Below are 57,671 nucleotides of genomic sequence, written 5' to 3'. Positions count from 1 at the left end.
TGCCGAGGCGGTGCCCTCGCCGGTCGACGCCGCCACGACGGCCGAGACCGCCGAGCCGGTCGAGACCGCCGAGCCGGTGGAGACCGCCGAGCCCGTCGCCGCCGCACCGGCCGTGGTGCCCGCGCCGCGGGCCTCGGTCGAGAACGACGTGCCGGCGGACGTGGCCGGGGACGCGGCGGACGACTTCCGGCGGATCCAGGGCATCGGGCCGAAGCTGGCCACCGCCCTCCAGGACGCCGGGATCCGCACCTACCGGCAGCTCGCCGAGCTGGACGAGGCCGCGCTGCGGCAGACCGTGAAGGCCGCCGGGCTGCGCGCCGCACCCGGGCTGGCCACCTGGCCGCAGCAGGCCAAGGTGCTGGCGGGTGCTCCCGCCGACGCCGACCGGGTGCTGCCGGCGAGCGCCGAGTAGACAGTCCTCCACATTCCGGGCCGGTGGTGACGATGGTCGCCACCGGCCCGGTGCCTTTCCCCACCCCGTCACCTCCCCGACCTCGCGGCCCGCCCCGCCAGTACGCCGAGGTGGTCGCATCAGCACCCCGCCGACCCCGCCACAACCCCGAACTGGCGGCCGCTCCACCAGCACCAGCACCAGCACCCGACGTGGTGACATCGCCACCCCGTCACCCCCGCCCGGGCCGGTATGCCGGAAAAGTGACCGCGTGCGGGCGGGTATGACTACGGTCGGTGAAGGGCCGGGACGGCCCGCCGCGCGTACCGCCACCCGCAGGAGCATCTCGTGCCCACCGCAGCGCCGGAGCCCGCCGGCCGGCGACCGCCGGTCCGCGATCCGGAGGCGCCGCGCCGGGTCACGCTGCTCGAACTCTTCTTCGACCTGGTCTACGTGGTCGCGCTCGCGTTGATCTCGCGCAACCTGATCAGCTCCGTGTCCTGGGAACGGGCCGCCGAGTCCCTGGTCATGCTGATGGCGATCTGGTGGACCTGGGCGATCACCACGCTGGTCACGGACATCTACGACCCGCAGCGCACCGAGATCAAGCTGCTGATCGTGGCGGTGATGTTCGGCGCGCTGCTGATGACCACCGCCATCCCGGAGGCGTTCGGCACCCGAGGGCTGGTGTTCGCCGGCACGTACGTGGCGATCCATCTCGGACGCGGCCTGTTCCTCATGCCCGCCGTACGGCGGCACCCGCAGAGCAACCGCCGGGCCCTGCGCATCTTCGCCTGGTTCGCCGTGTCGGCGGTGCCCTGGCTGGTCGGCGCGCTGGCCGCGCACGGCACCGCCCGGTTGTGGTTCTGGGCCGGCGCCCTGGCCATCGACTACCTGGGGTTCCGTCTGGCGTACCCGGTGCCGGGTCTGGGCGCGGTGCCGGAGTCCCAGCGCAACGTGACCGCCGAGCACCTGTCCGAGCGGTACCAGCAGTTCTTCATCATCGCGCTCGGCGACGCCGTGCTGGTCGCCGGCACCGTGTTCAGCCTGCACCACTCCGAGGTGGAGAACCTGGCCGCGTTCGCCACCGCGTTCGTCACCACGCTGCTGCTCTGGCGCATCTACGTGCACAAGTCCGGTGAGCTGCTGCCGCACGCCATCGCCCGGGCGGCTCAGCCGAGCCGGTTCCTCAACACCGCGCCGTACACCCATCTGCTGATGGTGGCCGGGGTGGTGACCACCGCGGCGGGCTTCGACCTGGTCCTGCTGGAGCCGACCGGCCACACGCCGCCGGCCTGGCTGGCGGTGATCCTCGGCGGGCCGGCGCTGTTCCTGATCGGCCGGGGCGCCTTCGAGTACGAGGTGTTCAGCCGGGTGTCTGCGTCCCGGCCCGGCGGGATACTGGCACTGCTCACGATCGCCCCGGCCGGGTTGTTCCTCGCGCCGGTCTACGCCTCCGCCGGGGCGATGCTGGTGCTGGCCGGGGTCGCTTGCGCCGACTACCGCCGCAGCCGGGGCCGCCCGCCGGAGGAGCCGATGCCACCGCACTGAGATAATCGGAATCGGCCGTGCCGGTACCTGTGCGCCGTTTGGCGGATCACCCGCACGGGGTACAAGGCCTCCACCTCGAATCCACCACGACCCCAGTGGAGGCAACTGATGCGCGGCACCTCGATAGTCGGCGTCCTGGTCGTCATCTGGCTCATCATCGGCGCCATCGCCGCCGGTCAGCGCGGCTACTACGGCAACGACGAAACCAACTGTGCGGAGGCGGGCACGATCCTGGTCACGATCGTGGCCGGCCCGCTGAACTACATCGGCGCCAACCCGAAGGTGGACTGCAAGCTCCCCGAGCCGTCGAAGTAGGCGGCCACCCCCGTACTCCCCTTCCGGCCCGCGCCCGCCCGGCGAGCGCGGGCCGTTCCGTGCCCGCGGCGCGGACCGTCACCACCCCTACGGCGTCCTAGGAGACTGGGTTTCGCCTGGTTTGCCGCCGGAACCGGTGGGAACGGCAGCGGTTCGCCGACGACGGAACGGAGAACCGGGCATGCGGATCGGCTACAAGCTCGCCTCGGAGGCGTTCGGGCCCCAGGAACTCATCCGGCAGGCGGTCCGGGCCGAGGAGGCCGGTTTCGACTTCGTCGAGATGAGCGACCACTACCACCCCTGGCTGGAGGTGCAGGGGCACTCCTGCTTCACCTGGAGCGCGCTCGGCGCGATCGCCGCCCGCACCACCCGCATCGGCCTCGCCACCGGCGTCACCTGCCCGTCGGTCCGCTACCACCCGGCGATCGTCGCGCAGGCCGCCGCCACCATGGCGCTGATCTCCGACGGGCGGTTCACGCTCGGGGTGGGCGCCGGCGAGCGGCTCAACGAACACGTCGTCGGGCAGGGCTTCCCCAGTGTCCGAGGGCGGCACGAGCGGCTGCGCGAGGCGCTGGAGATCATCCGGCTGCTCTGGCAGGGCGGCTACCGCTCGTACGGCGGCCGGCACCTCCAACTGGAGGACGCCCGGATCTGGGACCTGCCCGAGCAGCCGCCGGTGATCGCCGTGGCCGCGAGCGGCCGGGAGTCGGCCGGTCTCGCGGCCGAGCTGGGCACCGGCCTGTTCGCCACCGAGCCGAAGTCGTCGATCGTCGACCAGTACCGCAACGCCGGCGGCCAGGGCCCGCGCTACGCCGAGGTGCCGATGGCCTGGGCCACCGACGAGGAGTCGGCGGTCCGTGCGGCCCGGGAGACCAGCCGCTGGGCTATCACCGGCTGGAAGGTGATGAGCGAGCTGCCCAACCCGGTGAACTTCGACGCCGCCACCGCCTGGGTCGAGGACCACCACATCCGGCAGCAGTTCTCCGTCGGCCCGGACGCCGCTCCGCACGTGGAGAAGGCGCGCACGTACGTCGAGGCCGGCTTCGACCACATCGTGCTCCAGAACGCCGGGCCGGACCCGGACGGCTTCCTGGACTTCTGCGCCCGCGACCTGCTCGCCCGCGTCCGCGCGCTCGGCTAGCGCTCCGCTGCTCCCCCGCGCTCGGCCCGGGGCACCTCAGCCGCCGACGTGGATGCCGGGGCGGCGGGTCGGGTCCGGCTCGGACTTGCGGATGATCTCCCGTACCACCGGCGGGGTGTCGCCCCGGCCGAGGATGAGGTAGCGCAGCAGGTGCGCGATCGGGTTCCCCTCCGACCACTCGAAGTGGCAGTGCGGGCGCACCCCCGTCGCGTCCCGCAACGCCAGCAGGATCGCGGCTATCGCGTTCGGCGCGGCCGGGCTGCTGGTACGCAGGATCCGGTAGCCGCCGGACTCCACCCCGTGCACCCGCAGCACCTGGCTGAACTGGGACGGGTCGCTCACGTCGATCTCCAGGAACAGCACGTCGGCGGCGCCCGGCACCGGGTTCATCGACCGTTGCGCCCGTTCCTTGACCCGGTACTCCTTCACCGACCCGCTCTGCCGCTTGTTGGCGATCAGGTGCAGCCGCCCGTCCCGGGCCACCGACTCGTCGACGAAGCGGCGGGCCGGCTCGTCGAACTCGATCCGCTCGGCGCGCAGCTCGGTGGTCCGGGTGACCCGGGAGATCAGCGACACCGCGACGATCCCGGCGATGAAGAACCCGGAGATGGTGATGCCGTCGGGCTTGGCCACCACGTTCTCCACCAGCGCGTACAGCAGCACGGCGGTGAGCAGCGCGAACCCGGCCGCGGCGGCACGGCTGCGGGCGCGCAGCGCCGCGATGGTCACCGCTATCGCGCCGGAGACCATCATCGCGAGGATGCCCGTGGCGTACGCGCCGGCCTGGGCGTTCACGTCGGCGGAGAAGGCGATCGTGATGGCGATGCTGATCGCGGTGTAGACCAGCACCACCGGACGCACCGCCCGCCCCCACTCCGGCGCCATGCCGTACGACGGCAGGTAGCGGGGCACGATGTTGATCAGCCCGGCCATCGCCGACGCGCCGGCGAACCAGAGGATGAGCACGCTGCTGATGTCGTAGACGGTGCCGAACGCCTCGCCGAGGTGCTCGTGGGCGAGGAACGCCAGCGCCCGGCCGTTCGCCGGCCCGCCGGGCTCGAACGCCTCGGGCGGGATCAGCACGGTGGTCACGAAGGTGGTGGCGATCAGGTAGACCGACATGATCAGCGCGGCGGCGGTGAGCAGCCGGCGGGTGTTGCGGATCCGGGCGTCCAGCCGCCGCTGCGCGTCCTCGCCCTCGCCGCGCACCAGCGGCATCATGCTCACCCCGGTCTCGAACCCGGACAGGCCGAGCACCAGCAGCGGGAACGCGAGGACGCTCGTGGCCAGGACGTCGCCGGGCCCGCCGGTGTCGGCCAGCCGTCCGGTCCAGTCGCCGAGCAGGCCCGGGTCGGCGACGACCTCGGCCACGCCGACGACCACCACCACCGCGTTCAACGCCAGGAACGCCGCCACCAGCGGGATGGCGACCTGCACGGCCTCGCTGAACCCGAGCAGGAACACGCCGCCGAGCACGAGCAGCAGCGCCACGGTGACCAGCACCGCCGCCGTGCCGCCGTGCCGGAACGACGCGGGCAGGACCGGGTTCTCCAGCAGGTGCACGCTGGCGTCGGCGGCGGAGAGCGTGATCGTGATGATCCACGAGGTGGCGACGAAGCCCAGCAGCACCAGCACGAAGACCTTGCCGCGCCAGAACGGCAGCAGCCGCTCCAGCATGGCCACCGAGCCCTGCCCGTGCGGGCTCTCCCGGGCCACCCGGCGGTACATCGGCAGCATCCCGAGCAGCGTCAGCGCCACGATCAGCAACGTGGCCAGCGGGCTGAGCGCGCCGGCCGCCACGGCGGCGATGCCGGGCAGGTAGGACAGCGTGGAGAAGTAGTCGACGCCGGTCAGGCACATCACCTGCCACCACGGGTGGGACCGGGTCTGGTGCTCGCGGATTTCCGGTCCGACCGGCTCGACCCGGTGCGCGAACAACCACCGGTGCAGCCGGCCCACCGGTTCCGCCGGCCGCGTCGGGGCCGCCACCCGTTCCGGCAGCTCCGGCACGGCACGGCCGGCCCGCTCGGCGTGGTCGCCGTGCCGACCGGCCCGGGCCGCCGCGGCCGCGTGCGCCTCCCGGCGCCGCTCCCGCGTACGCCTGGGCTGTTCCGGCTCCCCCGCCTGCCCCATCTGCTCCCCTTCGTCCCTATGAAGACGGTAGGGGTTGTCCCGGGTGCGGCCCGGCCGAACCGGTCAAAGATCCGGTCCGCGGGCCAGCGCGTCGCGCACGGCCGCCGGGTCGGCCACTGTGACGGTGACCGCCGGGTGCCTCAGCCAAGGGCCGGGGGCCAGCGCCGGCACCGGCTCGGCGAAGCGCAGGCAGAGCCCGCCGGCCACGCTGGCGCCGAAGGTCACCCCGCCGTCGGCCGCCGACAGGTGCGGGCCGATCGCCCGCCACCAGCGGTACGGCCCGCTCAGCTCGGCCCCGGTCACGTTGCCCGGCGTGGTGCGCAGCAGCCACGGCCCGAACCGGACGACGAGCGCGTCCGGGCCCCAGTCGAGCCAGGCCGTGGCGGGCCGTACCCCGAGCAGCGCCAGCGGCAGCCGGAACGCCGGGTCGAAACGGAACGGGAAGCGGCGGACCGGGCCCGGCGGGAGCGCCCCGGGGCCGGCCGGTTCGTCTGGCGGCACGGCGGCGACGTACCCGGTGCGGCGGCCTCGACACCCGCGGGCGGCGTTCCCGCGTCCCGCGCCCGGACGGCGGGACGCGGGAACCCCCCGTCCCGGCTACTGCAGGAACGCCCCGAGGGGCGACAGCAGCAGCCGGCCGAGCAGCGCGGCGTTGTCGTCCAGCCGCATCCGCTCACACTCGCGGGCGTCCGGGTCGTGCCGGCAGCGCCAGATCTTCTGCGCGTTGCGCCAGGCCACGTTCCGGGTGTACTCCACCAGTTCGCCCTGGTACCAGTCGTCGATGTCGCCGTTGACCATGTCGATCATGAGCTGCCAGTTGTCCAGGTAGCCGCGGCGCAGCTCCGGGATCCGCTCGGCGAAGATCTTGTTGATCTCCAGGTAGTCGCGGTGCTGGTCGCTGCCGTCGATCGGCTCGGACTCCAGGCTGTCGAACGTGGTCACCAGCGCGAACGGCAGGTCGTAGTTGATGTGCGCGTTGACGCCGGCGGCGGCCGACGGCAACGGCCGGGCGTCCGGGCCGCGCATCCGCTTGAACAGACACGACCACGCCTTCGGGGTGCTCGGGCTGGAGTCGCTCCAGAACCGCAGCGCCTCGAAGTAGCGGGCCGCGAACTCCACATCGAGCCGAGCCAGGAACGCCGGGTCGCAGAACCGGTCGTCGTACAGGCCGTCGAGCACGGTGCTGGTGATGACCAGGTAGAGCTTGTTGAAGTCGGCGAGCGGGCAGCTCTCCTCCAGCGGCGGCAGCCGGACCAGCAGATCCTGCAACTTGGTCAGATGGTCCACGACCGCCGGCACGTCGGCGGGGTGGTCGGCGAGCAGCCCGACGATGTCCTGGTGCACAGGACCCCAGACCGGTTCGGTCATCTCTCCTCCACAACGGCCGGCGCCCCCACGACGCCACCACCCCTGTTCCGCGGCACAGCCTGCCAGCCGCCGTCCACACCGCGGATCCGTCGAACGACGTATTGCCGACGTACGCCTACTCCGCGCCGTTGCGCAGGAAGATGGCGCTGGCCTGCACCCGCGTGCGTACCTGGAGCTTGTCGAAGATGTGCGAGACGTGGACGCCGATGGTCCGCTCGCTGATGAACAGCCGCTGCCCGATCTCCCGGTTGGTCAGTCCCTCGGCGACGGCGGCGAGCACCTCACGCTCCCGCGCGGTGAGCGTCGCCAGCTCGTCCACCGCCGGCCCGGCGGGCGCCGCCGCCCGCTGCCGGGGCACCGGAGCGGGGTCCGGCGCGGCGTCCAGTGCCACCCGGGCCCGCGAGGCGATGGTACGGATCTCCGCGGTCAGCGGCACCGCGCCGAGCGACTGGGCCATCGCGTACGCCCGGTGCAGCAGCTTGCCGGCGGTGGCCACCCGGCTGCGGCGGGCCAGCAGCGCCTCGGCCTGCCGCAACCGGGAGTACGCGGCCGGGTAGGGGTGGTTGCGCCGGTCCCACTCGAGCGCGGAACGCTCCCACAGCGCCGGGTCGCCGCGGCCGTCGTCGAGCCGGCTCAGCTCGGCGTCGCAGAGCGCCAGGAAGCCCTCGGCGACGTACCGCACCGGTGCGCCCGCCTTCGCGCTCTTGCCGGTCACCCGGTCGACCACCTCGCGCAGCCGGCGTACCGCGTTCGGGTCCACCTCGATCGTGCGGCTGGCCGCCGCCTCGGCCTCTGCGCGCAGCCCGTGCCAGGCCAGTGTGGCCAGCACGATCACGTCGTCGGAGCGGCTCTCGGTCAGGCCCCGCTGCACCGCCTGCCGGGCCAGGTCGTGCCGGCCCTGCCACATGGCCAGGCCGGCCCGCAGGATGAGCATCGGCAGCACGTGCCGGGCGCCGCCGCCGGCCAGCACCGTCGCCACCGCCTCCAGGTCGCGGTCGGACGCCTCGACGTCGCCGTACCCGACGGAGAGCCGGCACCGCGCCAGCAGCAGCTCGACCGCGTCGGCCCCGGACGGGCGGTGCCGCAGCGCGGCCGCGACGACCTTCTCCGCCTCGGCCCACTGCCCCACCCGGAACAGCCCGTTCGTCGCCACCGCCAGCAGCCGGGTCTCCCAGGTGCGGCCGAGCCCCAGCTCGGCGACCCGGTCGGCGCCCCGCCGGGCCACCACCACCCCCTCCTCGAGGATGTTCAGCGGCCCGGTGAGCAGCTCGGCCAGGTGCAGGTACGCGCAGGCCACGTCCTCCGGACGGCCGGACCGCTCGGCGGTCTCCAGCGCCTGGCGCATCACCGCCAGCCCGGCAGCCGGATCCTCCAGGAACGCCTCGCTGAACCCGAGCGCGGCGCTGGCCATCACCACCTCGGAGGTGGTGCCGGGAACGTCGGCGGCGAGCGCGAGGGCCTCCCGGGCCTGGTCGCCGGCTTCGGCGTAGCGGCCCAGGTGCAGCAGCAGCTCGGCCAGCCGGGCGGCGGCCGTGCACCGCTCCTGCGGCGTGCAGTCGGGCGAGTCCAGCACCCGCCGGTACTCCTGCTCGGCGGGTGCCGACCGGCCGGCCGCGGCCAGGTAGCGGGCCCGGCGGATGCGCAGCGCGCAGACCGGCGGGCCGGACGGGTCGTCGGCCAGCTCCTCCAGCAGCGTCAGGGCGCGGGCATGCTCCCCGCTGTGGTGCGCGGCCTCGGCGGCGTGGCTGAGCAGCTCGGCCCGGTCCACCTCGACCGGCTCGGGCCGTGCCCCGTCGGGCGGGACGGAGGCCGGCTCGGTGGCCAGGGTCAGCGCGGCGGACCAGTGGCGGTGCGCCTCGGCGTACCCGTGCAGTCGTTCCGCCTCGCGGGCGGCGGCCATCGCCGCGGGCAGTGCCCGGGCCGGCTCGCCCGCGTGCCGCCAGTGGTGGGCCAGCCGGGCCTGGTGCAGCTCGGCCGGTACGGCGGTGAGCGCCTCGGCGTAGCGGCGGTGCAGCGCGGCCCGCTCGGCTGGAAGCAGTTCGTGGGCCAGGACCTCGGCGACCAGCCGGTGCCGCAGCCGGTAGCCGTCGTCGGCGCCGACCAGCAGGCGGTGTGCGACCGCCTCGCGGACGGCGTCGAGCAGTTCCTCCTCGGGCAGCCGCACCACCTGGGCCAGCAGCCAGTGCTCGACCGGCTCGACGCCGACCGCCACCGCGTGCACCACCGCGTGCGCCGGCTGGGGCAGCGCGTCGACCCGGTCGAGGAACACCTCGCGCAGCGTGTCGGAGAGGCCGTCGCGGCCGTCGCGCCGGTCGCGGGCCAGTTCCTCCACCACGAACGGATTGCCGCCGCTGCGCTGCCAGAGCTGGTCGGCGGCCTCGGGCGGCAGCGGCGCGCCGACCACGGCGGCGGCCAGTTCGTCGGTGGCGGACCGGTCCAGCGGCAGCAGGTCGATCACCCGCACCGAGCGCAGCCGGCGCAGCTCGGTGAGCACCCGGCGCAGCGGGTGCGCGCCGCGCAGCGACTCGGCCCGGATCGCGGCCAGCACGGAGAGCTGGAGGTCGCCGAGGCCGGCCAGCAGGTAGAGCAGGAGCTGCCGGGTGCTGCGGTCGACCCACTGCAGATCGTCGAGGACGAGCACCAGCGGCCGTCCGCCGGCCACCACGTGCAGGCCCTGGGCGACGCGTTCCAGCAGCGCGCCGGCGCCGTCCGGGCCGGGGGTCTCCTCGTCGAAGACCTGCAGCACCCCGCGGATCGCCGACGTGGTGCGCGCCTGCGCCTGCTCGGCGTCGAGCCGGCGCAGCGCCTGCCGTACCGGGTGCAGCGGCGAGGCGTCTCCGATGTCGAGGCAGGTGCCGGTGAGCACCAGGGCGCCGGTCTGCCGCAGTTGCTCTCCGACCTCGGTCAGCAGGCGGGTCTTGCCCACCCCGCTCTCTCCGGTGAGGAACACCGCGCCGGTCTGCCCGGGCCGTAGGTCGTCGTAGAGCGCCGACCGCAGCGTCGCCATGGTCCCGGTACGGCCGACGAGCGGTGCCGTGTCCACGTCGCTGGCCATGGAACGCAGCCTAGTCACAGGTCCCCGCACCGTTCTACGGCCTCGGGGCCGGACTCGTACCTCTCGCGTCGACTACACGACTAATGGTTGCGGGTGCCCGACATACGTCGTCCTACAGATCCCCCGACAACCCGGTGGTGAAAGTCTGCTGAGGTCGTCGGGCACCACGATCGGGAAAGGGTGGGTGCGATGTTGATCACCACGCCCGCAGGGAGTCGGGAAGCCGTCATCGCGGCGTGCCGGCCGGTGCCCGAGGAACGACGTACCGTCACCGTCCTCTTCGTCGACATCGTCGGCTCGACCCGTCTGGTCGAGCGGCTCGACCCGGAGGACGTACGCGCGTTGCAGCGCGCCTACTTCGGCACCGTCGCCTCGGTGCTGCGCCGCTGGCGGGGCGTGGTGGAGAAGTACGTCGGCGACGCGGTGATGGCGCTGTTCGGCACGTCCGGTTCGGACGGTCTCGACGCGTACCGGGCGGTGCGGGCCGGGCTGGACATCCAGGCCGCGCTGGAGCGGCGGCGACCGGCCGGCATCCGGCTGCGCGTGCGGGTCGGCGTGGCGACCGGCGAGGTGCTGCTGGACCTGGCCGGGGTCCACGACGGCGGCCACGGCGCGGCCAGCGGCGCGGTGATCACCACGGCGGCCCGCCTCCAGGAGCACGCGCCGCCCGGCGGGGTCGTGGTCTGCCCGGTCACCCGCACCGCGGTGGCGGGGCTGGTCGAACAGCGTCCACTCGCCACCCTGACGCTGGCCGGCAAGGCCCTGCCGCTGGACGTGTGGCGGGTGACCGGGGCAGCCGGGAGCAGACCGGCCCGGCACCGCGTCCCGCTGGTGGGCCGCCGCCGGGAACTGGCCGGCGCGGCCGACGAGGTGACCCGGGCACTGCGCGAGCGCCGTCCCCGGTGGATCTCGCTGGTCGGGCCGCCGGGCAGCGGCCGCAGCCGGCTGCTGCACGAGGTGACCCGCGCCGTGTCGCACGTGGACGGTGTGCCGGTGCGCCGGCGGGTGACGGCCTGCCCGCCGTACCCGTGCGGGGAACTGGCGCCGCTGGCCGACCTGGTCCGTCCCCGGCCGGACGGCTCGGTCGCGGACGGCTCGGTCGCAGACGGCCCGGGCAGCGGCGTGCTCGCGGCGTTCCTCGCCGCGCCGGACGACGACACGGTGGCGGCCCGCGCCGTGGTCGCCTGCCGCGAGGCGCTGCTCGGCCTGGCCGCCGACGCGCCGGTGGTGGTCGCGGTGGACGACCTGGACCGGGCCGCCCCGGCGCTGCGCCGGTTCCTGCACCAGCTCCACGTGGCCGCGGGTGAGCGGGGACTTCCCCTGGCGGTTGTCACCACGTGCGGCTCCGGCTCGGCCGACCCGCTGCCCACCCCGGCGCGGCGGATCCCGGTGGAGCCGCTGGGCCCGCTGGACACCGGGCGGCTGCTGCGGCACCTGCTCGACCGGGCCGGGCGGCCGGCCGCGCTCGCCGCGCGGCTGGTCGCGCTGGTCGGCGGCAGTCCGGCGGTCGCGACCGCGTACGCGTCCGCGGACCCGGCCGGCGAGCCGGGTGGCGTACCGGCCGCCGCGCGCCGCCTGGTGGACGCCCGGCTGGACCGGCTCGACGGTACGCACCGGGCGGTGCTGCTGGCGGGCGCCGCCCGGAGTGGCCCGGTCGTGGCCGCCTCGGTGGAGGCGATGCTCGGCTGGCCCGCCGGCCGGGCCGGGCCGGTGCTGCGGGCGCTGGCCGCCGCTGGGCTGATCCGCCAGGTCACGGCGGACGGCTGGGCTGTTGACGCGCTGGTGGCGCGGGTGGCCGCGATGCGGCTGTCCCGTGCGGTACGCGCGGACTTCGCCCGCCGCCTGCGCGCCGCGAAGGACACCGCTGCCGGCCGTGTGCCGGCAGCGGGAACCGGCGTCCCGTCCCGGGGCGCCGGCGAGCGGGAGGTCTGCCAGCGCGCCGGACCGGCCCGGCTGCCCGGGCACCGGACACAGCGCGTCGGACCCGTCCCGCCGGACCGGCCGGACGGGTCCGACGCGCTGTGTCCGGTGCCCGGGCAGCCGGGCCGGTCCGGCGCGCTCCGGGCGGTGCCCGCACGGCCGGGGCAGCCGGTGCGCGCCGGACCGGCGACGGGCGGCGCGACGGGGACCGTCGCGGATGCCGCGGAGTGGTCCCGGTGGCGGAACGGCCCGGCGTCCGCGGTCACGGCGTGGCCCGGTCAGCGGACCGATCCGTCACCAGCGGTCCCGGCACGGCAGGAGCGGCGGACCGGTCCGCCCGGGCGGGTGGGCCGGAACCGGCGAAGAACCGGGTCCGGCGGGCAGGCGCTCGGGCTGGCCGCATGACGTCCGGGTCGGAGCGGGCACGGGGCCACTCCGGCCCGGACGTCACCCGGCACGCAGGTGTGCGGGCGCGGGCCGGCGGGCCGGCGATCAGTCGCGGGCGATGGTGCGGCTGCGGCCCCGGAACTCGGCCACCACCTCGTCCCCGCGTCGCACGCTCACGTCGTAGATCCCGCTGCGGCCGTGCCGGACCCGTTCGGTGGCGTACGCCTCCAGCAGGTCGCCCTCGCGTACCGGGCGCAGGAAGCTGATCTCGCCGCCGGCCGCCACCGTGGCCGGGCCGTGGCTGTTGCACGCCAGCGCGAACGCGGTGTCGGCGAGCAGGAACACGAAGCCGCCGTGCCCGATCGCGTGCCCGTTGAGCATCGACGGGGTGACCCGCATCCGAGCGACCGCCGCGCCGTCGCCGGCCGAGACGAGTTCGATGCCGAGCCCCTTGGACGCCACGTCGGCGTCGAACATGTCGTGCGCCGCCGTGCGGCCGCCGTCACCGGTCATCTCAGGACTCCCGCCGCTGGTCGACGATGCGGCGCATCTTGCCCATCGAGCGTTCCACCCCGTCCGGCTCGATCACCCGTACCGCCACTGACACCCCGATGGTGTTCTTGACCTGCTCGACCAGCGTCGCGCCGGCCCGCTCGGCCTCGTCGGCGGCGGCGCCCGCGCGCCGCTCCACGTGCACGGTGAGCGTGTCGAGCCGGCCCCGCCGGTCGAGCACGCACTGGAAGTGCGGCGACAGGGCCGGGGTACGCAGGATCAGCTCCTCGATCTGGGTCGGGAAGACGTTCACCCCCCGGACGATCATCATGTCGTCGGTACGCCCGGTGATCTTCTCGATCCGCCGCATCGGACGGGCGGTGCCGGGCAGCAGCCGGGTCAGGTCGCGGGTGCGGTAGCGGACCACCGGCATGGCCTCCTTGGTCAGCGAGGTCAGCACCAGCTCACCCCGCTCCCCGTCGGGCAGCACCTCCCCGGTGACCGGGTCGATGATCTCCGGATAGAAGTGGTCCTCCCACAGGTGCAGGCCGTCCTTGGTCTCCACGCACTCGACCGCCACACCCGGGCCCATCACCTCGGACAGGCCGTAGATGTCCAGCGCGTGCATGTCCAGGCGCTGCTCCAGCTCGCGGCGCATGTCCTCGGTCCACGGCTCGGCGCCGAAGACGCCGACCCGCAGCGAGGTGGCGCGCGGATCGACGCCCTGGCGTTCCATCTCGTCCACGATGGCGAGCATGTAGCTGGGGGTCACCATGATGACCTCCGGCTCCAGGTCGCGGATCAGCATGACCTGGCGCTCGGTCATGCCGCCGGACACCGGGACGACCGTGCAGCCCAGTTCCTCGGCGCCGTAGTGCGCGCCGAGACCGCCGGTGAACAGCCCGTAGCCGTACGCGACGTGCACCCGGTCGCCGCGGCGACCCCCGGCAGCCCGGATCGAGCGGGCCATGAGCTTCGCCCAGGTGTCCAGGTCGGCGCGGGTGTAGCCGACCACTGTGGGACGGCCGGTGGTGCCGGAGGAGGCGTGCAGCCGGGCGACACGCTCGCGGGGCACCGCGAACATGCCGAACGGGTAGTTCTCGCGCAGCTCCGCCTTCGCGGTGAACGGGAAGCGGGCCAGGTCGGCCAGCTCACGCAGGTCGCCGGGGTGGGCGCCGAGGGCGTCGAACGCGCGCCGGTAGTGGGGCACGTTGTCGTACGCGTGCCGCAGCGAGTGCCGCAGCCGGTCCAGTTGCAGCGCGCGCAGCTCGTCGACGCCGATCCGCTCGACGGGATCCAGCTCGTCCGGACGGGGCGTGCGCTCCTCCACGGTGACCTCCTGGCACGACGGGCCCCGGACGCCGCGCGCCGGGCGCTGCCGCCCACCGTACGCCCGCCTCCCCCTCCCCCGCTCTCTCCCCCGCGATCTTGCACTTGCCGCCCCTCGGATGCCGCGAATGTCCGGTCCGTCGGGGCGGAACCTGCAAGATCGCGGAGGAGCGGAGGGCCGGGCGCGGGGGCAGGGTTATGCTCGCGGGTGCTGGTGGGAGGTGTTGTGTCCGATCCCCGCGTCGACCCGGACGTCGATCTGCGCGTACCGGCGGACCGGACGGAACTGTCCGCGCACCCGGCAGTCGTGCTCGGCGTGATCGCCGCCGGTGGCGTGTCCGGCGCGCTCGCACGGGCGGGCGCCCAGGCGGCGGTGCCGCACCAGCCCGGCGAGTTCCCGTGGGCCACGTTCTCCGTCAACGTGGTCGGGTGCCTGCTCATCGGCGCGCTGACGGCGGTGCTCGCCGCCCGCCCGGCCCACCCGCTGACCCGCCCGTTCCTCGGCGTCGGCGTACTCGGCGGGTTCACCACGTTCTCCGCGTACGCGGTCGACGCGCAGCGGCTGCTGACCGACGGCGCGGCCGGCACGGCGGGCGTCTACCTGGCCGCGACTGTGCTCGGCGCGCTGGCGGCGGTCGCCGCCGGGGACACGGTGACCGCCCGGCTGCTGGCCGCCCGCGACGGGAGCCGACGGTGACCGCCCGGGACGGGAGGCCACAGTGACGGTCCTGCTGATCGCGCTCGGCGCCGCTATCGGCGCGCCGCTGCGCTACCTGACCGACCGGGCGGTGCAGTCCCGGCACGGCTCACCGTTCCCGTGGGGCACGCTGACCGTCAACGTGGCCGGGTCGCTGCTGCTCGGCGGCCTGCTCGCGGCGCCCGTCGGCCCGGGCGTGACAGCGCTGGCCGGCACCGGCTTCTGCGGCGCGCTGACCACCTGGTCCACGCTCAGCTACGAGACGCTGCGCCTGGCCCGCACCGGGAAGCGCCACCTCGCGTACGCGAATGTGGCGCTCAGTGTGGTCGCGGGCCTGGGCGCGGCGTTCCTGGGCTACGCGGTCGTCACCGCGCTGAGCGGCTGACCGCGCCGGTCAGCGGGCCCGGCGCTCCGGGTGGGCCCGGTTCCACGCCCGCATCCGCTCCGGGTAGCCGGTGCGGGCCGCCTCGTACAGCGGCACCGCGTGCTTCTGGGCGATCCGGCCGGCGACGCGGGGCGAGCCGGTACGGCGGCGGATCCACTCGCCGTCGTCCGCGATGGCGACGACTGTGGTGTCGGTGGCCGTGGTCTCCGGTTCCAGGTAGAACTCGACCCCGCGCCGGCTGGTGACGAACGCCTCCAGCTGCGCCAGGTCCTCCTTGTTCGCCTCGCGGTCGAGCTTCGTGGGCGTCGTCGGGTCGGCGGCCCGGCGGCTGAACCAGCCCATGCCCGCCTCCTCTCCTCGCGTTCGCTCCAGTGCAGCACGCCCGCCTGGCAGGCGGCTGGGAGCGCGGTGGGAGTCGGCTGGACCGGCTCAGCCGGCCTTCGCCGCCGGGGCACCGGCCTGCGCGTCCGGCGCGGTCGGGCGCTCCCGCAGCACCGGCACCAGCGCGAGCGTCGGCAGCAGGAGCAGCGGCACCACGCCGAGCGCGGACAGCACCCCGAAGTGGTCGCCGAGGAAGCCGAGCAGCGGCGGGCCGGCCAGGAAGGCGGTGTAACCGATCACCGCCACCACGCTCACCCGGGCCGGGGCCTTGTCCTCGTCGTCGGCGGCGGCGCTCATCCCGACCGGGAAGCCGAGCGAGGCGCCGAGTCCCCACAGCGCGACGCCGACCACGGCGAGCGGGCCGGACCCGGCCAGCACGGCGAGCGCGGCACCGGCGGACGCCGTCGCGATGGTCGCGTACAGCACCGGCACCCGCCCCCACCTGTCGATGGCGACGGTGCCGACGGTGCGGCCGAGCGTCATGCCCACCACGAACACGCCGAACACGGCGGCGCCGACGGCCTCGTCGACCCCGTACCCGTCCACGAACGCCACCGCGAGCCAGTCGTTGGCGCTGCCCTCGGTGAACGCCATGACCAGCACCAACAGCCCGACCAGCAGCGTGCGGGGCTCGCGCCAGGCGGCCAGCAGCGCCCGCCGCCGGGCCGCCGGCTGCCCGTCTCCGGCCGCCTCGGCAGGTGCGGCGAGGAACGCCCGGGCGCCGAGCAGCGTGCCGACCAGGACCAGCACGGACAGGACCGGCAGGTGCACCCCGACGGGTACGTCCAGCCGGGCAGCGCCGGCGCCCAGCCCGGCCCCGGCCACCGAGCCGAGGCTCCAGGCGGCGTGGAAGCGGGGAAGGATCGTGCGGCCGAGGCGCTTCTCCACCGCGGCGCCCTCGACGTTCATCGCCACGTCGCACAGGCCGGAGCCGAAGCCGAACGCGGCGAGCCCGAACCCGACCCCGACGACCGATCCGGCCAGGCTGGCGGCGAGACCGGCCCCGGTCAGGCCGAGCGTGACGAGCACCACCGACACGGCCACCGTGCGCGCGGGCCCGAGCCGCTGGGCGACCAGGCCGGCGGTCGGCATGGCCAGCAGCGAACCCGCCGACACGCAGAGCAGCAGCAGCCCGAGCCGGCTCGGGCTGAGGTCGAGCGCCTCGCGGGCCGCCGGAACCCGGGAGAACCAGCTCGCCACCGCGAGCCCGTTGAGGGCGAAGACGACGGCGACGCCGTTGCGGGCGGTCAGCACCGCCCGGGGCGCCGGTGGCCGCTTCCCGGCCGGCGCGTCGATGGTGCTGCTCACGGTGCGGTAGTCCCTTCCCCCGGCTGGTCCCGACGACAATCGCACACCTGAGAGCGCTACCACCACAAGCGCCGTTATGGCTTAGCTCATCCACGCCCGAGCAGGCATGATGCGGACATGGGAACGCCGACCACACGCCCCGCCACGCTCGACGACGTGGCCCGCGACGCCGGGGTGTCCCGGGCCACCGCCTCCCGGGTGCTCGGCGGCTACGGGTTCACCTCGACGAACGCCCGCGCCCGGGTGCGGGCCGCCGCCGAGCGCCTCGACTACGTGCCGGACCTCGCGGCCCGGGCGCTGGTGCGCGGAGCAGGCGTACGCCTGGTGGTGGCGGTGGTGGGCCGCGACGACACGGTGCTGGACGACCCGTACGTGCACCGGGTGGTGAGCGCGGCGTCGCGGGTGTGCGCGCGCCGCACGGCGTCGGCGTGGCCCTGGAGTGGCTGCCGCTGGCCGACCCGTCGGGGCTGACCCGGCTCGGCACGGACCGGGGCGTCTGCGGGGTGATCCTGGTCAACACGACCCAGGCGGCGCTGGACGCGGTGCCGCCGAGGCTGCGCGGCCGCGTCGCCTCGATCGGCCAGGGCTCGGCGACGGTGCCGTCGTTCGACGTCGACAACGCCGGTGGCGCGGGCGAGGTGCTGCGTCATCTGTACGCCACCGGCCGGCGCCGCATCGTCATGGTCACCGGGCCGCGCTGGCTGAGCTGCGCCGAGCGTTCGGTCACCACGTACCGGGAGCTGATGCGGGAGTCGGGGTCGCCGGAGCGGCTGGTCACCGGCGACTTCACCACGGCACGGGGCGGCCGGGCGGCGCTGGAGGCGCTGCGCCGGTGGCCGGACGCCGACGCGGTCTACGCGGCCAGCGACGCCACCGCGTTCGGCGTGATCGCCGCGCTGCGCGGGCGCGGTGTGCGGGTGCCGCACGACGTGGCGGTGGCCGGGTTCGACGACCTGCCGTACGCGGCGATCAGCAGCCCGCCGCTGACCACCGCGACCCACCCGGTCGACCGGATCGCTGCCGCTGCGGCCACGGCCGTGCTGACGCGCGCGCCGGCCGCCCCGAGCACCGCGTTCCCGTCGACGCTGGTCACCCGGGAGAGCGCCTGAGCGCCGGTCACGGAGGAAGGAGGGGTCCGGTGGGCGGAGTCATGACGTGGATGTACCGGGGCGGCCGGCCAAACCGGCTGGCCCGGATGATGAACGCGCTGTCCGCCTGGCAGTACGGCGCCGGCCTCGCCCCGCGGCACTGGGTGACCATGGAGGTGCCGGGCCGCCGCACCGGCCGGACCGTCTCGGTGCCGATCGTCGTCGCCGACCACGACGGCGAGCGTTACGTCGTGTCGATGCTGGGCGAGCGGGCCAACTGGGTGGCGAACGTGCGCGCCGCGGGTGGGCGGGTGGTGCTGCGTCGCCGCCGCCGCGAGCCGGTGCGGCTGGTCGAGGTGCCGGTGGCGCAGCGGCCACCGATCCTGCGCCGTCACCTGGCGCTCGCCCCGGGCGCACGGGCGCACGTTCCGGTGGACCGGCACGCCCCGCTCGCCGAGTTCGCAGGGGCCGCCGCGGGCATCCCGGTGTTCCGGGTCGTGGCGGCGGAGCCCTCGGCGCGGTGACCCGCCGCCGGGGTCGTCACCGGGGAACACGGCGGAACGGCGTCGCGACAATCCTTCAGAATATCGATCGCTCGCGTTTTCGAGGTCGTCCGAACGGGAGAGGGAGCCGGTAAGATCGGCGACAGAACGGCGACCGATCACGGACTGCCCGGCGACCGGGACCGGCTCACACTGAGCGCATGAATACGAGACTCCGCCGCAGCCGGGCATTCGGCCTCGCGGTGTGTCTCGCCCTCGTGGCGATATTGAGCGGCTGCATGCAGCTCAACCTCGGGCTGACCGTGAACGATGACGACACCGTCTCCGGTCAGCTCCTGCTCACCGCGCCGAAGTCCGTGCTCAAGCAGCGGAATCCGGACCCGGCGGTGGCGTTCGCCGAACTGCGGCCGAACATTCCCTCACTTCCACCCGGAGCGGAGACCCGGTACGAGGACGCCACCTCGTACGGCATTCAGATCACGTACCGGAAAACGCCGCTGGCGCAATTCACGAGCGAAAGCGTGAATCTTGTCCGGGACGATGATCTCATTCGCTTCTCGCTTCCGCTGGACCCCAAGAAATACGGCGGCAAGTTCGGGCAGCAGGATCCGCGCCAGCAACAGGCGTTCATGACCTTGATGGAGTTCGAGATCTCGGTGACGTTCCCCGGCCGGGTGCTCGACACCAACGGCACGATCACCGGACGCTCGGTCAGCTGGAAGGTGGTCGCCAACCAGCCCAAGCCGGCCGAGTTGCGCGCCATCGCCCAGGCACCCCCGCCGCCCGCCACCAGCCCGGCAGCAGTGGTGACCGGTGACGGCTCCTTCCCCTGGCTGCCGGTCGTCGCCGGCGCGGTCGTCCTGCTGCTGGTCGTCGCCGTGGTGGTCGTGCTCCTGCTGCGGCGCCGGGGCTCCCGCGACGGCCCGGCCACGACGGCCACCACCGGTCCGGGCGCCCCCACCGGCCCGGGAGCGCCCGCCGGACCGGCACCCGCGGCCACCACGGGACCGGCCGCGCCCGGCAACCCCGCCGCACCGGCGCCACCCGCCGGTCCGCCGGCCTGAGACCCACCGACCACCGACGGCGCCCGCGCCGGCGGCCCACCAGCACACCGGGCGGAACCCGGGTTCAGCGAACCCGGAAACCGCCGCACCACTCCACCCCGACCGCACCACCGCACCATCGGAAAAGGGGGATCGCCGTGAACGATCTCTTCACCTGGGCCGCCCTGGGCAGCCTCACCGGCGCCAGCGCCGCCACCCTGCTCGCCACGAACGTCATCGGCGGGCTGATCGGACCGAGCGGCGACAAGGCGCGCAAGTGGATCGCGCTGGGCATCGCGCTCCTGCTGTCCTACCTGACCGCCGCGTTCGCCGACGACGCCGGCCCGGAGAAGTGGATCATCGCGTTCTTCAACGGCCTGGTGATCTTCTCGGCCGCGCTCGGCGTCAACCAGCTCCCCCCTGGCAACCGGCAGGCGACGCAGGCGTCGCCCACCCAGCTCGCCCAGGGGCAGGAGCCCCGCTTCGTCCGCTCCTGGGTCTGAGAGAGGTGACCCCCATGATCTTCGGCATCCTCAGCGCGGCCGTCCAGGTCGTCTTCGGCGCCCTGCTCGGGCAGCTCGCCGCCGGCACCGTCGGCCTGCTCGTCGGCGCGGTCGTCGGCCTGCTCGTCGGCGCGCCGTTCGGCTGGGCGTCCGCCTCGGCCGGCACGTACGGCGCCGACCCGAAGGGGATCTTCCTCTTCGTGATCGACCACACGTGGAGCCTGCTCAACACGTTCGCCGGGGCGCTCTACCTGGCGCTGCACCTGGTCTTCGGTCACCAGCTCGACCGGGTCGTCTCGGCCGGCAGCGGACGGGTCAACGTCGTCGAGGGCGTCTCCCCCCGGTACGCCACCACGATCGGCACCGTCTGCGCCGGGTCCAGCCCGGGCATCCAGCGGCACGAGGACGTGCACGTGTTCCAGGCCCGGCTGCTCGGCCCGTTCTACCTGCCGCTGGTGGCGCTCAACTACGTGCTGTTCACCATCGCACCGGTGTGGCTGCTCTGGCACGACCACACCAACGCGCCGATCAACCGGTTCACCCGCTACTTCGAGATCGGCGTCTACCCGCACGTGTGGAACGAGGCCATCGCGTACCGCATCCAGGGGACGCCACCGCGATGACCGGCGCGATCGAGACGGCCGTCGCGGACGTCGCGAGCTGGCTGGCCGGGGCCGCGGGTGAACCCGTACCGGTCGGTCCGCCGCGCGACGACCCCGACGGCGGTCTCACGGTCTGGCCGCTGGAGCTGCGGCCGGCCCGGCAGACCGCGACCGGCGGCGCGACGCGCGAGCCGTACCGGTTCGTGGTCCGCCTGCTGGTCTCCGGCGGCGGGCCGGCGGCGCTGCCCGCGCTGGACCGGGTGCTCGCCGCCGCCACCACGGCGGGCCGGCCGGAGCTGGTCCTGGCCGCCGGCGACCCGGCGCTGTGGCGGGCGCTGGGCGTGGCGCCCCGGCCCGCGCTGCTGCTGGACGCGCCGGCCCGGGTGGAACGGCCGGTCCCGGTCGCGCCGCCGGTACGGCAGCCGCTGCGGCTGCGGCAACTCGGCATGCGCACGCTGCACGGGCGGGTGGTCGGTCCGCAGGACCAGCCGCTCGCAGCCGTCCGGGTGGAGCTGGTGGGCGCCGCCCAGGCCACCGAGACCGACGCCGCCGGCCGGTTCCGGCTGGCCGGCGTGCCGCACGACCCCGACGCGCCGGACGCCCCGGTGCGGATCCGGCTCACCGGCGCGGGGCGCGTCCACACCGCCGAGCTCGACCCGGCCGGCGACGGCCTGATCGTCGTCCGCGCCCCCGACTGACGTCCGAGGAGGACCGATGCCCACCTACTTCTCCCCCGGCATCTACGTCGAGGAGGTGCCCAGCGGGGCCCGCCCGATCGGGCCGGTCGGCATGAGCACGGCCGCGTTCGTCGGGGTCGCGCCCGACCGCGGCGCCCACGTCGGCGAGGCGCTGGCGGTGAACAGCTGGACCGAGTTCCTGCGGCTCTACGCCGACGGCGAGCAGTTGGAGAGCACCCCGCTGGCCCGCGCCGTGTTCGGCTTCCTGGACAACGGCGGCACCCGCTGCTGGGTCGTCAACGTCGGCGAGGGCGGCCGGCTCACCGGCACCGGCGGGCGGCGCGGCGGCCTGGAACTGCTGGAGGCCATCGACGAGATCTCCATCCTGGCCGCGCCCGGCTACCACGACCCGGTGTCGCACGAGGCCCTGATCAGCATGGCCGAGCGGCTGCGCACCATGGTCGCGATCTGCGACCCGCCGCCGGAGGTCACCGACGTCTCCCGGCTCACCCGCGTCGGCACGCCGGGCAAGCCGCCCAAGCCCGCGTCGGCCGGCTCGGCCGCGTCGTCCGACAAACCCGCCGAGGGTACGCCGGGCGACGGCGACGACGAACCGCCCGGCACCGGCGGCGACCGGCCCCGGCAGTCGGACTTCGCCACCTTCTACTTCCCGTGGATCCGGGTCCGCGACCCGCTCAGCGGCGACCTCGTGCTCACCCCGCCGAGCGGGCACGTCGCCGGCATCTGGGCCCGCACCGACGCGCTGCGCGGCGTGCACAAGGCGCCCGCGAACGAGCCGGTACGCGGCGCGGTCGACCTCGCGTACCGGGTGACCCGGCCCGAGCACGACGTGCTCAACCCCAAGGGCGTCAACGTGATCCGCTTCTTCGCCGGGGAGGGCATCCGGCTGTGGGGCGCCCGGACGCTCGCCGCCGAGGCCAGCGAATGGCGCTACCTGAACGTGCGGCGGCTGTCCATCTCCATCGAGCAGGCCATCGCCAACGGCACCCGGTGGATGGTGTTCGAGCCGAACGACTTCACGCTGTGGCGCTCGATCCGCCGCGACATCGGGGCGTTCCTCACCCGGGTGTGGCGCGACGGCGCGTTGCTCGGCCGTACGCCCGAGGAGGCGTTCTTCGTCAAGTGCGACGAGGAGACCAACCCGGCCGACGTCCGCGACGCCGGGATGGTGGTGGCCCACATCGGCATCGCTGTGGTCAAGCCCGCGGAGTTCGTGGTGTTCAAGCTGAGCCAGTGGGCCGGCGGCACCGAGACCGAGACGATCGGAGGCTGACATGCCCACCACTGCGACGCCGCAGCCGGGCGCACCCGTCGACCCGTACCGGGCGTACCACTTCAAGCTGCTGATCAACGGCATCACCAACGGGCACTTCACCGAGGTCAGCGGCTTCGAGGTGGCGATTCCGGCGCTGTCGTACCGGGAGGCGGGCAACGAGCGCATCCGGGCCGTGCCGGGACAGGTCGAGTACGCCCCGGTGACCCTCCACTTCGGCCTGACCAGCTCGCGCGAGCTGTGGGACTGGGTGAACGCGGCGGCGAAGGGCACAGTCAACCGGCGCAACGTGTCGGTGGTGCTGCTGGACCCGGCCGGCACCGCCGAGGTGCTGCGCTGGAACATGATCAACGCGTGGCCGACCCGGTGGCGGGGCGCGCACCTGAACACGCTGTCGCAGGAGATCGCCATCGAGGCGCTGACCCTGGCGTACGAGGGCCTGGAGCTGGAGGCCGGCGGTGCCGCCGCCCCGGCGACCGCGTGACCGGCTGGCCCGCGCGCTGCGGGCCACCGCCGACCGCCTGTCCGGACCGGGCTCACCGGGTTCACCGGGTTCACCGGACCATCCGGACTCGCCGGACTCGCCGGACTCGCCGGACTCCCCGGGCTCGCCGGGCTCGCCGGCCGACGTGCCGCGCCCGCCCGGACAGCCGCCCGAGCACTGGCGACGGCTGGTGGAGGCGCACGCTCCGGGCCTCCTGCGCGACCTCCCCCCGCCCCCCGTCGAGCACGGACCTCTCACCGACCCGTCCGCGAACGCCGGCCCGGACCAGACGCCGGTGCGGCGGAGCCGGACGGCCCGGCACGCAGTGGTGCGGTTGTGGCGAGGCTGGGCGGCGTTGTTGGCCGACCGCTTCGGCACATCCCGTTCCCGGACGCGCTCCCGCCACGAGGCCGATCCCGGTTCGCCGTCGAGATCTTGGTACGAAAGTGCCCCCATAGGGGCCGCTTCCTACCAAGATCTTCCGCAGCTCCTGGAAGGTGGGACGGGCATCTCGGGAGTTGAGAAGGCTGAGCCACGCGGTGCGGCGCTGCCGCGGCCGGGAGCGGCGGTCACGCGGGCAGGTGGTGGGGAGGGCGCGGCGGGGTCGGAGACCGCTCCGGCGATGGTGGACGCCCGATGCCGCTCGGGTGACGCGGTGCGGCCGGACGACGCCGGGTCACGTGAGGGCCCTCCGCCGTGCGGGTGCGTGACGTCAAACGGTCCGGCCGGATCGCCGGGTCCGGCGAGACCGGCGTGCATCGCCGACGGCTCCGGGTCGCGGGACGCACTCGGCACATCAGGCATCCGCGGCACACCGGCCACAGGCACCGGTGCCACAGCCACCGAGACCACAGGGACCGCCGGCACCGGACGGACGGCAGAGGCAAGGACCGGCGCGCGCACCAGCGCAGGCCCGGACGGCAGCCGTGACGCCATCGGGTCACGGGGCCGCGTCACGTCCGGCGACTCGGCCTCGCCGTCGACCCCTGAGCGGTGGCCCAGCCTCGGCGCGGGCCGGGTGGATGCGCTCCGGAACCTCGCACGGATCCGCCGGGGCCGGGCACGGTACCGGGATGACGCCGCCGGGGCGGACCTGTCGCCCGATCGAGGAGACGTGCTCCCGCTCGTCTTCGCGGCTGCGCCACCGTCGTTGCCGCATGGACCGGCCGCACACACCAGGGGCGGTCGAACCGGGTCGGCGAACTGTCGCGGCGGGACCGGGGACGGATCCGTCGCCGACCACCCGGGACGGGCCGCCGGCTCGCCGTACCCGGATGGGCACGACCCGGCTACCGGCGGCGAGTTCCGGGCGCGACAGTGGCAGCGACCCGCGCGGCCCCCGTCCGGCAGCCCGTGGCCGGTCCTGCCGGACGACGCCGGCCCGGCCCGGACGACGAACCCGGCCGACGCGGTCCGGGCGGCCGACGGCGGAGCACACGCGGATCCGTGGCCGGTGCTCCCGGCCGAACCGGCATGGCTTCCGACACGGACCCCGTGGGGTGACACGGCCCGGCTGGACCGGGAACAGGCGGGTGACTGATGGAGCGCGTCGCCTTCCTCGTGGACGAGTCAGGTACCCGGGTCGACTGCCTGCTCAACCCGGAGACCGTGCAGGTGACCCGGCTGGCCGGGGTACGCCCGCGCGGCGGACCGGACGGGCCGCTCACCGGCGCCGGGCTGGCCGACGACCCGCTCGTCTTCACCGGCGGCGGGCGTACCGAGCTGGTGCTGGACCTGCTCTTCGACGTCGACTTCGTGGAGTCGCCGGCCCGGCCCGAGGACGTCCGCGCGCTGACCCGGCCGCTGTGGATGCTGGCCGAGAACTCGGCGGTCGAGCACGGCTGGCTGCGCCCGCCGCTGGTCCGCCTGGTCTGGGGCAAGACGTGGAACGTCCCGGGCGTGATCACGGCGATCGCGGAACGCTTCGACGCGTTCACCCTCACCGGTACGCCCCGGCGGTCCTGGCTGCGGTTGAAGCTGGTCCGGGTCGCGGAGGGCGCGGAGGCGGCGCGCGCCGGGTTCGAGGAGGAGCTGGCCGCGGCGAGCACACCCGCTGTCGCGCCCGGGTCGGCGGTGGTGGCCGCCGCCGACGGCGCGGCCGAGCCGGGCTGGTCCGGGGTGCGCTTCGACCTGCTCGCCCACGACGCGCTGGGCTCGCCGCTGCGCTGGCGGCTGCTCGCCGAGCACAACCGGATCACCGACCCGCTCACAGTGCCCGCGGGCACCGCGCTCGCCGTCCCCCCGGTCGGCGCCGCCACCGCCCCGCCGGATGCCGTCACCACGGCAGGCACCCCGTGAGCCGGGCCGCCCTGGTCACACTCGACGGCCGGCCGCTGGCCGACCCGGCCCGGCTGCGCGGCATCCGCGTCGCCGCCCGCCTGGACCGGCCCGCGCAGTGCGAGCTGACGCTCACCGCCGCCCCCGGGGCGGGCCCGCTCGACCCGCCGGTACGCCCCGGCGCCACAGTCGACGTCCGCCTCGACGGCCAGGCGGAGGCGCTGTTCACCGGCGAGGTGACGGCAGTCGAGCGGGAGTACGCCGGTGACGGCGCCGCGCTGGCCCGGATCCGGGCGTACGACCCGCTGCACCGGCTGCGCAAGCGGCAGGAGCTGCGGGTGTTCGAGTCGGTGACCGCCGCCGAGCTGGCCGGTGAGCTGTGCGCCGGGCTCGGGTTGAGCGTGACGGCCGATGAGGACGGGCCGCGCCTGGACCGGCTGCTCCAGCACCGGCACACCGACCTGGACCTGCTGTGCGAGGTGGCCGGCCGGGCCGGGCTGCACCTGGGCGTCGACGGTGACCGGTTGCGGCTGTTCACGCTGGACGGGTACGGGGAGCCGCTGCCGTTGACGCTCGGCGAGACGGTGCACGCGCTGCGGGTCACCGAGAACCTGGACCGGGCCGGCGCGGAGTGCGCCGTCCTCGGCTGGCATCCGCAGCGCGCCGAGCCGCTGAGCCAGCGGGCGGACGAGGCGCGCAGCGGGCGGCGCATCCCGCTGCGCCCGGACCCGGGCGACGTCGGCGCCGACGGCGTACGCACGGCTGTGGACCAGCCCGGCCGCAGCGACGACGAGCTGGCCGCGCTGGCCCAGGCCGGACTGGACACCCGGGTGGCAGCGCTGGTCACCGCCGAAGGCACCGCGGAGGGCGACCCGGCGCTGCGGCCCGGCCGCCGGATCGCCCTCGCCGGCGTCCCGGACCCGCTGGCCGGGGTGTACGTGCTCACCGAGGTGGTGCACACGGTGGACGCCGACGGGCACCTGACCCGGTTCTCCACGGCGCCGCCCGGCCCACCGCCGACGGTCGCGCCCCCGGCGGCGACAGTCACGCTCGGCACCGTCACCGACATCGACGACCCGGACGGGCTGGGCCGGGCCCGCGTGACGCTCCCGGCGTACGGCGATCTGGACGCCGGCTGGCTCGCGGTGCTCTGCCCGGGCGCGGGCCGGGGCAAGGGCATCGTCGCGCTGCCCGACCCGGACGACACCGTGCTGGTGGCGCTGCCCGGCGGCGAACCCGCCTCGGGCGTGGTACTCGGTTCGCTGTTCGGCGCGGTCGAGCCGTACGACGCGGGGATCGTCTCCGGGCGCTCGCGCCGCTGGTCGATGCGGACCGGCACCGGGCAGTCCATCGTGATCGACGACGACGGGCGGACGCTTCGGCTGGCCACCGACGCGGGCAGCTTCGTCGAGCTGCGTCCCGAGCTGACCACCGTGCACGCGGCCGGTGACCTGGTGCTGTCCGCGCCCGGCCGGGCCGTCGTGGTGCGCGGCCGCACAGTCGACTTCCTGCACGCCCCGGCGGCCGAGGACGCCGAGACCGCCGCCGCGCAGGCCCGTACGCTCGCCCGTTCCGCCGGAGGTGGCTGATGCGCTGGATCCACCGCGACTCGCTGATCACCTGCGGACACGACGGGCGGGTGAAGAACCGCCCGTCGCAGGACTGGGTCACGGTCCGGGGCGTGCCGGTGCTGGTGCGGCCCGACCCGGAGGGGCGCGACATCACCGCCTGCCCGAACTACGGCCCGACGATCAAACCGTGCCTGCACACGCTGACCGTGACAGTGGGTTACAGCACGTGGGTGCGGGTGGACCGGCAGCCCGTGGTGCTGTCACACCTCGACGGCCTCACCGACGGCACCCCGCCGGGCACCGTGCACCACCAGGTCCGCGACGTGCGGCAGGGCTTCCTGGGGGCGGACGCGTGAGGGCCTTCCGCTTCGTCGGCGCCGGTTTCGACGCGGGCCGCGCCGGTGGGCTCGCGCTCACCGCCGCCGGCGGGCTCGCCATGACCGACGGCGACGAGACGGTACGCCAGGCGCTGTACCTGCTGCTGTCCACTACACCCGGGGAGCGGCTGATGCGTCCCGGGTACGGGTCGCGGCTGCACCGGCTGGTCTTCGCGCCGAACGACGACACCACCGCCGGGCTGGCGATCCACTACGTGCGGCAGGCGATCCGGCGCTGGGAGCCCCGGGTCGAGGTGCTGGACGTGGACGCCGGTCCCGACCCGGACGACCCGTGGCGCCTGGTGATCCGGCTGGACTACCGGATCCGGGCCAGCCTCTCCCCCGGCCACCTGGTGTTCTCCGTCGACCTGCTCCCCGCCGACGAGGAACCCGGCGACACCCCCGACGAGGAGGGCACGTCATGACGCTGCCGGTGCCGCACCTGGACGACCGCGCCTTCCTCGACCTGGTCACCGAGGCGCGGGAACGCATCGCCCGGTCCTGCCCGGACTGGACCGACCTGTCCGCGCACGACCCCGGGATGGCGTTGCTGGAGGCGTTCGCCTACCTGACCGAGGTGATGATCTACCGGCTGAACCAGTTGCCGGAGAAGGCGTACGTCGCGTTCCTGAACCTGCTCGGCGTCACCCGGCACCCACCGGCGGCGGCCTGGGCCGACGTGCGCCTGACCCGCACCGGCCCGGACCGCGGCCCGGTGCGGGTACCGGCCGGCACCCGCGTCGCCGCGGCCCGCGGCGCCGACCCCCGGCCGGTCGTCTTCGTGACCACCGAACCGGCGGTGCTGCCCGCCGGGGAGACCACCACGACGGTACGCGTGCACCACTGCGAACCGGTCGAGGCGGAGCTGCTGGGCACCGGCACCGGGCAGCCCGGTCAGGTGTTCCGGGCCGCCCGCGCACCGCTGACCCGCACCACCGAGGCGCTCGATCTGCTGCTCGGCGTGGAGGTGCCGGCGGGCTCGGTGGAGCTGGGCGCCGCGGCCCGGGAGCACGAGGGCCGCACCTACGAGATCTGGCGGCCGGTGGACAGCTTCGCCGGTGTCGGGCCGCAGGCGAAGGTCTACCTGGTGGACCGGGCCTCCGGGGTGGTCACGTTCGCCCCGGCGCTGGACCTGCGCCCGGACACCGGAGCCGCCCCGGCCGTCGAGGGGGCGGCCGGGGCGACCACTGTGGCGGCGGTGCCACCGGCCGGGCGGCAGGTGCGGCTCTGGTACCGCTGCGGCGGCGGGCCCGCCGGGAACGTGGCGGCGGGCGTGCTCACCAGCCTGCGCGACCCGCTGCCCGGGGTGAAGGTGGACAACCCGGAGCCGGCCACCGGCGGCCGGGACCTGGAGTCGCTGGAGTCGGTGCTGGCGCGCGGGCCGTACGAGTTCTTCGCCCAGCAGCGCGCGGTGACCGCCCGGGACTTCGAGATCCTCGCCACCGGTTCCGGGGCGGTGGCGCGGGCACGGGCGTTCACCCGGGCCGCCGTCTACAGCTTCGCCCGGCCCGGCGAGGTCGAGGTGGTGCTGGTGCCGTACGTGCCGGAGGCGGCCCGGCCCGGCGGACGGCTGCCGGTGGCGGTGCTGCGCGAGCACGAGGTGGAGGAGGCCCGCCGCCGGGTCGAGGCCGACCTGGAACGCCGCCGCGCCCTCGGTACGGCGGTGCGGGCGGGCTGGGCCCGGTACAAGGCGGTGTCCATCCAGGCGCGGGTGGTGGTGCGCCGCGAGGAGGACGTGGACGCGGTGCGCCGCCGCATCCACGACCGGCTGCACCAGACGCTGAGCCCGCTGCCCACGCCGCTGAACCCGGCCGGCTGGGCGTTCGGCGAGCCGCTGCGCGCCTCCAACGTCTACCGGATGCTGGAGCACGCCGAGCCGGGCGTGCGCTACGTCGAGTCGGTGCGGTTCGTGGTCGACGAGGCACCCGACGCGCGGGTCCGCACCGTGGCGGTGGACCAGTACCAGGCCGACACCTGGTACGCCGGCGGCGGCCCGGTGCTGTTCCGCTCCACCAACGCCGGCGCCGGCTGGGAACCGGCCGGCCGGTTCGACGACGAGACGGTGGTCCGGGTGGTGCCCGCGCCCGCCCCGGTACGCCCCGGCGTGGTCCCCCGGGCCGGTTCGGTGGCGGTGGTGACCACCCGCGACGCCGGTGGCTCCCGCGTCCGGCTGAGCACCGACCTGGGTGAGACGTGGACGCTGCTGACCGACCTCGACTCCGGCGTCCGCGACCTGGCCTGGATCGACCGGGACGGCACCGGCGCGCTGCTGCTGGCCACCGACAGCGGCCTGTACGAGGTGCCGCTGCTACCCGGCGCGGTGCCGTTGCAGATCCTGGTCGACCCGGCCGACGCGGACCGGGGCTTCTACGCGGTGCGCGCGTTCGTCTCCGAACGCGGCGCACCCGGGGTGGCGGTGGCCGCGCAGGCCGGATTCGGGGTCTACCTGTCCACGGCGGCCGGACGCCCCGGCACGTTCGCCCACGTCGGCCTCGCCAACGTGGACAACCGGGTGCTCGCCGTGCAGTACGACGGCCCGGCCACGCTGCTGTGGTGCGGCGCGGGCGAGCCGGACGCGAAGAAGCCCGGCCAGGGCTGCCACCGGACCCGGCTGTTCGAGTCGGACGTGAAGTGGCAGTCGATGGCGTCCGGCTGGATCGGCGGCACCTGCCGGGATCTGGCGTTCAGCGGCCCGCTCGCGCTCGCCGCGACGCAGAGCGGCGGCGTGGTCCGGCTCGACACGCTCGCCGGGCAGCCGCAGTGGTCGCCGGTGATGGTCAACTGCGGCCTGCCGCTGCGGGACCGGACCCGGTTCGTCCCGGTCGACGCCATCGCCGCCACCGCGCCCACCGGCACGTCGGGCGCCGGACGGCTGGTGCTGGCCGGCGGCGAGCGCGGCGTGTTCCGCAGCGGCGACGGCGAGGACTGGACGGCCAGCGCCAACCAGGCCACCGCCGACGTGGTCACCGTCCCCGGCACCTGGCTGCTCTGCTCCGGCGAGCACGACATCGAGGTGGTGCGGCAGGATGCGCCGAGCGGCGATTGAGCGGCTGCTGCCGGCCGCGTACCAGCGGGCCGCCGGCCCGGGCAGCGTGCTGGGCGCGCTGCTGGACGTGATGGAGGCGCTGCACGCCCCGGACGAGGCGGTGCTCGCCGACGTCGACGCGCTGTTCGGGCCGTACCGGACGCCGGACGGGTTCGTGGCGTACCTGACCCGCTGGGTGGCGATGGATCATGTGGTCGCCGCACCCCGCGCCGACGCGCCGCTGCCGTTGCCGGCAGGCCGGTTACGGGACCTGGTGGCGCACGGCGCGCTGCTGGCCCGGTGGCGCGGCACCCCGTACGGCATGCGGACCGCGCTGGAACTGGCCACCGGCGTGACCGGGTTCGTGCTGGACGAGCCGCCCGAACGGCCGTTCCACCTCGTGGTGCGGGTGCCGCCGGCCGCCGCCGACCGGCTCGCGCTGGTCACCCGCATCGTCGAGGCGGAGAAACCGGCCGCGGTCACCGTCGAGGTGCTCGCCTCCCCGGTCGGCGCGGAACCGGCCGATCCGGTCCCGGCCACCCCGAGCCCGCCCCCCGACTCCGGACCGCCCGAGCCGGACGCCGCCGAGCCCGCCGCCGGGGTCGCTGCGGTGCGCGCGGTCGGCCGGGCGCACGTACCAGCACCCCTGCCCCACGATCCGCCCGAGGAGCCGTCATGACCACCGAATGGACAGTCGTCGCCGCCGCCGAACAGTTCACGCTGGACGCCCGCAACGCCGGTGAGCTGACGTTCACCGTGTCCAACCCGGGTACCGCGCCGGACACCGTCGTCTTCGACGTGGCGCCCGGCGAGGGCAGCCAGCGGGCCTGGTTCACGGTGGCCGAGCCGCAGCGGGTGGTGCCGGGGCAGGGCTCGGTGTCGTTCCTGGTCCGGCTCGCCGTGCCGCCCGGCACGCCGCCCCGGCGCTACGACATGACCGGGTTCGCGTACTCGGCCAACACCGCACCGGAGGAGAGTTCCCGATCCAGCGGCCGGGTCACGTACGACGTGCGGGCCGTCGTACCCCCGAAGCGCGCGCCGTGGCCGTGGATCGCCGCCGCCGCGGCGCTGGTGCTGGTCGTGGCCGGGGTGGTGGCCTGGCTGGTGACCCGCGGCCCGGACACCCCGGCTCCGCCGCGCGCCGACGCGGTGACGGTGGAGGCGGAGACGCTCGTCTCCGGCGCGGCGGTGCAGTCCACCACCGGTGCGAAGGCGGAGGTGGTGGCGCAGGAGAACTGCTGCGACGTGGTGTGGTCCGGCGACGCGCAACTGTTCTTCCTGGGCCGGGGCGTGGGCGACCGGGTGACAGTGCAGGTGGACGTGCCGTCCGACGGCACCTGGCGGTTCTCCACCGTGCGCACCACCTCGTTCGACTACGCGAACACGATCTGGCTGGTCGACGGCCGGCAGGTCGGCGACACGTTCTTCGGGTTCAGCCCGAGTGTGGTCCGCACCGACGAGGTGGACGTGGGCACCGTGGAGCTGACCCGCGGTCCGCACAAGCTGACGCTCGTGGCGGTGAGCAAGACGCAGGGCACCGACAGGTACTTCGCGGGCGTGGACGAGATCCGCTTCACGCCCGTCGTCCGGCCGTGAGCGCGAGGAGTGAGCCGGTGTTGCGAGCCCCGCAGTCGCGAACCGGGACGGCACCGTGAGCGGGCGGCAGAAGGTGCTGCTGGTGGCCGTGGCCGTGCTGCTGGTGGCGCTGTACGTGGTGGCGGTCGCCGGGCGCCGCGACGACCCGGGCGACCCGGGGGCCGGGCCGGGCGCGCTGGCCCGGCTCGGGCGCGGGTCCGGAACTGTGGACCCGGCGACGGTGGCCGTGACCTGCCTGCCGCCGGCCGCCGAACCGGCCACCACCGCCGACGGGGTGACGCTCGCCTTCGGCACCGCGTGCCGGCTGCGGGTGGCCGACCCGGGCGCGCTGCGCACGCTGGTGCTGCGCGGTACGACGCCGTTCGAGGTGACCGCCCGAGCACCCGGCGACGCGGACGTCACAGTCACCGACGAGGTCGCCCCGGACGCGGACGGCCCGGCGGTGGCGAAGGTGGCTGTGGACCGGGAGACCGAGGTGCTCCTGCGCTGTCCGGGAGGTGGCGGATGTTCGGTCACGCTGGTCCGGTCCTGACCGGGACGGAGACGCGGCATGGGTGAGTTGCGCAAGCCGTTCCTGCTGCTGGCCCTGCTCGCGGTGGCGCTCGTGGTCGGCGTGGAGCTGGGCGCGGCGGCGCTGACCGGCGGTGGGGACGCCAGTGGCGCGCTGCGGGACAGCGCCGGCCGGCTCGGCGTCGAGCTGGGTGACGTCGGCGCGGTGTCCGAGCCGTCCGGGCGCGGCATCGGCTACCTGGCGCTGATCGACGTGGTGGCGCTCTGGACGACCGGGCTGTTCTGCCTGAGCCTGGTGCTGCCGGACCGGATGCAGGGCCGGGTGCAGGGCGTGGCCACGCTCGTCTTCTCGATCGTGCTGCTGCTGGTGTCGCTGGTCCTGCTGATCGTCGCGTTCGTCGAGCTGACGGTGATGGTCTCGCTGTTCCTGGCCCCGCCGTTCGGCACGCTGGCGTACCTCGCGGTGTGGGGGTTCTTCCCGGTCGACGACGCGGCGGTGCTGCTCGGGCTGGCGCTGCTGCTCAAACTGGTCTGGGTCGCGCTGCTGCTCGCCGCCCAGCCCCGGTTCCTGCGCAACAAAGGCCTCGTCGCGCTGGCGCTGACCACGCTGCTGTGCACTGTGGTGTTGCAGTTCCTGCACGGCCTGGTGCCGGTGATCCTGGTCAGCATCCTCGACGACCTGGGCGCCGTGGTGTTCGCCGTGGTGGCGCTGATCTGGGCGCTGGTGCTGCTGATCGGGTCGATCCCGGCGATCGTCAAGGCGATCCGGACCACCGCCACCACGTCCGGCCGTACCGTCACGTGACCGCGCCGCCGGCGAGCGTGGCCAGGCGGGGCAGCTGCTCCGGGTCGGTCAGCGCCGACCCGACCGCCACCACCCGCGCCCCGGCGGCGAGGAAGTCACCCGCGTTGCCGGCGTCGACGCCGCCGGTGGCCACGAACCGGGCCTCCGGCAGCGGCCCGGCCACCGCCCGGAACCAGGCCGGGCCGAGGCTGACCGCCGGGAACGCCTTGAGCCACACCAGGCCGTGGTCGAGCGCCCGCTGCGCCTCGGTCGGGGTGGCCACGCCGGGCAGGTGCGGCACGCCGAGACCGGCCGCCGCGTCGGCGACGGCCAGGTCCAGGCCGGGCGCCACTGTGAACGCCGCCCCGGCGGCCACCGCGTCGTGGACCTGCGCCGGGGTACGCACAGTGCCCGCGCCGACGATCCGGCCCCGCCGACGCCCGGCCGTCACGGCGGCGTGCAGCGCCGGCACCGCTTCCGGGGTACGGATGGGCACCTCCACCACGTCGATGCCGAGATCCCAGGCCAGTTCCGCCAGCCGGACCGTCTCCCCGGGCGGCAGGTCGCGCAGGATCACCATCACCCGCGCGCCGCCGAACAGGGCCTCGAAGTCGTGCCCGCTCATCTCCCGCTCCCTCCCCTGACCTGCATCGACGCCTGCTCAGTCCACGCCGCGTCCGGCAGCGCCAGCGCCCGCGCGATCGTCTCCGCGTCCGGTGGCGGCGCGGTGTCGCCCGGCACGGCCAGCACCGGCGCGGCGGTCAGGTGGCCCAGCCGCAGGCAGGCTCGCAGGTCGAGGCCGCGCAGCAGCCCGGAGAGGAACCCGGCGGCGAACGCGTCCCCCGCGCCGACCGGCTCCACCACGTCCACCGGCAACGCCGGCACGAACACCGCCGGCCCGGTACACGGCAGCGCCGTCGCGCCGACCGGCCCGTCCTTGACCACCACCAGCTCCGGGCCGGGCAGCAGCGCACGGACAGCGGCCGGATCGCCCGCCGACCAGAGCACGGCCGCCTCGTCCAGACCGACAAGCACCACGTCGGCGCGGTCGGCCAGGTCACGCAGGACCGGTCCGGCCCGGCCGGCGGGCCAGAGCGCCGGGCGGTGGTTCACGTCGAAGCTGACCCGGGCGCCGGGCAGCGCCCGCCCGGTCAGCGCGTGCTCCAGCAGGTCACGACAGGTGCCGGAGAGCGCGGCCGTGATCCCGGACAGGTGCAGCAGGCGTGCCTCGGCAAGCCCCGGACGCGCGAGGTCCGGCACGCCGAGGCGGCTCGCGGCCGACCCCGCACGGTGGTAGTGCACGCGGGTGCCGTCCGGCCCCGGATCCTTCAGGTAGAGGCCGGTCGGCGCGTCCGGATCCACGGTGACCAGGCTGACGTCCACGCCCGCGGCGGCGACCTCGGCCACCACCCGCCGCCCGAACGGGTCGTCGCCGACGCGGCTGACCCACGCTGCGCGGTGCCCGAGCCGGGCCAGCCCGCCCGCCACGTTGGACTCCGCGCCGCCGACACCGACAGTCAGCCGCGCGGAGTGCTCCAGCGGGCCGCCGCCGGCCGGGGCGAGCACCACCATCGTCTCGCCCACGCAGACCACGTCCGGCCTCACGGCATCACCCTCGTCCGCGACCGCGGGGCTCGCAAGACCGGCTCACTCCTCGCGCTCACGGAACGACCGCCTCGTCCAGCCGGGCCGCGATGCCGGCCGGGTCGAGGTGGCCGTCGGCGACCAGCACCCGGTGCCGGTTGTGCCGGGGCCGCCCGGCCGCGACCACCGCCGGGCCGTCGAACGCGTACGCGACGCAGACGCCCGGGTACATCGCGGTGCGCACGAACCACCTGTCGCCCGGCCCCAGGCCGGTGAACACCAGCGTGTACGCGCCGCCGCCCGGCGCGGTGGCGGACAGCGCCAGCCAGGGCGCGGCCGACCCGTTCACCGCCTCCTCGCCTTCCGCCTCGGCGGTACGCACGAGGGGTTCGCCGTCGGCCACCGCCCGCCAGAAGAAGCCGCCGTACCCCGCGCCGCCCGGGCGGCCGTTCGTGGCCGGGCTGCCCAGGTGCACGTCAGCGCCGGTGGCGGAGGCGAGCGTGGCGGACAGGTCCAGCCACCAGGCGTCCTCGCCGGCCGGCGTGGCGGTGATCCGCCGGTGTTCGCGCAGCAGCACCCGGCCGTGCCGGTCCCGCCACTCCAGATCGTGGTCGAACCGGTCGGCGGCCCGCTCCCGCCAGCCGGTGTGCGCGATCACGCCGTGGTCGTCGCGCCAGGTGTAGCCGGTGCCGCGCACGTACGTCCGGCCGCCCCACAGGTTGACGCCGTCGACGTCCTGCACCGCCAGCGATGCGCCGAGGTGCCAGACGTGGTCGGCCGGCAGCGCGTCGGTCACCGGGGTGCCGGCCCGGGTCCGCACCGGATGCAGGTAGGGCCGAGGTCCGTGACGCGGGTCGAGGTCGGGCCGGACCACATACCGGGCCACCTCGGCGCCACCGACGACCAGCCGCGACTCCGCGTCGCCCCCGGCAAGGCGCGACTCGGCGTCAGCCCGGCGCGGCTCGGCAGCGGCGGAACGGGGTTCGGCGGTCACGACAGGTCCGGCGCGGGGACCGGGTGGCGGGCGTCGAGCGCGTGCAGCGCCGCGAGCGCGTACCCGCCGAGGATCGGCACCGCGACCGGCGTGACCAGCACGCCCAGCAGCACGGCGAGCGCGCAGACGCCGGAGGCGGCGGCCCAGGTGCCGGGGCGCTGCGGGCAGGTGCGGGCCACCTCGAGCGCGGCCGTTCGCCAGCCCCGGCCGCCGGTGCGTCCGACCGCTACGGCGACAAGGCCCGCGTACCCGAGCAGGACCGCCACCACGACGGCGGTGAGCGCGAGCGCGGGCCCGCCGCCTGGTACCCGGCCGGTGGTGAGCGCGAGCAGATCGGCGGCGAGCAGCGCGGCGGCGGCCAGGGCGACGGCGCTCACCGCCGATCCGGCGGGCAGCGCGCGGCCGAACCAGGTCAGGCTGGTCCGCGCGTCCGGCCAGGCGCCGGTGACCGACCTGTCGTGCAGCGCGGCACTCGCGGTGGCGACCGCCGGGGCGAGCGTGAGCACCGGCAGTGCGGCGAGCGCCACGGCGAAGCCGAGCAGCGCCAGGTCGGTCGCCTCGCGCAGCGTGTCCCGCCAGTCGGCACGGGCCGGCACGGTGTCGGGGTGGGCCGGCACGGTGTCGGGGTGGGCGGGTACGGCGTCGGTGTGGGCAGGCACGGCGCTCATCCCTTCAGCCCGCTGGTGTTGATGCCCTCGACAAGCATCCGCTGGAAGGCCAGGAAGAACAGGAACACCGGCAGCAGGGACAGCACCGACATGGCGAACATCGGGCCGACAGCGCTCTGGCTTGTCGAGTCGATGAACAGGGTCAGCGCCACCGGGACCGTGTAGTCCTCCAGGCTGGACAGGAACACCAGCTGGCGGAAGAAGTCGTTCCAGGTCCAGATGAACGAGAAGATCGCGGTGGTGACCAGCGCCGGGCGGCTCAGCGGCAGGATGACGTGCCGGAACACGCCGTACGGGGACGCGCCGTCGATGGTGGCCGCCTCGTCCAGCTCGCGCGGGATGCCGCGCATGAACTGCACCATGAGGAAGACGAAGAACGCCTCGGTGGCCAGGAACTGCGGCACCAGCAGCGGCAGGTACGGCCAGTCGCCGCCGACCAGGCCGAGGCTGCGGAACAGGATGTACTGCGGCACGATCAGCACGTGCCCGGGCAGCAGCAGCGTCCCGATCATGACGGTGAACCACATCTTGCGCAGCCGGAACCGCAGCCGGCCCAGGGCGTACGCGGCGAGCAGACAGGACAGCGCGTTGCCGACGACGGTGAGCCCGCTGACCAGCGCGCTGTTGAGGAAGAACCGGCCGAAGCTGATGTCGAAGTTGGTCCAGCCGTCGAGGTAGTTGCCGGGGGTGAAACGTTCCGGCAGCAGGCCGACGTTGTTGACGATCTCGGCCTGCGACTTGACCGAGGTGCCGAGCATCCAGAACAGCGGGTAGAGCACCACCGCGACGATCGCCACGAGCACGATCAGCCGCAGGACGTTCCGGCCGCCGCCCGGCCGGCGGCGGGCGACAGGAAGCGCCGTCATGAGTCGTCTCCGTCCGAGTAGTGCACCCAGAACCGGCCGGTGCTGAAAAAGACGGCGGTGACCACGCCGATCGCCACCAGGAACACCCACGCCATCGCCGACGCGTAGCCCATCTCCAGGTCGGTGAAGCCGGAGATGTAGAGCTTCAGCGTGTACATCAACGTGGAGTCGACCGGGCCGCCGGTGCCGTTGCTGAGCACGAACGCGGCGGTGAAGCCCTGGAAGCCGTTGATGGTCTCCAGCACCAGGTTGAAGAAGATAACCGGGGAGAGCATGGGCAGCGTGACCGCGCGGAACCGCCGCCACGCCCCGGCGCCGTCCACGGCCGCCGCCTCGTACAGCTCGGTGGGCACCTGCTTGAGCCCGGCCAGGAAGATCACCATGGGTGCGCCGAACTGCCAGATCGCCAGCACCATCAGCGTCTCCAGCGCCCAGTCCGGGTCGCTGACCCAGGGCAGCCCTTCGACGCCGAACAGGGCGAGGAACGAGTTGAACGCACCGTCCCGGTTGAACATGTTGACCCAGACGATGGCCAGCGCGACGCTGCCGCCGAGCAGCGACGGCAGGTAGAACAGGCTGCGGAACAGCCCGACGCCGCGCCAGGCACGGTTGAGCAGCAGCGCCACACCGAGCGCGGCGGCCAGCTTCAGCGGCACCGCGATCAGCGCGAACGTCAGCGTGACCCGCACCGCGTGCCAGTACGACGGGTCGGCGGTGAACATCCGCTCGTAGTTGGCCAGCCCCACCCACCGCACCTCGGACAGCGGGGTGAGGATGTCGTAGTCGGTGAAGCTCAGCCAGAGCGAGAGCACCATCGGGATCGCCGTGACGCCCATCAGTCCGATGAGCCAGGGCGAGAGGAAGACGTACCCCGCCAGGCCCTCGCCGAGCCGGGCCCGGCCGGCCCGACGCCGCGTGGGGCGAGGGCCGGCCGGTCCGGTGCGCGGGGTCCGGCCGGGCGCCGTGGTGAGAGCCACGGGACCGGTCCTTTCGTGGGGTCAGGCGATCGCGGACTTGCAGGCGGCGACGAACTGCTCCGCCGCCTGGGCCGGGGTGGCGCGGCCGTACTGGGCGTTCTCGGCGGCCTTGACCAGCTCGGACTTGACCTTGCTGTGCCCCTTGATCGGGACCTGGGGCGAGGCGCCGAACTTCTGCGCCAGGTCGGACTCGACCTGGATGGACTGCTTCATGGCCGGGTCGGTGGCGGTCTCGCTGACCTTGGCGCGCAGATCCATGTTCGACGGCAGACCGCGGTCGGTGCCGAGCAGCGCCACCGCCTCCGGGTCGTTGTTCAGGAAGTTGATCACATCGACGGCGACGTCCTTGTGCTTGCTGCCCTTGAACACCGACCAGTACATCGAGGCGCGCGCCCACTGCGCGCTCGGGTCACCCGGGTACGCGACCACGCCCAGTTCGTCCTTGGTGTTCTTCTTCAGGTCCGGCATCTGGTTGACCCAGACCCAGGAGGTGGCCGACTTGCCGGTGACCACGAGCTGCTTGGTGATGTCGCTGGAGTTGCCCTCGTGGATGACGTCAGGCGTCGGGGTGGCGCCCCGGTCCCGCGCGCCCTTCCACAGCTCGAACCACTCCGTCACGTCCTCGGCGGTGAAGCCGAGCTCCTTGCCCTTGTACAGGTCCTTGCCCTGCTGGCGCAGCCACACCCAGAGCGCCTTGTAGTCGGCGCTCGGGTCCTGGGTGCCGGGCACCTTCGTCTTCTTCGCCACCTGCTCGGCCCAGGCGATGTGCTCCTCCCAGCTCATCCCGGTGGTCGGCTCGGGCAGCCCGTTCTTGGTGAGCAGCGTCTTGTTGTAGACCAGGCCCTGCGTGTTCTCCCCAGCGGCGACCCCGGCGAGCTTGCCGTCGACCACGCCGTACTCCAGCAGGCTCTTGGGGAACTTCGACACGTCGAGCTTGCCGGAGTCGCGGTAGCTGCTCAGGTCGAGCGTGGTGCTGCGGCCGGCGTACTCGGCCAGGTAGTTGTCGTCGATCTGGAACAGGTCCGGCGGGTTGCCGCCGGCGGTCAGTGTGGCGAGCTTGTCGAAGTAGCCCTGGTTGGCCTGCCAGGTCTTCTCGAACGTCACGTCCGGGTGCTTCTTGGTGTAGAGGGCCAGGGCGTCCTCGGTGAGCTTGGCCCGGGCCTCTCCGCCCCACCAGAAGACGGAGAGCTTGACCGGGCCGCCGTCGCCGCCGGCTTCGTCGTCGCCGCAGCCGGCCGCGCCCAGGGCGAGGGGCACGGCGAGCGCGACGGCGGCCAGGCCGCGGACGAGTCGGCGTCGGGTCAGGGGGGTACGGTGATCCCGCCCGGCGGGTGCGCCGGCGGTGGGGGACGTTGCGGGGTGCATCTGCGCTCACTCCTCGGCTGTGGGAGGCGACGACGTCACCGGCGGCCGTCCGCGGGCCGCCCGGGTCCGCAAGGCTGTGCGGGCCCGGGCCACCTGCTCAGGCTCCGGTGCCGTCCCGGCCGGGCGCGGGGACGGGCCCGGTCGAGTCGCGGACGACCAGTTCGGTCTGGAGCATTACCTGTGCGGTGGTGCGACGGTCGCCGGCCGCCGCGCCCCGGCCCCGGGCGCCGCGTGGCGCGTCGGAGTCGAGTTGCAGCAGCATGTCGACGGCCGTCCGGCCGGCGGCCGCGGTCGGCGTGGCCACCGTCGTCAACTTGGGGCGGGTGAGCCGGCTCAGCGCGATGTCGTCGACGCCGACGACGCTCACGTCGTGCGGCACCCGCGCCCCGATCGCGTCCAGCCCTTCGATCAGGCCGATCGCCATCAGGTCGTTGTAGGCGAGCACGGCGGTGACGCCGCTGCGGCGTACCTGCTCGGCGAGCGCGCCGCCGCCGGTCTCGGTGGGCTGGTTGGGTCCGAGGACTGTCAGTTCCGCTCCCCCGCCCCGGGCGGCGGCGGTCGCGGCGCGGCGCATCTCCCGGGCGGTCCAGGAGCCGCGCGGGCCGCCGAGCAGCGCGATCCGGCGGTGACCGAGCCCGAGCAGGTGCTCGATCGCGGCCCGGGCGCCCTGCCCGACGTCCATCATCACGCAGGGCAGGCCGGCGATCTGGCGGTTTATCACCACCACCGGGACCTCGCGGCTGACCTGCTCGATCAGGCTGTTGCTCATCCGGGGGCTGCACAGCAGCACACCGTCGACCTGCTTGGCCAGGGCGTGGACCAGGTCCTCCTCGGCGACCGGGTCCTCGTTGGTGTCGGCCACGAACACGTGGTAGTCGCGGTGCCGGGCCTGCCCCTCCGCCGCCTTGATCAGCGGCGGGAAGAACGGGTTGGCGATGTCGGCCACGATCAGGCCGATGTTGTGCGTACGGCCGGTGATGAGGGCCCGGGCGGCCCGGTTGGGCCGGTAGCCGAGGTCCTCCGCGCAGGCCAGCACCCGGACCCGGGTCTCCGGGTTGACCAGGTGCGGGGCCGAGAACGTCCGGGACACGGTGGAGATGTGCACACCGGAGGCGCGGGCGACGTCCCGGATGGTGGCTGGCACGGCGGGCTCCCTCGTCCGATGTGGTGGGCGTCACGGGTGCCGCCCATTAATGCAAACGGTTGCGCCCGTGTCAACGGTCCATTGTTGCGGCTCGATTGCGCCGGCGTTCCCGCCACGTGCATGAATGCCCATCAATACGGATGGATAGGGCGGGTTGGGCGGCAACCGTTGACGACGCATCCACCGTCATGGTTTCTTCGGCTGCAAACCTTTGCAGTCGACTGCCGGGGAGGCCGACGTCATGTCACCACCGGCCCGGAAACGGGTCCGCCACGCCCTGGTGGGTGCCGGGGCACGCGCCGAGATGTTCGTCCGTGCCCTCGCGCTCGACCACGCCGACACCGCCGAGCTGGTCGCGCTCGCCGACGTCAACCAGATCCGGATGGACGCCCACAACCGCTGGCTGGCCGAGCTGGGCCACCCGCCGGTGCCCACGTACGCCGCCGCCGACGTCACCGCCATGCTCGCCGAGGAGCGGGTCGACGTGGTGCTGGTGACCAGCGTCGACGCCACCCACGACGAGTACGTGACGGCGGCGCTGCGGGCCGGCTGCGACGTGGTCGTGGAGAAGCCGATGACCGTCGACGCGGAGCGGTGCCGCCGCATCCTGGACGCGGTCGCCGAGACCGGCCGGCGCGTCACCGTCGCGTTCAACTACCGCTACAACCCGCTGCACGAGCAGTTCCGGCGGCTGCTGGCCGACGGCGCGGTCGGCGAGATCGGGTCGGTGCACTTCGAGTGGCTGCTCGACGTGCGCCACGGCGCCGACTACTTCCGCCGCTGGCACCGGGACAAGTCCGTCTCCGGCGGCCTGCTCGTGCACAAGTCCGGCCACCACTTCGACCTGGTCAACTGGTGGCTGGACGCCCGCCCGGTCGAGGTGCACGCGTACGGCCGGCTGTTCTTCTACGGCGAGGACGGCCGCCGGCACGGCTACGCCCGCGACTACGACCGGGCGCACGGCTCCCCCGCCGCCGACGGCGACCCGTTCGCGCTGCGCCTGGCCGACCACCCGAGGCTGCGCGAGCTGTACCTCGACGCCGAGGCCGAGGACGGCTACCACCGCGACCGCAACGTCTTCGCCCCCGGCGTGACCATCGAGGACGACCTCGCGGTGCTCGCCCGCTACGACACCGGCGCGACGATGACCTACCACCTCACCGCGTACGCCCCCTGGGAGGGCTACCGGGTCATGGTCAACGGCAGCCGGGGCCGCCTCGAACTGGAGGTGACCGAGAGCGACCACGTCAGCCCGTCCGTCGCCGGTGCCCTCAAGGGCGCGGCGCTGCACGGCGACGAGGCCGCCGTCGAGCAGGGCGCGGCCCGGCTCACGCTGCGCCCGTTCTGGGCGCCGCCGCAGGAGATCCCGGTCGAGAGCTGGACCCGGCGCGGGCACGGCGGCGCGGACGCCCGGATGACCCGGGTGCTGCTCGGCGGCGAACCCGACCCGCTCGGCCGGGCCGCCACCGCCCGCGACGGCGCACTCGCCCTGCTCACCGGCCTGGCCGCCAACCGCTCGCTGGAGACCGGCGCGCCCGTCCGGGTCGCCGACCTGCTCACCCTGCCCTGACCGAGGAGCCCTCGCTGTGCCGATCATCCCCCGCGGCGACCTGCTGCTGCCCGCCGAGCCCGGGCTGCGCGCCCTGGCCCGCGAGCTGTACGCGCTCGCCGCCGAGCAGCCGCTCATCTCCCCGCACGGGCACGTCGACCCCGGGCTGCTGGCCGAGGACCAGCCGTTCCCCGACCCGGCCCGGCTGCTCATCGTGCCCGACCACTACCTGACCCGGATGCTGCTCAGCCAGGGCGTACCCCCGGCCGACCTGGGCGTGCCGAGCGTCGACGGCAGCCCGGTGGAGACCGACGGGCGGACCATCTGGCGGCGCTTCGCCGCGCACTGGCACCTGTTCCGCGGCACCCCGTCGCGACTGTGGCTGGAGCAGACGTTCCGGCACGTGTTCGGCGTCGACACGCCGCTGAGCCCGGCCACCGCCGACGCCGTCTACGACGCGCTCGCCGCGCGCCTGGCCGAGCCGGGGTTCCGGCCCCGGGCGCTGTTCGAACGCTTCGGCATCGAGGTGCTCGCCACCACCGAGTCACCGCTGGACGACCTGGGCCGGCACGCCAAGCTCGCCGCCGACGGCTGGGGCGGGCCCGGCGGCCGAGTGGTCACCACGTTCCGCCCCGACGACGTGGTGGACATGGAGTTCGACAACTGGGCCGCAAACGTGGACCGGCTCGCCGAGATCTCCGGCGAGGACACCGGCACGTACGCCGGATACCTGGCCGCGCTGCGGGCACGGCGGGAGGCGTTCGCCGCCGCCGGGGCCACCTCGTCCGACCACGGGCACCCCACCGCCCGTACCCTCGATCTCAGTCCCGCGCAGGCCGCGGCGCTGTACGACAAGGGCCGGCGCGGCCTGACCGGCGCCGCCGACGCCGAGGCGTTCCGGGCGCACATGCTGCTGGAGTTCGCCCGGATGTCGCTCGACGACGGCCTGGTCATGCAGCTGCACCCCGGCGCGGTCCGCAACCACAACCGCTGGCTGCACGCCCGGCACGGCCGCGACGTGGGCGGCGACGTGCCGCAGGCCACCGAGTACGTGCACGGCCTCGCGCCGCTGCTCGACGCGCACGGCAACGACCCCCGGCTCACAGTGGTGCTCTACACGCTCGACGAGGACACGTTCACCAGGGAACTCGCCCCGCTCGCCGGCGGGTACGCGGCGCTGCGCCTCGGCGCGCCCTGGTGGTTCCTGGACTCCCCCGAGGTGCTGCGCCGGTTCCGCGAGGCGGTCACCGAGACCGCGGGCTTCTACAACACCGCCGGGTTCGTCGACGACACCCGCGCGTTCTGTTCCATCCCGGTACGCCACGACGTGGCCCGCCGGGTCGACGCCGGATTCCTCGCCCGCCTCGTCGCCGAGCACCGGCTGACCGAGGACGAGGCCGCCGAGACCATCGTCGACCTGGCGTACCGGCTGCCGAAGCAGGTCTTCAAGTTCGGAGGTGGGCCCGCATGACCACAATCGTCGACGTCGAGGTGCACGACGTGCGCTTCCCCACCGCGGCCAGCGGCGACGGCTCGGACGCGATCAACAGGGGCGACTACTCGGCCACGTACGTGGAACTGACCACCGACGGCGGGCCGACCGGCACCGGGTTCACGTTCACCAACGGCCGGGGCAACGAGATCACCTGCGCGGCGGTCCGCGCACTCGCCCACCACGTCCGGGGACGCACCGTCGCCGAGATCGCCGCCGAACCCGTGGCGTTCTGGCGCTCGCTCACCGCGGACGTGCAACTGCGCTGGCTCGGCCCGGAGAAGGGCGTGATCCACATGGCCACCGGCGCGCTCGTCAACGCCGTGTGGGACCTGCGCGCCAAGCTCGCCGGCAAGCCGATGTGGCGGTTCCTCGCCGAGGCGCCCACCGACGAACTGGTCGCGACAGTCGACTTCCACCACATCACCGACGCGCTCACCCCCGACGAGGCGGCGGCCATCCTGGACAAGGGACGCGACGGGCTCACCGACCGGCTGGCCGCGCTGGAACGCGACGGGTTCCCCTCGTACACCACGTCGGTGGGCTGGCTCGGCTACCCGGACGAGCAGGTGCGCGCGCTGACCCGCGACGCGTACGCGCAGGGGTGGCGCGCGATGAAGATGAAGGTCGGCGGGCGGATCGAGGACGACCTGCGGCGGGCCCGGATCATCCGGGCCGAGATCGGCCCGGACGCGCTGCTCATGATGGACGCCAACCAGGTGTGGGACGTGGACGAGGCGATCGCCGCGATGGGCGTGCTCGCCGAGGTCGACCCGTACTGGATCGAGGAGCCCACGCACGCCGACGACGTCCTCGGGCACGCCCGGATCGCCCGCGCGGTCACCGAGCTGACCGGCGGCCGCTGCCGGGTCGCCACCGGCGAGGTCGCCGCCAACAAGGTGATCTTCAAGCAGCTGCTCCAGGCCGAGGCGATCGGCGTCATGCAGGTCGACGCCTGCCGGGTCGGCGGCGTGGACGAGGTGCTCGCCGAACTGCTGCTGGCCGCGAAGTTCGGCGTGCCGGTGTGCCCGCACGCCGGCGGCGTCGGCCTGTGCGAGTACGTGCAGCACCTCGCGATCTTCGACTACCTGCGGGTCGGCACGAGCCTGGACGGCCGCATGGTCGAGTACGTCGACCACCTGCACAAACACTTCACCGATCCGGTCCGCACCCGGGGCGGGCGCTACCTGCTGCCCACAGCGCCCGGCTACAGCGCCACCATGCGCCCGGAGTCGATCGCGGAGTTCCGCTTCCCGGAGGGACCGGCATGGCGCTGACCCCCGACCGGCTCGGCCTGGCCACGCTGCGCCACCTGCCGCCGGAGTCCCGGCCGCTGGTGCGCCCCGGCACCGTGCCGGCCGGCATCGTCCACCTCGGCCTCGGCGCGTTCCACCGCGCCCACCAGGCCGTGCACACCGAGGCGGCGGTCGGCGCGGCCGGCGGCGACTGGGGCATCATCGGCGTCGCGCCGCGCAGCACCGACGTGGTCGAGGCCCTCGACGCGCAGGACTGCCTGTTCAGCGTCACCACGCTCGCCGCCGAAGGCGCGGCCACGCGGGTGGTCGGCGCGCTCGCCGGGGTACGGCACGCCGCGAGCGACCCGGACGCGGTGGTCGGCCTGCTCGCCGACCCGGCGATCCGGGTGGTCACGCTGACGGTGACCGAGAAGGCGTACCGGCTGGACCCGGTGACCGCCGCGCTGACAGTGGACGCGGACCTGACCGCCGACCTGACCACCGGCCGTCCCCCGCGTACCGTGCCGGGTCTGCTGGTCCGCGGGCTGCTCGCCCGCGCCGCCGCCGACGCCGGGCCGATCGCGCTCGTGAGCTGCGACAACCTGCCCGCCAACGGGCGGCGGCTGCGCGGTCTGGTCGAGCAGGGCCTCGCGCTGGCCCGGGTGCCGGAGGCGACAGCCGAGCGGGTGCTGGCGGCGGTCACCTGCCCCGGCACCATGGTGGACCGGATCGTGCCGGCGAGCACCGACGAGACCCGGGACACCGCCCGGCAGGCGCTCGGCGTGACCGACCTCGCGGCGGTCGCCGCCGAACCGTGGTCGCAGTGGGTGATCGAGGACGACTTCCCCGGCGGCCGCCCGGCCTGGGAACGCTCCGGCGCGATCCTCACCGGCGACGCCGGCCCGTGGGAGCGGCTGAAACTGCGGGCGCTCAACGGCGTGCACTCCGCCACCGCGTACCTCGGTGCGCTCGCCGGCGCGGAGACGGTGGCCGAGGCGCTGACGCTGCCGCACCTGGACGCGGTGCTGCGGCGGCTGCTCGCCGAGGAGATCGCGCCGAGCTTCACCCCGCCGCCCGGCGCCGACGTGGCCGACTACGGCGAGCAGGTACTGGCCCGTTTCGGCAACCCGGCGATCCGGTACCGGACGACGCAGGTCGCCATGGACGGCTCGCAGAAGCTGCCGCAGCGGGTGCTGCACACCGTCGCCGACCTGCGGGCCGCGGGCCGGTCGGCGCGGTGGAGCGCGCTCGTGGTGGCCGCGTGGCTGCGGTTCCTGCTCGGGTACGCCGACGACGGGCGGCCGCTGCCGCTGGACGACCCGCTCGCGGACCGGCTGCGCGCCGCGCTGGCCGCCGGAGCGCACACCCCGGCCGGGGTGGTGGACGCGGTCTTCGCGCTGCGCGAGGTGTTCCCGGCCGACCTGGCCGCCGACGACGAGTTCCGCGCCGACGTGACCGGCTGGCTCACCGCGCTGGAACGCCACGGCGTCCGGGCCACGCTGGCGGGCGCCCGGTGACCGGCGGGTGGGCGGCGACCCGCCGGGGGTCGCCGGTGAGCGCCGGCGGGCCGCCCCGGGTGGCGCTGATCGGGGCGAACGGGCACGGCCGCTGGCACCGCCGGACCATCGCCGAACTGCACGCCGCCGGGCGGGCGCGCCTTGTCGCCCTGGTCGACGTCCGCCCGCTGGAGGCCGAACCGGACGCGCCGGTCCCACCGGAAGCGGCCGTCCTCACCGATCACCGGGTCATGCTCGCCGAGTCCCGGCCCGACGTGGTGGTGATCTGCACGCCGCCGCACACCCACCTGCCGATCGCGCTCGACGTACTCGCCGCCGGGGCGGACCTGCTGCTGGAGAAGCCGCCGGTGCTCGACCTGGCCGAACACCGGACGCTCGCCGAAGCCGCCGCCGCTGCCGGCCGGGCCGTGCAGGTCAACTTCCAGGCGCTCGGCTCGGCCGCGCTGACCGAACTGACCGGCGCGCTCGGACGGCTCGGCCCGGTCACCGGCATCGCCACGCTCGCCGCCTGGCAACGCCCGGACGCCTACTACGCCCGCTCCCCCTGGGCCGGGCGACTGTCGGTCGACGGCCGCCCGGCGCTGGACGGCGCACTCGCCAACCCGCTCGCCCACGCGCTGATGCAGTGCCTCGCCGTCGCCGAATCGGTCACCGGCGCGCCGGTCCGCCCGGCCCGGATCGAAGTGGAGCGCTACCGCGTCCGCCCGATCGAGGTGGACGACACCAGCGTGCTGCGGCTGACCCCGCACGCCGGGCCGCCGGTGCTGGCCGCGCTCACCCTCGCCGCCGAGGAACACGTCCCCGGGGAGGTGCTGGTCACCGGCGAGCGGGGCCGGGCGGTGCTGGAGTACCCGACCGACCGGCTGCGACTGCCCGGGGACGACGCGCCGCACCCGGTGCCCGGCCGCCGAGGGCTGCTGGCGAACCTGCTCGACCACCGCGCGGACGGCACGCCGCTGATCGCGCCGCTGGCGCGTACCGAGCCGTTCACCGCGGTGCTGGACGCGCTGCGGGACGCACCCGTTCCGACGCTGCTCGACGGGGACCTGGTGCGCGAGGCGGGCGACGGCCCGCAGCGGGTGCTGATGGTGCGGGGCGTCGGCGCGGTGCTGCGGGCCGCCGCGGAGACCGGTGCGCTGCCGTCCGAGGCGGGCGTGCCGTGGGCGGTCAAGCCCTATGTGGTGGATCTACCCCTGCAGTGAATGTCCCTCCAGGAGAACGGAAACGAGTCATGCGTACCCGAACCGCAGCCGTCGCGGCGCTGGCCGCCGCGCTCGTCCTCACCACCGCCGCGCCCGCGCCGGCCGCACCTGGTAAGCCGTCCCGGGCCGCCGAGCTGATCGGCCGCCAGACCCTCCCGGCGAACGACGGCTGGGCCGCCGCGGGCACCGGCACCACCGGCGGGTCGGCCGCCGCGCCGGACCGGGTACACGTCGTGCGTACCCGCGCCGAGCTGGTCGCCGCGCTCGGCGGCGACAACGCCACGAACGCCGCCGACGCCACCCCCAAGATCGTGTACGTGGCCGGGACAGTCGACGGTTTCGAAGGACCGGACGGCACCCTGCTGGACTGCGCCGACCTGGCCGACCCGGAGTACTCGCTGCCCGCCTACCTGGCCGCGTACGACCCGGCGACCTGGGGCCGGGTCAACCCGAGCGGACCGCTGGAGGCCGCCCGGGTGCGTTCGGTGGCCGAGCAGACCCGGCAGACCCAGATCAACGTCGGCTCGAACACCACTATCGTCGGGCTGCGCGGCGCGCGGCTCACCGGCCTGACGCTGATGATCGACCGGGTGGCCAACGTGATCGTGCGCAACATCGAGTTCGCCGACGCCCGGGACTGCTTCCCGGCCTGGTCCCCTGCCGACGGCGACACGGGCAACTGGAACTCCCAGTACGACCAGATCTCGGTGCGCCGCAGCGAGCACGTCTGGATCGACCACAACACGTTCACCGACGGCGACAACCCGGACAGCGCCCAGCCCGTCTACTTCGGGCGGCCCTGGCAGGTGCACGACGGCTCGGTGGACGTCACGCACACCGCCAGCCTGGTCACCGTGTCGTGGAACCGGTTCACCGGCCGGGACAAGGTGATGCTCATCGGCTCGTCGAACACGGTCGGCCCGGACGTGGGCCGGCTCAACGTCACCGTGCGGCACAACCTGTTCGACGGCACGCTGCAACGCCTGCCCCGGGTCCGGTTCGGCCAGGTCGACGTGCACGAGAACCACTACCGGCTCGGCGGGCCCGGCTTCGCGTACGCCCTCGGCGTCGGCGTGCAGTCCGCGCTGTACGCGGAGAACAACTTCTTCACGCTCACCGGCGACACCGGCCCGGCCGACCTGCTCTACGACTGGGGCGGCACCGCGCTCACCGAGCGGGGCAGCTGGGTCCGGCAGGGTGACCGCCTGCCCCGGCCGGTGGACCTGCTCGCCGCGTACAACGCCGCCCACGACCCCGACCTCGGCGGCGACGCCGGGTGGACGCCCACGCTGCGCGCCGCCCGGCCGCTGCCGGCCCCGCTGGTCCCGTTCGTCGTCGACGCCTTCGCCGGCGCCGGGCGGCTGCCGCTCTGACCTGCGCCCGAGCCCGCACGCGCGCCACCTCGACGCCGTCGGGGCAACCGCGACCGCTCGTCCCGGGCCGGCGTCCCCTCGGGGGTCGCCGGCCCGCCGCGTTGCCGCCTCTGCCGGGCCGCCGGCTGACACGCCGCCCCCGATGCGCAATGATCACGTTTGACGGACACCGCCGCCGGGGGAATGAACCGGCGGCCACCGGGGACAACAGGGTGAGAATCAGGCGGTGACAGCGCGAGTGGGCGCCCAGGTCCGGGGACGGGCACGGGACGGAGGGCCGGACGTGACGGGTGGGACATCCGGCGACGTCGGCCCGGTCCTCACCATCGACCTGCCGGCCGACCCGGCCCGGCTCGCCGCCACCCGGGAACGGTTGCGCGGCTGGCTGCATGCCCGGGGCGTGAGTGAGTGGGACGTCGACACCGTCCTCATCGCCACCGGTGAGGCGTGCGCCAACGCCATCGAGCACGGCTACCGCTTCGCCCGGGAGGGCATCACCACGCTGCGGGCCGAGCTGCGCGGCGACCGGCTGGAGATCGAGGTACGCGACCGGGGCGGCTGGCGCGCGGCCGACGGCGACGACACCGGCGACCGCGGCCGGGGACGGCTGATCATGGCGCGGGTGATGGACGAGGCCACCATCGTCGGCACGCCGGAGGGCACCTGCGTACGCCTGGTCAAGCGTCTCACCGGCGACGTGAGCGGCCCGGCGGACGCCGGATCTAGCGAAGATCAGCTATAAGGGACGCATGGAGTTCCCCGCGTACCTCGCCACCATGCCGATGCACGCGATCACCGAGATCCACGGTGAGCCCGGCCTGCTGGCCCGGTTCCGGCTGGAGATCGAGGCGTTCGACGAGGCCGCCCGCGACCGGCTGACCGAGGCGCTCGACCTGGCTGCCGACCTGCACCGCGACGACCGCCGGGTACGCGAGCCGTACCTCAACCACCTGCTGCGGGTGGCGATCCGGCTGATGCACCACTACCAGGTGCGGGACGTGGACGTGATCGTCGCCGGGCTGCTGCACGACGCGGTCGAGGACCACCCCGCCGAACTCGCAGGGCTCGACCCCGAGTCGGCAGCGGACGCCACGCCGGCGGCACTCGACGCGCTGTCCGACCGGTTCGGCGCGCGGGTCGCCCGGCTGGTCGCGGCGGTCACCAACCCGGCGTACGACCCGGGGCGGGACCGCGACGAGCAGTACCGGGAGCACGTGGCGGCCAGCCTGGAACGGGAACCCTGGGCCCGCGTGATCAAGGTGTCCGACTTCACCGACAACGGCGTGGGCGTGATCCACACGATCGGGCCGAAGGTGACCCGCGCCGCCACCAAGTACCGCCCGCTGGTGCCGGTCTTCCGCGACCTGGTCGCCCGGCCTGACACGCCGCTGTCGGCGCCGGTCAAGCAGCACATCCTCGCCCAGCTGGACCTGGCCGAGGAGCGCTTCAGCGCCATCCTCGACCAGCCCGCCTGACCCCACCCGGTCCGGCGTGTCCCGCCCAGGCCGCCGACGCGACCCGCGCCCTCACCACCCGGCTCGCACTCACCCTCACCTTCGCCACTTCCCAGAACCGGCGCCCGGCCCACCACCCCGAGGTGGCCGCATCCCCACCCACCAGACCCCACCACCTCCCCGAACCGGCGCCCGGCCCGCCACCACCGCGAATTGGCACCCGGCCCACCACCACCCCGAGGTGGCGGCATTCCCACCCGCCAGACCCCACCACCTCCCCGAACCGGCGCCCGGCCCGCCACCACCGCGAAGTGGCGGCATGCCCCACCCACCAGGCCCGTCATTCCCCAGGCTGACGCCCGGCTCGCCACCTCCCCGAAGTGGCCGCATCCCCACCCGCCAGACCCCACCACCTCCCCGAACCGGCGCCCGGCCCGCCGCCACCCCGAAGTGGCGACAACCTCACCCAGCGGACCCCGCCACTCCCCCGAACTGGCGACCGCCCACGCCACCACCCCGAATTGGCTGCATCCCCACCGACCGGACCTCACCACCACCCCGAACTGGCGCCCGGCTCGCCACTACGGCGAAGTGGCGGCATCCCTCCCCACCGGACCCCACCACCTCCCCGAACTGGCGATCGGCCCACCACCTCCCCGAAGTGGCCGCATCCCCACCCACCAGAACCCCGCCACCTCCCCGAAGTGGCACCCGGCCCGCCGCTACGGGGAAGTGGCGGCATCCCCACCCACCAGACCCCACCACCTCGCCGAGCTGGCGGCCATGCTCACCGCACGAGGTCGCCACCTCGCCGAGCTGGCGGCCATGCTCACCGCACGAGGTCGCCACCTCGCCGAGCTGGCGGCCATGCTCACCGCACGAGGCCGCCGCTTCGGGGAGGGGGCGGCGAAACGGCACCCGGTCAGCCGGTTGCGGGAGGCGGGGCGCCCACCCGCCCGCCGAGCACGGCGGCCACGCGGTCACGCAGGGCGCGCAGTCGGTCCGGGTCGTCGCGTAGGACCACCCGCAGCGTCTCGTGCCCACCGGCGGCGACCGCGCCGAGCACGTCCAGCAGCGTGCCGAGCTGGGCGGGCGGCTCGTCGGCGAGCAGGTCCGCCGCGTCGGTCACGACCAGCGTCAGCGGACCGGAGTCGAGGCGGTCTGCGAGCGCGTCGGCGAGGGCGTCCCAGTTGCGGCCGTACCAGCCGGGCAGCGCCAGTGACCCGGCCAGCGTCTCGTGCAGCCCGGCGCGGGTGCGGCTGGCCCCGCCGGAGACCGGCACACCGTCCGGCTCGGGCGGCGCGCCGTCGTACACGAGCCAGGCCGGCGGCTGCGGGGACGCTGCGCCCATGATCCGTCCTTTCCCGACGGCGCCGGCCGGGGGTCGCCCCCCGCCGGCGCCGAGGCTGCTCAGAGCCGGTAGAAGTTGGCGTAGTGGTCGGGCGAGAACCAGGTCGCCCCGGTGCTCTTGTTGACCACGATCCGGTACGCGTCCCGGGAGGCGTTGCAGGCGCGCGGGTAGACGTCGTACTCGTAGTAGGTGGCGCCGGCGGGCAGCTGACCCTCGTAGTTGTAGAACCGGCCGCCGGCGAAGTTGCACCGGCCGCCGCTCCACGAGTACCAGCCACGGCTGGTCGGGAAGCTCTTCGCGGACCAGCCGGACCGCGCGGTGCGCGCGTCGGCGCAGCGGGACTGCGTGCAGGAGCCGTAGACGGCGGCCGCGGCGGGTTCGGCGAGGCGGGTGGAGACAGTGGACGGTGCGACGAGCGCCGCGGCGGCCACGGCGGTGACCAGGGCGGACGCGGCGAGGGCGCGGCGTACGCGGGTGACGGCGGCACGGAACGGGGTCAAGGGATCCTCCTTGAGCGAGCCGGCAGGGCATCGACCAACGTCGTTCGCTGGTCGCCGCTCAGTCTGTCGAGGATCCTGCCCGCGGTACAGCCCCGATCCGGCGACGGCGCCCCGAACCCCGGGTGAACACACGATGGCGGGTGCGGACGGACGACCCGAGCCGCCCGTCCGCACCCGCCGTGTGGGTCAGCGCGTGAACGCCTGGAACTCGGCGATCCGCACGTTCTGCGCCTGCGGGCTGGCGGTGGCGCAGTCGGTCGCCGCCCGCGGGTCGTCGTCCTGCTCACCGGCGTAGTCCGGCGCGCCCGTGCACTGGTTGGTCAGCACCTCGACGCGCAGGTGCGTGGCCTTGGTACGCGGAATGTCGAACGACCGCATGATCAGCTCGGGCGCCCGGGGACGCGGCGCCACAGCCGGGAACGCGTCCGGCCGGCTGGTGTAGACCGGGCGGAAGTCCGCCGCGTCCGCGCAGGTCACCGGCCCGGTCGCGGTGCACGCGAGGACCCGGAACTGCCGCACCGCGGAGTACCGGCTCTGGGTGCCGGCGTCCGCGTCACCGGCGACCGCCGGACGTAGCATGGCGCTGACCTGCACCCGGCGTACCTGCTGGACGTCGCCGGACAGGTCGACTGTGACCTGCCGGCCGGCGACCGGCGCGCCCAGCGAGGCCCAGTTCGTGGCCTCGTCGTCGTCGGCGATCTGCGGCAGGTTGATCCCGTCGCCGGTGACCGCCGCACCCGCGGTGGCCGAGGCCAGGTTGGGTCGCAACGACACCGCCAGCGTCCGGTTCTGGCCCGCCTTGACCTTCACCGGGCCGATCCGAGTGTGGCCGTAGCCGGGTGCCCGCACCACGAACTCGTACGTGCCGGGCACCAGATCCACCCGGTCGGTGAGCGGGGTGGCCGCGTCGGTGTCCGCCACCGGCACCGCCCGGGCCTGGTAGCGCCCGACGAACAGCTGCGCGCCGGCCACCGGCCCGCGCTCGCCGACCGGGAGGAACCGCAGCGAGCCCTCCCGCGCGTACGGCGAGGTGAAGCCCGGCGTGGGGTTGGCGTCGGTGTGGCCGACGCTGGCCGCGGTCTCGCCGAGGCCGCGCCCGGCGAACGCGTTCCAGAGCAGGTCCTGGTTGGCGCCGCCGAAGCGGATCCGGTCGGCGGCGAGCATCGCGTCCCGGGCGTCGACCATGCTGACCTGGCTGACCGACATCAGCAGGAACGAGTCGAAGACCAGTTGGATCCAGCGCCGGTTACCCGGGCAGGCGGTCACGTCGCGGGCGCCGGTGGCGCACGCCTTCTGCACGGCCGGGGTGCCGCTGCCCCACCGGCGCATCATGGCCGCGCGGATGTCGGTGTTGGTGGCGCTCCACACCTCACCGGAGGCGTGCACCTGGAGGCCGACGAAGTCGTAGTCGACCGAGCTGTAGTTGAGCGGGCTGTCACTCATGTTGTAGTTGCGGATACCCGCGTTCGGGTCCTGGGTGGTGTACTCGCCGATGGTGAACCCGCGCCGGCCGGGCGCGGCGTATCCGTGCTCGAACAGGTACTCCATGGCGAGCTGGTCGGACCAGCTCTCGCTCATGCCCTGCGGCGAGCTGACCCCGGCGCTCGGGCCGGCGATCATGCGGTTGGTGACCGCGTGGCCGTACTCGTGGGCGATCACCGACATGTCGAAGTCGCCGTCGACGCACGGCGCGTAGAACGAGCCCGCCATGGGCTGCCACAGGTACATGTTGGTGGTCGGCGCGACGCCGTCCGGCGGGGTGATCTGGTTGGCGTTGTTGCGGGCCGCGAAGTTGGGCGGGCCGCCGCTGGCCCCGCCGGCCTGGGCGTTGCCCTGCTCGGGGTCGTTACCGAGCCCGCCGCGGCCGAGGTTGTCCTGCTGCATGTTCCAGGTCTCCTCGGTGAACCCGAGGTGATAGGTCCAGTCGTGCATCCGGTTGTGCATGGCGAACAGGTTCGCCCGCGCCGCGTCGATGTCGTTCGCCTGCGGCGACGTGAACACCTCCGGGTTGCAGCGCTGCTCCTGCCACTGGTTCGTCCACGGGTAGTCGTACCGGCGGTCCGGGCGGGGCGTCGCGGTCTCGGTGCCGACGCTGAACGGGTCGTTGCTGAACCAGTTCTGCACCGCGATCGCGTTGTTGCCCTTGGTCGTGGTGGTGGACTGGCCGGTGGCCGGGTCCACGTCCCACGCCGGGTGCCCGGGCACGCCCACCACCTCGGCGCAGCCGCGCGCCGGCACGGCGCACCACCGCTTGCGGGTGTCGACCGAGGACCTGTCGACCCGCGGCGAGTTCGGGAAGACCTCCCACGAGGGGTGGTCGGCGTCGTGGTCGATCAGGTCCTCACGGACCAGCACGGCGCTGTCGCGGGCGTCCACGTAGGTGGCGTAGGCGGCCGGGTCCGCGCCGGTGGTGTCCGCCCCGAGGACCACCTCCCACGCCGCGCGCGGCCCCCGGTCCGCGGTGGGCACCGCGACCAACGAGGTACGCACGACCTGCGCGTCGGAGCGGCCGGCGTCGGCGACGGCGGCCTTGCGGGCCTGCTCGGCGCTGATCGTGGCCGGGGCCGGCGTACCGGCGTCGCGGGCGAGCGAGGAGCTGACGTGCCACACCGCTCCGTCGCGTACGCCGATCGACAGCATGCCGTCGACGGCGGCCGGCAGGTCACCGAAGCGCTGCCGGAACAGGACGGTCGCGCCCTGCCCCATCGGCGCCACCGTGAGCAGTTCCAGCGCGGCGGCGCCCTCGGCGGTCAGGCCCAGCACGTCCCGGTTGGCGGCCACGTACGCGCGCGCGGCGGCGGCCGGGTCGGCGGGCAGGCCGGTGGCGAGGGGCTTGCCGGTCGACGTGAGCGTGGCGGGCGTACCGAAGTCGGTCCAGCGCACGCGCGCGCCGAGCGCGGCGGCCCGGTCCCGCTGCCGGTCGCTGGCGGCGACGCGGCCCTTGCGGTTGTCCTTGGCCTTGGTGTCGTGCCGGTCGCCCGGCAGGTGGTCGGGTGGCGCCTGGGTACGGGTCTGTTCCCGGGGTGCCGCCTGGCCGCCGCCAGCGGCGGTCAGGACCAGCCCGGCTGCGAGCAGCAGCGCGGTGGTCCCCGTCAACGCACGGGATGGTGTGCGCACGGTCCCTCCTGTCATCGTCGAACGGCGATGTCCGTTCCGCCATCCGACCAGGACGATCAACCGTCCGACACCATCCGAACATCCATAAATGTTGTTGCGTCGATTTCTCGGCGGCCCTCACGGCGCCCCTGGCCGAGCAGCTTCGAGAGTCACGTCTCACCAGACGAGACACGAATAGATCTTGGTATGAAACGGCCCCCATGAGGGCCCTTTCGTACCAAGATCTCCACGGCGTCAGCAGCTGCTAGGCGGGAGGCGGCTCAGCAGTCAGGCCGCTTTGAACACTGACTCCAGGTGCCACTCCAGGAACTCGGCCTTGGGACGGTCTCCACGTCGCTCTGGGATCGCGACAACGGACCCGGCCTTCGCGTAGAACTGGTCGCCGTTGCCGAACTCGCTTCGCAGGCGCGGACTCACCATCAGGCGGTACCTCGGGTCCACGCCCAGGTAGCCCTGATCGAAGAGGATGTGGACATCGGACCTGAGCAGCATGCCGTTGTCGATCCGATGCTCGCCGCCCGCCGGCAGTGGCCGGATGTGCGCCGCCTGGAGCACCGGTTGCAACTTGTTGCCCGTGATCGCACAGCGGCGGCCGTACGCGCCGAGCACCACCGCCTTGAACGACTTCTGGCCGAGACGCTGGGGAACGAGCCGTGGATCTCCGTAGATCGGGCCGGGGCGATGCCACGGCTCACCAAGGTCCAAATCGACCTCTCCACCCAGAAGGCGGTGAAGGGCAAGACCGAAGTAGTCCGCAGCGGCTGGATCAGCGAGGTCGTACGTCTTGCCCTGTACGACGTTCGGCGCGAAGCCAGGGGGCGGATCGACCGACGAGCCGTCGGCGAAGAAGACGCTGTCACGAACGAAGATGCACCCGATCACCGGATCCTCCCCCGGCTCGATCGACTGTTTCCGGTACCGCCCGACGCTACGCCTCATCTCGTCGAGGCTCGCGACGCCGTTGCCCTCGCCGAAGAGGTTCCACGCTTCCGAGATCTTCAACTGGGTGAAGCCGCTGAAGAAGCCACCGCCGACGACGCGATTGAACGGATAGTGGGCTTTGAAGAGAAACGGCTCACCAGGCGTGAGCGCACGAAATGCACCACCCGACGGACGCCAGAAGTTCACCTCGTTCAGATCAGGACGCGCCGCCAGGAACCGATACCACTTCTCGTCCGTGACTCCGACGAAGGCCTTCACACCGCCAGCCTGCACCAGAACGGATCTTGCCGCTACCCCGACCGGCGTCACGAACCCGACCAGTCAAAGTTCGCGCATCCACGTCGTCGGGTCCGTTACGAAGACGCAAACAGCGGGTCTCGGTCAGTCCTCCACCGCACCAGACGCGGATAGGTGGCGGGGTCAGGTCACGTTCTCTCTCCTGATCAAGCGTCGCCACTCTTCTCCTTGAGTTCGTCGTCCTCCCCGCGCCGACGCAGTGCCCACCCGCCGACCCGGCCGGAAAGCTTGCCCGTCGCCCATTTAGCCCGGTCGAAAGTGTCGTTACCGAGGCGCCTGGCGGCATCAACGCCGTCTGCTCCGGTCTCAAGCGCCTTGTCTCTCGCCTCCTTGGCCGCATCCGCCCATCGTCTCGCGTCCGACGACTGCCGAGCGCTCTCGATACCGAGTCGCCCGTGGAAGTTGACGATGGCTGTCGAGACTTGGTTGCTCGACTTCACCACCGCCGGTGAGTCCATCGGGTTCAGCAAAACCTTGGCGTTCGCCCTGCCCGCGGCCGCTTCCATGCGGGCAAGGAGGCGCTCGGTGCACCGGGAGATGAGTTCGAGTCGGTTCTGCCGAGCATTCCTCAGCCCGACGCGATGCCCGTCCAACTCGTCCGGCGACGCGTCCAGCACCCGGTCGAGTTCGAGCACGGCGATCGCGTCCTGCAGTTGGAAGCAGCGGGCCAGGACGACAAGCCACTCCTGCGCCTTGGACTCCGCTTCCCTGGCTGCCCTGGCAAGCTCACCGATCGCGCTTTTACGCTCCAGCTTCTCCGCGAGCGCGTCGAGCTGACGCAACGCGTACGCCTGGGTTTCTGCGATCGTCGCCGGCGCGCCCTGCACCTTCGACCATGTGACTTCGTCGACTCGGCC

52 protein-coding genes and 1 pseudogene (2 of these 53 cut by a window edge) are annotated in these 57,671 nt (G+C 74.3%); 32 read left to right on the top strand and 21 right to left on the bottom strand.

What is annotated here, in order from left to right; genetic code table 11:
- From ML5_RS24345 to ML5_RS24330, 4 genes are all read left to right on the top strand, one after another.
- Positions 1-412, top strand: partial view of a helix-hairpin-helix domain-containing protein gene (locus tag ML5_RS24345; RefSeq protein WP_013476557.1) — the 3' portion only. It extends 587 nt beyond the left edge of the window; only the last 412 of its 999 coding nucleotides appear in the window; its start codon lies off the left edge, out of view; its stop codon occupies positions 410-412.
- A 327-nt stretch (positions 413-739) separates the two neighbouring features.
- Positions 740-1,942: a low temperature requirement protein A gene (locus tag ML5_RS24340; protein ID WP_013476556.1), complete on the top strand. Its 1,203-nt coding sequence runs from the start codon at positions 740-742 to the stop codon at positions 1,940-1,942.
- Positions 1,943-2,050: 108 nt separating this feature from the next.
- Complete coding sequence (locus tag ML5_RS24335) at positions 2,051-2,257, top strand: hypothetical protein (RefSeq protein WP_013286658.1); 207 nt, start codon at positions 2,051-2,053, stop codon at positions 2,255-2,257.
- A 181-nt stretch (positions 2,258-2,438) separates the two neighbouring features.
- A complete protein-coding gene (locus ML5_RS24330) occupies positions 2,439-3,398 on the top strand; it encodes a TIGR03557 family F420-dependent LLM class oxidoreductase (RefSeq protein ID WP_013286660.1) in 960 nt (319 codons plus the stop codon).
- Positions 3,399-3,434: 36 nt separating this feature from the next.
- Here the strand turns inward: ML5_RS24330 and ML5_RS24325 are convergent, their stop codons facing one another.
- The 4 genes from ML5_RS24325 to ML5_RS24310 all read right to left on the bottom strand — a co-directional run bounded on the left by ML5_RS24325 (position 3,435) and on the right by ML5_RS24310 (position 9,954).
- Positions 3,435-5,531: an amino acid transporter gene (locus ML5_RS24325; RefSeq protein WP_013476555.1), complete on the bottom strand. Its 2,097-nt coding sequence runs from the start codon at positions 5,529-5,531 to the stop codon at positions 3,435-3,437.
- Positions 5,532-5,594: 63 nt separating this feature from the next.
- Positions 5,595-6,032 (bottom strand): hypothetical protein, encoded by a 438-nt coding sequence (locus ML5_RS24320; RefSeq protein ID WP_013476554.1) that lies wholly within the window; start codon positions 6,030-6,032, stop codon positions 5,595-5,597.
- Between the two features lie 96 nt (positions 6,033-6,128).
- Complete coding sequence (locus tag ML5_RS24315; RefSeq protein WP_013476553.1) at positions 6,129-6,899, bottom strand: DUF5995 family protein; 771 nt, start codon at positions 6,897-6,899, stop codon at positions 6,129-6,131.
- Positions 6,900-7,014: 115 nt separating this feature from the next.
- A complete protein-coding gene (locus tag ML5_RS24310) occupies positions 7,015-9,954 on the bottom strand; it encodes a helix-turn-helix transcriptional regulator (RefSeq protein ID WP_013476552.1) in 2,940 nt (979 codons plus the stop codon).
- A 189-nt stretch (positions 9,955-10,143) separates the two neighbouring features.
- On the opposite strand from ML5_RS24310, the gene ML5_RS24305 reads away from it, so the two are divergent.
- Entirely contained in the window at positions 10,144-12,279 is a 2,136-nt protein-coding gene (locus ML5_RS24305; RefSeq protein WP_013476551.1) for an adenylate/guanylate cyclase domain-containing protein, read from the top strand.
- Between the two features lie 87 nt (positions 12,280-12,366).
- Here ML5_RS24305 and paaI read toward each other — a convergent pair whose 3' ends face one another.
- On the bottom strand, positions 12,367-12,774 hold the full coding sequence (paaI, locus tag ML5_RS24300; protein WP_013476550.1) for a hydroxyphenylacetyl-CoA thioesterase PaaI: 408 nt from the start codon (positions 12,772-12,774) through the stop codon (positions 12,367-12,369).
- A 1-nt stretch (position 12,775) separates the two neighbouring features.
- Complete coding sequence (paaK, locus tag ML5_RS24295; protein WP_013476549.1) at positions 12,776-14,083, bottom strand: phenylacetate--CoA ligase PaaK; 1,308 nt, start codon at positions 14,081-14,083, stop codon at positions 12,776-12,778.
- 225 nt (positions 14,084-14,308) lie between these two features.
- Between paaK and ML5_RS24290 the strand changes: the two genes are divergently transcribed.
- Positions 14,309-14,779 (top strand): CrcB family protein, encoded by a 471-nt coding sequence (locus ML5_RS24290; RefSeq protein ID WP_013476548.1) that lies wholly within the window; start codon positions 14,309-14,311, stop codon positions 14,777-14,779.
- 22 nt (positions 14,780-14,801) lie between these two features.
- Complete coding sequence (locus tag ML5_RS24285) at positions 14,802-15,164, top strand: CrcB family protein (protein ID WP_013476547.1); 363 nt, start codon at positions 14,802-14,804, stop codon at positions 15,162-15,164.
- A 9-nt stretch (positions 15,165-15,173) separates the two neighbouring features.
- Here ML5_RS24285 and ML5_RS24280 read toward each other — a convergent pair whose 3' ends face one another.
- On the bottom strand, positions 15,174-15,506 hold the full coding sequence (locus ML5_RS24280; protein WP_013476546.1) for a hypothetical protein: 333 nt from the start codon (positions 15,504-15,506) through the stop codon (positions 15,174-15,176).
- An 87-nt stretch (positions 15,507-15,593) separates the two neighbouring features.
- A complete protein-coding gene (locus ML5_RS24275) occupies positions 15,594-16,853 on the bottom strand; it encodes an MFS transporter (RefSeq protein WP_013476545.1) in 1,260 nt (419 codons plus the stop codon).
- Between the two features lie 117 nt (positions 16,854-16,970).
- Here ML5_RS24275 and ML5_RS24270 point away from each other — a divergent pair.
- From ML5_RS24270 to ML5_RS24185, 17 genes and pseudogenes are all read left to right on the top strand, one after another.
- A pseudogene (locus ML5_RS24270) lies at positions 16,971-17,962 on the top strand (LacI family DNA-binding transcriptional regulator).
- Between the two features lie 29 nt (positions 17,963-17,991).
- Entirely contained in the window at positions 17,992-18,465 is a 474-nt protein-coding gene (locus ML5_RS24265) for a nitroreductase/quinone reductase family protein (RefSeq protein WP_013286673.1), read from the top strand.
- A gap of 179 nt (positions 18,466-18,644) precedes the next feature.
- Positions 18,645-19,508, top strand: coding sequence for a DUF3153 domain-containing protein (locus tag ML5_RS24260; RefSeq protein ID WP_236619284.1), 864 nt, complete (start codon positions 18,645-18,647; stop codon positions 19,506-19,508).
- Positions 19,509-19,645: 137 nt separating this feature from the next.
- On the top strand, positions 19,646-19,990 hold the full coding sequence (locus tag ML5_RS24255) for a hypothetical protein (protein ID WP_013476543.1): 345 nt from the start codon (positions 19,646-19,648) through the stop codon (positions 19,988-19,990).
- A 14-nt stretch (positions 19,991-20,004) separates the two neighbouring features.
- Positions 20,005-20,613 carry a glycine zipper family protein gene (locus ML5_RS24250; protein WP_013286676.1) on the top strand — a complete coding sequence of 203 codons (609 nt, stop codon included), beginning with the start codon at positions 20,005-20,007 and terminating at the stop codon, positions 20,611-20,613.
- On the top strand, positions 20,610-21,290 hold the full coding sequence (locus ML5_RS24245) for a carboxypeptidase-like regulatory domain-containing protein (protein WP_013476542.1): 681 nt from the start codon (positions 20,610-20,612) through the stop codon (positions 21,288-21,290). The genes ML5_RS24250 and ML5_RS24245 overlap by 4 nt, the downstream gene beginning before the upstream one ends.
- Positions 21,291-21,306: 16 nt before the next feature.
- The gene (locus ML5_RS24240) at positions 21,307-22,563 is read left to right on the top strand and encodes a phage tail sheath subtilisin-like domain-containing protein (RefSeq protein WP_013476541.1); all 1,257 of its coding nucleotides are present in this window, start codon (positions 21,307-21,309) and stop codon (positions 22,561-22,563) included.
- A gap of 1 nt (position 22,564) precedes the next feature.
- On the top strand, positions 22,565-23,047 hold the full coding sequence (locus tag ML5_RS24235) for a phage tail protein (RefSeq protein WP_013286679.1): 483 nt from the start codon (positions 22,565-22,567) through the stop codon (positions 23,045-23,047).
- Positions 23,048-24,586: 1,539 nt separating this feature from the next.
- Positions 24,587-25,345 carry a hypothetical protein gene (locus ML5_RS24225; RefSeq protein ID WP_013476539.1) on the top strand — a complete coding sequence of 253 codons (759 nt, stop codon included), beginning with the start codon at positions 24,587-24,589 and terminating at the stop codon, positions 25,343-25,345.
- Positions 25,342-26,913, top strand: coding sequence for a phage baseplate assembly protein V (locus ML5_RS24220; RefSeq protein WP_013476538.1), 1,572 nt, complete (start codon positions 25,342-25,344; stop codon positions 26,911-26,913). The genes ML5_RS24225 and ML5_RS24220 overlap by 4 nt, the downstream gene beginning before the upstream one ends.
- Positions 26,913-27,251, top strand: a complete 339-nt coding sequence (locus tag ML5_RS24215) for a hypothetical protein (RefSeq protein WP_013286683.1) — start codon at positions 26,913-26,915, stop codon at positions 27,249-27,251. The genes ML5_RS24220 and ML5_RS24215 overlap by 1 nt, the downstream gene beginning before the upstream one ends.
- Complete coding sequence (locus tag ML5_RS24210) at positions 27,248-27,697, top strand: GPW/gp25 family protein (protein ID WP_013476537.1); 450 nt, start codon at positions 27,248-27,250, stop codon at positions 27,695-27,697. The genes ML5_RS24215 and ML5_RS24210 overlap by 4 nt, the downstream gene beginning before the upstream one ends.
- A complete protein-coding gene (locus ML5_RS24205) occupies positions 27,694-30,318 on the top strand; it encodes a putative baseplate assembly protein (protein WP_013476536.1) in 2,625 nt (874 codons plus the stop codon). Before ML5_RS24210 ends, ML5_RS24205 begins: the two co-directional genes overlap by 4 nt.
- Positions 30,299-30,976, top strand: a complete 678-nt coding sequence (locus tag ML5_RS24200; RefSeq protein ID WP_013476535.1) for a phage tail protein — start codon at positions 30,299-30,301, stop codon at positions 30,974-30,976. The genes ML5_RS24205 and ML5_RS24200 overlap by 20 nt, the downstream gene beginning before the upstream one ends.
- The gene (locus tag ML5_RS24195; RefSeq protein ID WP_013476534.1) at positions 30,973-31,893 is read left to right on the top strand and encodes a hypothetical protein; all 921 of its coding nucleotides are present in this window, start codon (positions 30,973-30,975) and stop codon (positions 31,891-31,893) included. Before ML5_RS24200 ends, ML5_RS24195 begins: the two co-directional genes overlap by 4 nt.
- 55 nt (positions 31,894-31,948) lie before the next feature.
- Positions 31,949-32,425, top strand: a complete 477-nt coding sequence (locus ML5_RS24190) for a hypothetical protein (protein WP_013476533.1) — start codon at positions 31,949-31,951, stop codon at positions 32,423-32,425.
- A gap of 18 nt (positions 32,426-32,443) precedes the next feature.
- The gene (locus tag ML5_RS24185; protein ID WP_013476532.1) at positions 32,444-33,208 is read left to right on the top strand and encodes a hypothetical protein; all 765 of its coding nucleotides are present in this window, start codon (positions 32,444-32,446) and stop codon (positions 33,206-33,208) included.
- On the opposite strand, the gene ML5_RS24180 is transcribed toward ML5_RS24185, so the two are convergent.
- From ML5_RS24180 to ML5_RS24145, 8 genes are all read right to left on the bottom strand, one after another.
- Complete coding sequence (locus tag ML5_RS24180) at positions 33,201-33,812, bottom strand: bifunctional 4-hydroxy-2-oxoglutarate aldolase/2-dehydro-3-deoxy-phosphogluconate aldolase (protein WP_013476531.1); 612 nt, start codon at positions 33,810-33,812, stop codon at positions 33,201-33,203. The genes ML5_RS24185 and ML5_RS24180 overlap by 8 nt on opposite strands.
- The gene (locus tag ML5_RS24175; protein WP_013476530.1) at positions 33,809-34,792 is read right to left on the bottom strand and encodes a sugar kinase; all 984 of its coding nucleotides are present in this window, start codon (positions 34,790-34,792) and stop codon (positions 33,809-33,811) included. The genes ML5_RS24180 and ML5_RS24175 overlap by 4 nt, the downstream gene beginning before the upstream one ends.
- Before the next feature lie 55 nt (positions 34,793-34,847).
- Complete coding sequence (locus tag ML5_RS24170) at positions 34,848-35,765, bottom strand: PmoA family protein (RefSeq protein WP_013476529.1); 918 nt, start codon at positions 35,763-35,765, stop codon at positions 34,848-34,850.
- Positions 35,762-36,433: a hypothetical protein gene (locus tag ML5_RS24165; protein ID WP_013476528.1), complete on the bottom strand. Its 672-nt coding sequence runs from the start codon at positions 36,431-36,433 to the stop codon at positions 35,762-35,764. The genes ML5_RS24170 and ML5_RS24165 overlap by 4 nt, the downstream gene beginning before the upstream one ends.
- On the bottom strand, positions 36,430-37,299 hold the full coding sequence (locus ML5_RS24160; RefSeq protein WP_013286694.1) for a carbohydrate ABC transporter permease: 870 nt from the start codon (positions 37,297-37,299) through the stop codon (positions 36,430-36,432). The genes ML5_RS24165 and ML5_RS24160 overlap by 4 nt, the downstream gene beginning before the upstream one ends.
- On the bottom strand, positions 37,296-38,276 hold the full coding sequence (locus ML5_RS24155; protein ID WP_013286695.1) for a carbohydrate ABC transporter permease: 981 nt from the start codon (positions 38,274-38,276) through the stop codon (positions 37,296-37,298). Before ML5_RS24155 ends, ML5_RS24160 begins: the two co-directional genes overlap by 4 nt.
- A gap of 21 nt (positions 38,277-38,297) precedes the next feature.
- Positions 38,298-39,641: an ABC transporter substrate-binding protein gene (locus ML5_RS24150; RefSeq protein ID WP_013476527.1), complete on the bottom strand. Its 1,344-nt coding sequence runs from the start codon at positions 39,639-39,641 to the stop codon at positions 38,298-38,300.
- Between the two features lie 97 nt (positions 39,642-39,738).
- A complete protein-coding gene (locus ML5_RS24145) occupies positions 39,739-40,785 on the bottom strand; it encodes a LacI family DNA-binding transcriptional regulator (protein WP_013286697.1) in 1,047 nt (348 codons plus the stop codon).
- A gap of 241 nt (positions 40,786-41,026) precedes the next feature.
- Here ML5_RS24145 and ML5_RS24140 point away from each other — a divergent pair, with 241 nt between their 5' ends.
- From ML5_RS24140 to ML5_RS24105, 8 genes are all read left to right on the top strand, one after another.
- Positions 41,027-42,355, top strand: coding sequence for a Gfo/Idh/MocA family protein (locus ML5_RS24140; protein WP_013476526.1), 1,329 nt, complete (start codon positions 41,027-41,029; stop codon positions 42,353-42,355).
- Positions 42,356-42,371: 16 nt separating this feature from the next.
- Positions 42,372-43,805 (top strand): glucuronate isomerase, encoded by a 1,434-nt coding sequence (uxaC, locus tag ML5_RS24135; RefSeq protein WP_013476525.1) that lies wholly within the window; start codon positions 42,372-42,374, stop codon positions 43,803-43,805.
- On the top strand, positions 43,802-45,103 hold the full coding sequence (locus tag ML5_RS24130) for an enolase C-terminal domain-like protein (protein ID WP_013476524.1): 1,302 nt from the start codon (positions 43,802-43,804) through the stop codon (positions 45,101-45,103). The genes uxaC and ML5_RS24130 overlap by 4 nt, the downstream gene beginning before the upstream one ends.
- Entirely contained in the window at positions 45,094-46,578 is a 1,485-nt protein-coding gene (locus tag ML5_RS24125) for a mannitol dehydrogenase family protein (RefSeq protein ID WP_013476523.1), read from the top strand. The genes ML5_RS24130 and ML5_RS24125 overlap by 10 nt, the downstream gene beginning before the upstream one ends.
- Complete coding sequence (locus ML5_RS24120; RefSeq protein ID WP_013476522.1) at positions 46,575-47,780, top strand: Gfo/Idh/MocA family protein; 1,206 nt, start codon at positions 46,575-46,577, stop codon at positions 47,778-47,780. The genes ML5_RS24125 and ML5_RS24120 overlap by 4 nt, the downstream gene beginning before the upstream one ends.
- A 29-nt stretch (positions 47,781-47,809) precedes the next feature.
- Positions 47,810-49,153: a polysaccharide lyase family 1 protein gene (locus tag ML5_RS24115; protein WP_013476521.1), complete on the top strand. Its 1,344-nt coding sequence runs from the start codon at positions 47,810-47,812 to the stop codon at positions 49,151-49,153.
- Positions 49,154-49,436: 283 nt separating this feature from the next.
- Positions 49,437-49,895: an ATP-binding protein gene (locus tag ML5_RS24110; protein ID WP_013476520.1), complete on the top strand. Its 459-nt coding sequence runs from the start codon at positions 49,437-49,439 to the stop codon at positions 49,893-49,895.
- A 7-nt stretch (positions 49,896-49,902) separates the two neighbouring features.
- On the top strand, positions 49,903-50,628 hold the full coding sequence (locus tag ML5_RS24105; protein ID WP_013286704.1) for an HD domain-containing protein: 726 nt from the start codon (positions 49,903-49,905) through the stop codon (positions 50,626-50,628).
- 901 nt (positions 50,629-51,529) lie between these two features.
- Here the strand turns inward: ML5_RS24105 and ML5_RS24100 are convergent.
- From ML5_RS24100 to ML5_RS24080, 5 genes are all read right to left on the bottom strand, one after another.
- Positions 51,530-51,958, bottom strand: a complete 429-nt coding sequence (locus tag ML5_RS24100) for a barstar family protein (RefSeq protein WP_013476519.1) — start codon at positions 51,956-51,958, stop codon at positions 51,530-51,532.
- A 59-nt stretch (positions 51,959-52,017) separates the two neighbouring features.
- The gene (locus ML5_RS24095) at positions 52,018-52,458 is read right to left on the bottom strand and encodes a ribonuclease domain-containing protein (RefSeq protein ID WP_013476518.1); all 441 of its coding nucleotides are present in this window, start codon (positions 52,456-52,458) and stop codon (positions 52,018-52,020) included.
- A 186-nt stretch (positions 52,459-52,644) separates the two neighbouring features.
- Positions 52,645-55,554 carry a M36 family metallopeptidase gene (locus ML5_RS24090; RefSeq protein ID WP_236619283.1) on the bottom strand — a complete coding sequence of 970 codons (2,910 nt, stop codon included), beginning with the start codon at positions 55,552-55,554 and terminating at the stop codon, positions 52,645-52,647.
- A 288-nt stretch (positions 55,555-55,842) separates the two neighbouring features.
- Positions 55,843-56,775: an HNH endonuclease gene (locus tag ML5_RS24085; RefSeq protein ID WP_013476516.1), complete on the bottom strand. Its 933-nt coding sequence runs from the start codon at positions 56,773-56,775 to the stop codon at positions 55,843-55,845.
- Positions 56,776-56,960: 185 nt separating this feature from the next.
- On the bottom strand, positions 56,961-57,671 hold the 3' portion of the coding sequence (locus ML5_RS24080) for a hypothetical protein (RefSeq protein WP_013476515.1). 549 nt of this gene lie beyond the right edge of the window; only the last 711 of its 1,260 coding nucleotides appear in the window; its start codon lies off the right edge, out of view; it ends in the stop codon at positions 56,961-56,963.

The organism is Micromonospora sp. L5, from assembly GCF_000177655.2.
GTDB lineage: Bacteria > Actinomycetota > Actinomycetes > Mycobacteriales > Micromonosporaceae > Micromonospora > Micromonospora aurantiaca.
Note: the sequence above shows the minus strand (reverse complement) of the source record. Positions and strands in the feature narration are given on the sequence as shown.

Coding starts and splice junctions, on each gene's coding strand:
- ML5_RS24335 (WP_013286658.1), top strand. CDS start 2,051: ATGCGCGGCACCTCGATAGTCGGCGTCCTGGTCGTCATCTGGCTCATC.
- ML5_RS24330 (WP_013286660.1), top strand. CDS start 2,439: ATGCGGATCGGCTACAAGCTCGCCTCGGAGGCGTTCGGGCCCCAGGAA.
- ML5_RS24325 (WP_013476555.1), bottom strand. CDS start 5,531: ATGGGGCAGGCGGGGGAGCCGGAACAGCCCAGGCGTACGCGGGAGCGG.
- ML5_RS24315 (WP_013476553.1), bottom strand. CDS start 6,899: ATGACCGAACCGGTCTGGGGTCCTGTGCACCAGGACATCGTCGGGCTG.
- ML5_RS24310 (WP_013476552.1), bottom strand. CDS start 9,954: ATGGCCAGCGACGTGGACACGGCACCGCTCGTCGGCCGTACCGGGACC.
- ML5_RS24305 (WP_013476551.1), top strand. CDS start 10,144: ATGTTGATCACCACGCCCGCAGGGAGTCGGGAAGCCGTCATCGCGGCG.
- paaI (WP_013476550.1), bottom strand. CDS start 12,774: ATGACCGGTGACGGCGGCCGCACGGCGGCGCACGACATGTTCGACGCC.
- ML5_RS24280 (WP_013476546.1), bottom strand. CDS start 15,506: ATGGGCTGGTTCAGCCGCCGGGCCGCCGACCCGACGACGCCCACGAAG.
- ML5_RS24260 (WP_236619284.1), top strand. CDS start 18,645: ATGAATACGAGACTCCGCCGCAGCCGGGCATTCGGCCTCGCGGTGTGT.
- ML5_RS24250 (WP_013286676.1), top strand. CDS start 20,005: ATGATCTTCGGCATCCTCAGCGCGGCCGTCCAGGTCGTCTTCGGCGCC.
- ML5_RS24245 (WP_013476542.1), top strand. CDS start 20,610: ATGACCGGCGCGATCGAGACGGCCGTCGCGGACGTCGCGAGCTGGCTG.
- ML5_RS24240 (WP_013476541.1), top strand. CDS start 21,307: ATGCCCACCTACTTCTCCCCCGGCATCTACGTCGAGGAGGTGCCCAGC.
- ML5_RS24235 (WP_013286679.1), top strand. CDS start 22,565: ATGCCCACCACTGCGACGCCGCAGCCGGGCGCACCCGTCGACCCGTAC.
- ML5_RS24225 (WP_013476539.1), top strand. CDS start 24,587: ATGGAGCGCGTCGCCTTCCTCGTGGACGAGTCAGGTACCCGGGTCGAC.
- ML5_RS24215 (WP_013286683.1), top strand. CDS start 26,913: ATGCGCTGGATCCACCGCGACTCGCTGATCACCTGCGGACACGACGGG.
- ML5_RS24205 (WP_013476536.1), top strand. CDS start 27,694: ATGACGCTGCCGGTGCCGCACCTGGACGACCGCGCCTTCCTCGACCTG.
- ML5_RS24200 (WP_013476535.1), top strand. CDS start 30,299: ATGCGCCGAGCGGCGATTGAGCGGCTGCTGCCGGCCGCGTACCAGCGG.
- ML5_RS24195 (WP_013476534.1), top strand. CDS start 30,973: ATGACCACCGAATGGACAGTCGTCGCCGCCGCCGAACAGTTCACGCTG.
- ML5_RS24185 (WP_013476532.1), top strand. CDS start 32,444: ATGGGTGAGTTGCGCAAGCCGTTCCTGCTGCTGGCCCTGCTCGCGGTG.
- ML5_RS24180 (WP_013476531.1), bottom strand. CDS start 33,812: ATGAGCGGGCACGACTTCGAGGCCCTGTTCGGCGGCGCGCGGGTGATG.
- ML5_RS24165 (WP_013476528.1), bottom strand. CDS start 36,433: ATGAGCGCCGTGCCTGCCCACACCGACGCCGTACCCGCCCACCCCGAC.
- ML5_RS24160 (WP_013286694.1), bottom strand. CDS start 37,299: ATGACGGCGCTTCCTGTCGCCCGCCGCCGGCCGGGCGGCGGCCGGAAC.
- ML5_RS24150 (WP_013476527.1), bottom strand. CDS start 39,641: ATGCACCCCGCAACGTCCCCCACCGCCGGCGCACCCGCCGGGCGGGAT.
- ML5_RS24140 (WP_013476526.1), top strand. CDS start 41,027: ATGTCACCACCGGCCCGGAAACGGGTCCGCCACGCCCTGGTGGGTGCC.
- ML5_RS24130 (WP_013476524.1), top strand. CDS start 43,802: ATGACCACAATCGTCGACGTCGAGGTGCACGACGTGCGCTTCCCCACC.
- ML5_RS24125 (WP_013476523.1), top strand. CDS start 45,094: ATGGCGCTGACCCCCGACCGGCTCGGCCTGGCCACGCTGCGCCACCTG.
- ML5_RS24115 (WP_013476521.1), top strand. CDS start 47,810: ATGCGTACCCGAACCGCAGCCGTCGCGGCGCTGGCCGCCGCGCTCGTC.
- ML5_RS24105 (WP_013286704.1), top strand. CDS start 49,903: ATGGAGTTCCCCGCGTACCTCGCCACCATGCCGATGCACGCGATCACC.
- ML5_RS24100 (WP_013476519.1), bottom strand. CDS start 51,958: ATGGGCGCAGCGTCCCCGCAGCCGCCGGCCTGGCTCGTGTACGACGGC.